Origin of the sequence: Nonomuraea sp. NPDC050394 (assembly GCF_044459065.1) — a bacterium.
Classification (GTDB): Bacteria; Actinomycetota; Actinomycetes; order Streptosporangiales; family Streptosporangiaceae; genus Nonomuraea.
Genome location: NZ_JBITIO010000033.1, coordinates 1 through 48,674, shown reverse-complemented (window position 1 = coordinate 48,674; position 48,674 = coordinate 1). Strand labels below are relative to the sequence as shown.

The 48,674-nt window shown below is 69.0% G+C and carries 55 protein-coding genes and 1 pseudogene; 25 read left to right on the top strand and 31 right to left on the bottom strand.

Features of this window, described 5'->3' with window-relative positions:
- Positions 1-814 precede the first annotated feature (814 nt).
- Positions 815-1,336, bottom strand: a complete 522-nt coding sequence (locus ACIBKY_RS54560; RefSeq protein WP_397110496.1) for a tetratricopeptide repeat protein — start codon at positions 1,334-1,336, stop codon at positions 815-817.
- 242 nt (positions 1,337-1,578) lie between these two features.
- Between ACIBKY_RS54560 and ACIBKY_RS54555 the strand changes: the two genes are divergently transcribed.
- From ACIBKY_RS54555 to ACIBKY_RS54525, 7 genes and pseudogenes are all read left to right on the top strand, one after another.
- Positions 1,579-2,031 carry a methyltransferase family protein gene (locus ACIBKY_RS54555; RefSeq protein ID WP_397110495.1) on the top strand — a complete coding sequence of 151 codons (453 nt, stop codon included), beginning with the start codon at positions 1,579-1,581 and terminating at the stop codon, positions 2,029-2,031.
- A complete protein-coding gene (locus ACIBKY_RS54550; RefSeq protein ID WP_397110493.1) occupies positions 2,028-2,546 on the top strand; it encodes an SGNH/GDSL hydrolase family protein in 519 nt (172 codons plus the stop codon). The genes ACIBKY_RS54555 and ACIBKY_RS54550 overlap by 4 nt, the downstream gene beginning before the upstream one ends.
- Positions 2,543-2,905: a hypothetical protein gene (locus ACIBKY_RS54545; protein WP_397110491.1), complete on the top strand. Its 363-nt coding sequence runs from the start codon at positions 2,543-2,545 to the stop codon at positions 2,903-2,905. The genes ACIBKY_RS54550 and ACIBKY_RS54545 overlap by 4 nt, the downstream gene beginning before the upstream one ends.
- Positions 2,902-3,768, top strand: a complete 867-nt coding sequence (locus ACIBKY_RS54540) for a hypothetical protein (protein WP_397110489.1) — start codon at positions 2,902-2,904, stop codon at positions 3,766-3,768. The genes ACIBKY_RS54545 and ACIBKY_RS54540 overlap by 4 nt, the downstream gene beginning before the upstream one ends.
- A 92-nt stretch (positions 3,769-3,860) precedes the next feature.
- Positions 3,861-4,037 (top strand): annotated as a pseudogene (locus ACIBKY_RS54535) (LysR family transcriptional regulator); the annotation flags it as partial.
- Positions 4,038-4,128: 91 nt separating this feature from the next.
- Entirely contained in the window at positions 4,129-4,662 is a 534-nt protein-coding gene (locus ACIBKY_RS54530) for a LysR substrate-binding domain-containing protein (protein WP_397110487.1), read from the top strand.
- A 903-nt stretch (positions 4,663-5,565) separates the two neighbouring features.
- Complete coding sequence (locus tag ACIBKY_RS54525) at positions 5,566-5,985, top strand: hypothetical protein (RefSeq protein ID WP_397110485.1); 420 nt, start codon at positions 5,566-5,568, stop codon at positions 5,983-5,985.
- Positions 5,986-6,298: 313 nt separating this feature from the next.
- Here the strand turns inward: ACIBKY_RS54525 and ACIBKY_RS54520 are convergent, their stop codons facing one another.
- Positions 6,299-6,862 (bottom strand): TetR/AcrR family transcriptional regulator, encoded by a 564-nt coding sequence (locus ACIBKY_RS54520; protein WP_397110483.1) that lies wholly within the window; start codon positions 6,860-6,862, stop codon positions 6,299-6,301.
- Between the two features lie 90 nt (positions 6,863-6,952).
- Here ACIBKY_RS54520 and ACIBKY_RS54515 point away from each other — a divergent pair, with 90 nt between their 5' ends.
- The 3 genes from ACIBKY_RS54515 to ACIBKY_RS54505 all read left to right on the top strand — a co-directional run bounded on the left by ACIBKY_RS54515 (position 6,953) and on the right by ACIBKY_RS54505 (position 9,475).
- On the top strand, positions 6,953-7,918 hold the full coding sequence (locus tag ACIBKY_RS54515) for a ketopantoate reductase family protein (protein WP_397110481.1): 966 nt from the start codon (positions 6,953-6,955) through the stop codon (positions 7,916-7,918).
- Between the two features lie 118 nt (positions 7,919-8,036).
- Complete coding sequence (locus ACIBKY_RS54510) at positions 8,037-9,242, top strand: cytochrome P450 (protein WP_397110479.1); 1,206 nt, start codon at positions 8,037-8,039, stop codon at positions 9,240-9,242.
- A gap of 38 nt (positions 9,243-9,280) precedes the next feature.
- Complete coding sequence (locus tag ACIBKY_RS54505; protein WP_397110477.1) at positions 9,281-9,475, top strand: ferredoxin; 195 nt, start codon at positions 9,281-9,283, stop codon at positions 9,473-9,475.
- Between the two features lie 572 nt (positions 9,476-10,047).
- On the opposite strand, the gene ACIBKY_RS54500 is transcribed toward ACIBKY_RS54505, so the two are convergent.
- Together ACIBKY_RS54500 and ACIBKY_RS54495 are read right to left on the bottom strand one after the other, a co-directional pair.
- Positions 10,048-10,893 (bottom strand): pentapeptide repeat-containing protein, encoded by an 846-nt coding sequence (locus ACIBKY_RS54500; protein ID WP_397110475.1) that lies wholly within the window; start codon positions 10,891-10,893, stop codon positions 10,048-10,050.
- Positions 10,894-11,241: 348 nt separating this feature from the next.
- On the bottom strand, positions 11,242-11,850 hold the full coding sequence (locus tag ACIBKY_RS54495; RefSeq protein WP_397110498.1) for a helix-turn-helix domain-containing protein: 609 nt from the start codon (positions 11,848-11,850) through the stop codon (positions 11,242-11,244).
- A gap of 343 nt (positions 11,851-12,193) precedes the next feature.
- Here ACIBKY_RS54495 and ACIBKY_RS54490 point away from each other — a divergent pair, with 343 nt between their 5' ends.
- From ACIBKY_RS54490 to ACIBKY_RS54475, 4 genes are all read left to right on the top strand, one after another.
- On the top strand, positions 12,194-12,685 hold the full coding sequence (locus ACIBKY_RS54490) for a (2Fe-2S)-binding protein (RefSeq protein WP_397110473.1): 492 nt from the start codon (positions 12,194-12,196) through the stop codon (positions 12,683-12,685).
- Positions 12,672-13,682, top strand: coding sequence for an FAD binding domain-containing protein (locus ACIBKY_RS54485; RefSeq protein ID WP_397110471.1), 1,011 nt, complete (start codon positions 12,672-12,674; stop codon positions 13,680-13,682). The genes ACIBKY_RS54490 and ACIBKY_RS54485 overlap by 14 nt, the downstream gene beginning before the upstream one ends.
- A complete protein-coding gene (locus tag ACIBKY_RS54480; RefSeq protein WP_397110469.1) occupies positions 13,679-15,985 on the top strand; it encodes a xanthine dehydrogenase family protein molybdopterin-binding subunit in 2,307 nt (768 codons plus the stop codon). Before ACIBKY_RS54485 ends, ACIBKY_RS54480 begins: the two co-directional genes overlap by 4 nt.
- Positions 15,986-16,229: 244 nt before the next feature.
- Positions 16,230-17,222 (top strand): XdhC family protein, encoded by a 993-nt coding sequence (locus tag ACIBKY_RS54475; RefSeq protein ID WP_397110467.1) that lies wholly within the window; start codon positions 16,230-16,232, stop codon positions 17,220-17,222.
- A 54-nt stretch (positions 17,223-17,276) separates the two neighbouring features.
- On the opposite strand, the gene ACIBKY_RS54470 is transcribed toward ACIBKY_RS54475, so the two are convergent.
- From ACIBKY_RS54470 to ACIBKY_RS54460, 3 genes are all read right to left on the bottom strand, one after another.
- Positions 17,277-17,690, bottom strand: coding sequence for a pyridoxamine 5'-phosphate oxidase family protein (locus ACIBKY_RS54470; protein WP_397110465.1), 414 nt, complete (start codon positions 17,688-17,690; stop codon positions 17,277-17,279).
- A gap of 259 nt (positions 17,691-17,949) precedes the next feature.
- A complete protein-coding gene (locus tag ACIBKY_RS54465; protein WP_397110463.1) occupies positions 17,950-18,411 on the bottom strand; it encodes a Clp protease N-terminal domain-containing protein in 462 nt (153 codons plus the stop codon).
- 6 nt (positions 18,412-18,417) lie between these two features.
- The gene (locus ACIBKY_RS54460) at positions 18,418-18,621 is read right to left on the bottom strand and encodes a hypothetical protein (protein WP_397110461.1); all 204 of its coding nucleotides are present in this window, start codon (positions 18,619-18,621) and stop codon (positions 18,418-18,420) included.
- A 51-nt stretch (positions 18,622-18,672) separates the two neighbouring features.
- Here ACIBKY_RS54460 and ACIBKY_RS54455 point away from each other — a divergent pair, with 51 nt between their 5' ends.
- Positions 18,673-20,091 (top strand): FAD-dependent monooxygenase, encoded by a 1,419-nt coding sequence (locus ACIBKY_RS54455; RefSeq protein ID WP_397110459.1) that lies wholly within the window; start codon positions 18,673-18,675, stop codon positions 20,089-20,091.
- A gap of 267 nt (positions 20,092-20,358) precedes the next feature.
- On the opposite strand, the gene ACIBKY_RS54450 is transcribed toward ACIBKY_RS54455, so the two are convergent.
- The 6 genes from ACIBKY_RS54450 to ACIBKY_RS54425 form a co-directional block, all read right to left on the bottom strand.
- Entirely contained in the window at positions 20,359-20,970 is a 612-nt protein-coding gene (locus ACIBKY_RS54450) for an SRPBCC family protein (protein ID WP_397110457.1), read from the bottom strand.
- Between the two features lie 511 nt (positions 20,971-21,481).
- The gene (locus tag ACIBKY_RS54445) at positions 21,482-21,688 is read right to left on the bottom strand and encodes a hypothetical protein (RefSeq protein WP_397110455.1); all 207 of its coding nucleotides are present in this window, start codon (positions 21,686-21,688) and stop codon (positions 21,482-21,484) included.
- A 93-nt stretch (positions 21,689-21,781) separates the two neighbouring features.
- On the bottom strand, positions 21,782-21,934 hold the full coding sequence (locus ACIBKY_RS54440; protein WP_397110453.1) for a hypothetical protein: 153 nt from the start codon (positions 21,932-21,934) through the stop codon (positions 21,782-21,784).
- 701 nt (positions 21,935-22,635) lie between these two features.
- Positions 22,636-23,808 (bottom strand): MAB_1171c family putative transporter, encoded by a 1,173-nt coding sequence (locus ACIBKY_RS54435; protein WP_397110451.1) that lies wholly within the window; start codon positions 23,806-23,808, stop codon positions 22,636-22,638.
- Positions 23,805-24,362 (bottom strand): hypothetical protein, encoded by a 558-nt coding sequence (locus ACIBKY_RS54430; RefSeq protein ID WP_397110449.1) that lies wholly within the window; start codon positions 24,360-24,362, stop codon positions 23,805-23,807. The genes ACIBKY_RS54435 and ACIBKY_RS54430 overlap by 4 nt, the downstream gene beginning before the upstream one ends.
- A 31-nt stretch (positions 24,363-24,393) precedes the next feature.
- Positions 24,394-24,855, bottom strand: a complete 462-nt coding sequence (locus ACIBKY_RS54425; protein ID WP_397110447.1) for a helix-turn-helix domain-containing protein — start codon at positions 24,853-24,855, stop codon at positions 24,394-24,396.
- A gap of 128 nt (positions 24,856-24,983) precedes the next feature.
- On the opposite strand from ACIBKY_RS54425, the gene ACIBKY_RS54420 reads away from it, so the two are divergent.
- Complete coding sequence (locus tag ACIBKY_RS54420; RefSeq protein ID WP_397110445.1) at positions 24,984-25,385, top strand: hypothetical protein; 402 nt, start codon at positions 24,984-24,986, stop codon at positions 25,383-25,385.
- 64 nt (positions 25,386-25,449) lie between these two features.
- Here ACIBKY_RS54420 and ACIBKY_RS54415 read toward each other — a convergent pair whose 3' ends face one another.
- The 3 genes from ACIBKY_RS54415 to ACIBKY_RS54405 all read right to left on the bottom strand — a co-directional run bounded on the left by ACIBKY_RS54415 (position 25,450) and on the right by ACIBKY_RS54405 (position 27,503).
- Positions 25,450-26,031: a dihydrofolate reductase family protein gene (locus ACIBKY_RS54415; RefSeq protein WP_397110443.1), complete on the bottom strand. Its 582-nt coding sequence runs from the start codon at positions 26,029-26,031 to the stop codon at positions 25,450-25,452.
- A 67-nt stretch (positions 26,032-26,098) separates the two neighbouring features.
- Complete coding sequence (locus tag ACIBKY_RS54410; protein WP_397110441.1) at positions 26,099-26,938, bottom strand: helix-turn-helix domain-containing protein; 840 nt, start codon at positions 26,936-26,938, stop codon at positions 26,099-26,101.
- 67 nt (positions 26,939-27,005) lie between these two features.
- On the bottom strand, positions 27,006-27,503 hold the full coding sequence (locus ACIBKY_RS54405; protein ID WP_397110439.1) for an SRPBCC family protein: 498 nt from the start codon (positions 27,501-27,503) through the stop codon (positions 27,006-27,008).
- Between the two features lie 272 nt (positions 27,504-27,775).
- Between ACIBKY_RS54405 and ACIBKY_RS54400 the strand changes: the two genes are divergently transcribed.
- Positions 27,776-28,192, top strand: a complete 417-nt coding sequence (locus tag ACIBKY_RS54400; protein ID WP_397110437.1) for a hypothetical protein — start codon at positions 27,776-27,778, stop codon at positions 28,190-28,192.
- Between the two features lie 109 nt (positions 28,193-28,301).
- Here the strand turns inward: ACIBKY_RS54400 and ACIBKY_RS54395 are convergent, their stop codons facing one another.
- From ACIBKY_RS54395 to ACIBKY_RS54365, 7 genes are all read right to left on the bottom strand, one after another.
- On the bottom strand, positions 28,302-29,537 hold the full coding sequence (locus tag ACIBKY_RS54395; protein ID WP_397110435.1) for a hypothetical protein: 1,236 nt from the start codon (positions 29,535-29,537) through the stop codon (positions 28,302-28,304).
- Entirely contained in the window at positions 29,534-30,046 is a 513-nt protein-coding gene (locus tag ACIBKY_RS54390) for an RNA polymerase sigma factor (protein ID WP_397110433.1), read from the bottom strand. Before ACIBKY_RS54390 ends, ACIBKY_RS54395 begins: the two co-directional genes overlap by 4 nt.
- Before the next feature lie 357 nt (positions 30,047-30,403).
- The gene (locus ACIBKY_RS54385; protein ID WP_397110431.1) at positions 30,404-30,898 is read right to left on the bottom strand and encodes a DM13 domain-containing protein; all 495 of its coding nucleotides are present in this window, start codon (positions 30,896-30,898) and stop codon (positions 30,404-30,406) included.
- Between the two features lie 137 nt (positions 30,899-31,035).
- Positions 31,036-33,747 (bottom strand): caspase family protein, encoded by a 2,712-nt coding sequence (locus tag ACIBKY_RS54380; RefSeq protein WP_397110429.1) that lies wholly within the window; start codon positions 33,745-33,747, stop codon positions 31,036-31,038.
- 128 nt (positions 33,748-33,875) lie between these two features.
- Complete coding sequence (locus ACIBKY_RS54375; protein ID WP_397110427.1) at positions 33,876-34,472, bottom strand: TetR/AcrR family transcriptional regulator; 597 nt, start codon at positions 34,470-34,472, stop codon at positions 33,876-33,878.
- 91 nt (positions 34,473-34,563) lie between these two features.
- Complete coding sequence (locus ACIBKY_RS54370) at positions 34,564-35,070, bottom strand: carboxymuconolactone decarboxylase family protein (protein ID WP_397110425.1); 507 nt, start codon at positions 35,068-35,070, stop codon at positions 34,564-34,566.
- Positions 35,071-35,305: 235 nt separating this feature from the next.
- A complete protein-coding gene (locus tag ACIBKY_RS54365) occupies positions 35,306-35,860 on the bottom strand; it encodes a DoxX family protein (RefSeq protein WP_397110423.1) in 555 nt (184 codons plus the stop codon).
- Positions 35,861-36,030: 170 nt separating this feature from the next.
- Here ACIBKY_RS54365 and ACIBKY_RS54360 point away from each other — a divergent pair, with 170 nt between their 5' ends.
- The gene (locus tag ACIBKY_RS54360; protein WP_397110421.1) at positions 36,031-36,648 is read left to right on the top strand and encodes a hypothetical protein; all 618 of its coding nucleotides are present in this window, start codon (positions 36,031-36,033) and stop codon (positions 36,646-36,648) included.
- A 15-nt stretch (positions 36,649-36,663) separates the two neighbouring features.
- Here the strand turns inward: ACIBKY_RS54360 and ACIBKY_RS54355 are convergent, their stop codons facing one another.
- Positions 36,664-37,152, bottom strand: a complete 489-nt coding sequence (locus tag ACIBKY_RS54355) for a nitroreductase family deazaflavin-dependent oxidoreductase (protein WP_397110419.1) — start codon at positions 37,150-37,152, stop codon at positions 36,664-36,666.
- An 87-nt stretch (positions 37,153-37,239) separates the two neighbouring features.
- On the opposite strand from ACIBKY_RS54355, the gene ACIBKY_RS54350 reads away from it, so the two are divergent.
- Entirely contained in the window at positions 37,240-37,854 is a 615-nt protein-coding gene (locus ACIBKY_RS54350) for a TetR/AcrR family transcriptional regulator (RefSeq protein WP_397110417.1), read from the top strand.
- Between the two features lie 146 nt (positions 37,855-38,000).
- On the opposite strand, the gene ACIBKY_RS54345 is transcribed toward ACIBKY_RS54350, so the two are convergent.
- A complete protein-coding gene (locus ACIBKY_RS54345; protein ID WP_397110415.1) occupies positions 38,001-39,428 on the bottom strand; it encodes a PLP-dependent aminotransferase family protein in 1,428 nt (475 codons plus the stop codon).
- 75 nt (positions 39,429-39,503) lie between these two features.
- On the opposite strand from ACIBKY_RS54345, the gene ACIBKY_RS54340 reads away from it, so the two are divergent.
- Positions 39,504-40,058 carry a dihydrofolate reductase family protein gene (locus ACIBKY_RS54340; protein WP_397110413.1) on the top strand — a complete coding sequence of 185 codons (555 nt, stop codon included), beginning with the start codon at positions 39,504-39,506 and terminating at the stop codon, positions 40,056-40,058.
- 14 nt (positions 40,059-40,072) lie between these two features.
- On the opposite strand, the gene ACIBKY_RS54335 is transcribed toward ACIBKY_RS54340, so the two are convergent.
- Positions 40,073-40,711 carry an O-methyltransferase gene (locus ACIBKY_RS54335; protein ID WP_397110411.1) on the bottom strand — a complete coding sequence of 213 codons (639 nt, stop codon included), beginning with the start codon at positions 40,709-40,711 and terminating at the stop codon, positions 40,073-40,075.
- A 45-nt stretch (positions 40,712-40,756) separates the two neighbouring features.
- Here ACIBKY_RS54335 and ACIBKY_RS54330 point away from each other — a divergent pair, with 45 nt between their 5' ends.
- Complete coding sequence (locus tag ACIBKY_RS54330; RefSeq protein WP_397110409.1) at positions 40,757-41,347, top strand: TetR/AcrR family transcriptional regulator; 591 nt, start codon at positions 40,757-40,759, stop codon at positions 41,345-41,347.
- Positions 41,348-41,359: 12 nt separating this feature from the next.
- Here ACIBKY_RS54330 and ACIBKY_RS54325 read toward each other — a convergent pair whose 3' ends face one another.
- The 3 genes from ACIBKY_RS54325 to ACIBKY_RS54315 form a co-directional block, all read right to left on the bottom strand.
- Positions 41,360-41,818: a hypothetical protein gene (locus ACIBKY_RS54325; protein WP_397110407.1), complete on the bottom strand. Its 459-nt coding sequence runs from the start codon at positions 41,816-41,818 to the stop codon at positions 41,360-41,362.
- Positions 41,819-41,952: 134 nt separating this feature from the next.
- On the bottom strand, positions 41,953-42,369 hold the full coding sequence (locus tag ACIBKY_RS54320; RefSeq protein WP_397110405.1) for a hypothetical protein: 417 nt from the start codon (positions 42,367-42,369) through the stop codon (positions 41,953-41,955).
- Between the two features lie 437 nt (positions 42,370-42,806).
- The gene (locus ACIBKY_RS54315) at positions 42,807-42,995 is read right to left on the bottom strand and encodes a hypothetical protein (RefSeq protein WP_397110403.1); all 189 of its coding nucleotides are present in this window, start codon (positions 42,993-42,995) and stop codon (positions 42,807-42,809) included.
- 316 nt (positions 42,996-43,311) lie between these two features.
- Here ACIBKY_RS54315 and ACIBKY_RS54310 point away from each other — a divergent pair, with 316 nt between their 5' ends.
- The 4 genes from ACIBKY_RS54310 (at position 43,312) to ACIBKY_RS54295 (ending at position 47,025) form a co-directional block, all read left to right on the top strand.
- Entirely contained in the window at positions 43,312-44,589 is a 1,278-nt protein-coding gene (locus ACIBKY_RS54310; RefSeq protein ID WP_397110401.1) for a hypothetical protein, read from the top strand.
- Positions 44,590-44,779: 190 nt separating this feature from the next.
- Complete coding sequence (locus ACIBKY_RS54305) at positions 44,780-45,199, top strand: hypothetical protein (RefSeq protein ID WP_397110399.1); 420 nt, start codon at positions 44,780-44,782, stop codon at positions 45,197-45,199.
- Between the two features lie 30 nt (positions 45,200-45,229).
- Positions 45,230-46,363, top strand: coding sequence for a sensor histidine kinase (locus ACIBKY_RS54300; protein ID WP_397110397.1), 1,134 nt, complete (start codon positions 45,230-45,232; stop codon positions 46,361-46,363).
- Positions 46,360-47,025 carry a response regulator gene (locus ACIBKY_RS54295; protein ID WP_397110395.1) on the top strand — a complete coding sequence of 222 codons (666 nt, stop codon included), beginning with the start codon at positions 46,360-46,362 and terminating at the stop codon, positions 47,023-47,025. The genes ACIBKY_RS54300 and ACIBKY_RS54295 overlap by 4 nt, the downstream gene beginning before the upstream one ends.
- Before the next feature lie 13 nt (positions 47,026-47,038).
- On the opposite strand, the gene ACIBKY_RS54290 is transcribed toward ACIBKY_RS54295, so the two are convergent.
- Positions 47,039-48,322, bottom strand: a complete 1,284-nt coding sequence (locus tag ACIBKY_RS54290) for a tetratricopeptide repeat protein (protein ID WP_397110393.1) — start codon at positions 48,320-48,322, stop codon at positions 47,039-47,041.
- Positions 48,323-48,574: 252 nt separating this feature from the next.
- Positions 48,575-48,674 (bottom strand): hypothetical protein (locus ACIBKY_RS54285; protein WP_397110497.1); only part of this gene is annotated, 100 nt, incomplete at its 5' end.

Below are 48,674 nucleotides of genomic sequence, written 5' to 3'. Positions count from 1 at the left end.
GTCTACCAGGGGTTTCGCCATGTCATCAGACGAATGTCGACCTTGCGATCATGTTGTGATCAGCAGTCACCGCACGGGGATGAAAACGGCTCAGTGTTTCGACGGTCGTTTGGGGAATGCCAGACTCCCGCTGCAACCACGCCGCCGGTGGGTTCCATGCCGCAGCATGGGCCCGCGCCAGGTACCCAGCAAAGGCTTGCATACCCTGGCCGGAGTCGGCTGGCGGCTGTGCCATCCTCCTCCTCCCTGCCCTGTCTCTCTGCCTCAAGAGATCGTGGTTCGGGCCTGCTGGCCACAGCGTAAACAGCCGCACGCGGATCGAGGGAGGAAACAGACCGCTCGGGTCATGGTCTCGCTGGCGTCTCCCAGGGTGACCCCGGACTACCCGGGGTGGCCAGGCTTACCGGACTCAACCGGTGCCCACCTGCTGATATCGAAAGCATGTCCCGATCCAGATCGCGGTACGGCCGCCTAGCCGCCCTCACTACCGCTGCCGCCGGCGCCCCCGCTGCCGCCTGTGCCGTCCACCCGGCGCTGAGCGCCATCATCGGCGGCCTTTTGATCGCCGTTGGCCTTATGATCATCGCGACCGCTCTGTTCGGCTCTGACCGTCTCAGCGAACGCGCCTTCCGGTTGCTGCGATGGATCGCCGATCAGCCTGAACCCTCCAAGCATCGCCCCCGGTAGGACCACCTTCCAGATACCGGCCATCCGTCTACGGGACATCCCCCAGCCCTCACAGACGACCCGCATTCCCTTACGCCGTCACCAGACGCACCAGCCCGGTCACCACTCAGCCCCCGTGCGCACAGGACTATGGAGATTCGCGAAGTCGACTTCGGAAATCGACACGGAGCTCTTCGGGCGCTGGTGTTGAGAATCGATCATTAAATGAAGCCTCGCCATCATTGCTTGCTCGATCAATTACCGCGTTTTCACGCGTGGCCGCCTCCAAGTTGCTGCGAACCACCCGAGTTGTCGGATGATCGCGACCGAATAGCCGTTCGTACTCGGCGAGGGTGGCCTGGTACAGCGGGATGGCGCGGCGCAGGTCGCCGGCCACGTGGTAGGCGTGGGCGAGGTTGTTGCGGGAGGTCAGGGTGTGGGGGTGGTCGGGGCCGAGCACCCGCTCGCGGTCGGCGAGGGTGGTCTCTAACAGGGGAAGGGCGCGGCCCAGATCCCCCATCCCTTGATAGGCGTGGGCAAGGTTGCCACGGGAGATCAGGGTCTCGGGGTGGTCGGGGCCGAGCACCCGCTCGCGCTTGGCGAGGGTGGCCTGGTAGAGCGGGATGGCGCGGCCCAGATCCCCCGCCGCTCGGTAGGCGCGGGCACCCATGCCTGCATCGGCGAACCGATCGCGTGGATCCAGGCCACCGTCATCCTGACCGCCATCGCCCAGCGCGGACCCTGCACCCCGCGCCCGGCGCGGCGGTCAAACCGTCGGCCAGGATGCTCCTCATGCCCAGCCGCCTGCCGATGATCCCCCGGCCGCGCCACACCACCTGACCGCGAAGGAGCGGACGCCATGCGCAGGACGCCTGCGGCCATCGGGAGCACGGTCTGGTTCGTCATCCTGTCGTGCCCGCTCGGGGCATCGTCCCGTGGGCGTTGACACGCTGGGAGGCGGCCGATCTCGGCGGGTTCGCGCTTCCGGCGGCCGTCGTCGGCGGGCTGCTGGTCGTGGCGGGCATCGGAACGGTGGTGCACGCCTTCGTCCAGGTCGTGGTCAGGGGCTCCGGCGCCCCCGCCCCGGTCGCCCCGCCCGAGCGCCTGGTGGTCGGCGGAATCTACCGGCACGTCCGCAATCCGATCTACGTGGCCATCCTCGCGGTGATCCTCGGGCAGGCGATCATGCTCGGCCGGCCCGTCCTCCTCCTGTACGCCGCGGTCCTGGGCAGCGGCTTCGCGCTTTTCGCCCGCCTGTATGAGGAGCCGCACCTGCGGCGCGTGTTCGGCGAGGAGTACACCCGCTATCGGGCCGCCGTTCGCGGCTGGTGGCCGCGGGTTCGCCCGTACCGGCCCCTGAGATGACGCGTATTCTCGTTCTCGGTGACTCCAGCAGTGCGGGAATCGGAGCGCCGCAGCAGGTGTATCCCGTCCACCTTGCAACCGGCGGCTCCCGGGTCGAGAACCACGCCGTCCCAGGACTCACCAGTGCCGACGCCGCACGATATTTCGTCCGGAAGCCGGCCCGTCGCCGGTGGGACGTCGTCATCGTCTATCTGGGCAACAACGAGGCGTTCCAGCAGGGACGCAAAGGAGCGTACCGGCCGTGGCTGGACGTCGGCAGGCGGCGTATCCTGGCCCGCGAAACTCGCCTGGAACGCCTGGTGCTCTCCGAAACGGACGACGAACTCCCCTCCGCCACGACGTCACGGGAGTTCCGCGCCAACCTTGAGGTGATCATCCGTACGGCCCGGCGGAACGGCGCAAGGGTCGTCCTGGCGAATCCTGTCGCCAATCCCGGCTTCCCGCCCGCTCTGATGGGCGCCTACGCGGATTCCGCCGGATCGTCGGAATGCGCTGGCGGCTGGCCCACGGCATGACCGGACGCAGTCCCGCCGCACGTGCCCTGATCGCGGCCATCGCGGCGCAGGAACGCGACGATCTGGCCACGGCCGCCGAGGCGTACCGATGTCTGGCGGCCCGAACCGGCACCGTCGCCGCCATAGCGCGCAACAACCTCGCCGTCGTCTTGGACCAGCAAGGAAGCCATCGTGAGGCACATGCCGGCTTCCAGCATCTGCTGGCCGGCGGAGGGTCTGGCGGCGCGGTGGCTGCCTACAACCTGAGCCGCATGTATGCCGGGCCGGTCGTGAAGGACATGCCCACCGGTACGCGGCGCTCGCGGCCGAACTCGACGGTCACCTTTACCGGGTCAAGGAGGACTACCGGCGGCAGGTGACGGAGCTGGCAACGTACCCCGGGGTCGACGTCGTCGACCTGGACCGGCTCGGCAGTCTGGACTTCGTCGACTACTGCCACCCCGGGCTGCGCGGTCACCGGGCACTCGCCGCCGCCATCGCCGCCCTGATCGGCCCGAACTCGGCGGAACCCGACCCCGGATATGTCTGCGTCCATCCCAGCCCTGACGCCCTTTCAGCCACAAGCGCCACCTTGTCCGACTATTTCGGGATCGAGGTAGACATCGACCCCGATGAGGTGCGGCGGCAGTGCGCCGAACTGCTCGCGCGAGACCTCGGCGACGGGCAATGGCCGGAGCCACGGTCCGATCTCCAGGGGCGGATCCTCGCCACGTTGCGGCACGCCGCCCGTCATCCGGCCATCACCCGCCTCGACGACCTCCGCGCCGTGCCGCCTCAGTACGGCTGGGAACTCGGCAGCCTCCCCGAGCTCTACCTCTGCCGCGTTCTCGGCCCGCAGATCGCGCGCGCCGCATCGGAGTGTCCCGGCACCCGCTGGGACTTCACGGCCGAGGTGTACCAGCGCAGAATTTCGTTCCCGGAACCGTACGCCACCGTGCCCGCGCCGCTCGCGGACTGCCGCCGCATCCTCCAGAAGGTGCGCGATGGTCTCAGGCAGCAGCCGTCCCTGTTCTCCGATGTCCGATCGGAACGCATCGCGACCGTGCGCTACTGCTACACGCCGGAGGCGTTCCGCTACGGCACACACTCGCGCCCGGCCATGCTCTACCCGCGTGGCGGATCGAGACGCTGGCCGAAGGTCTCTGCGTCTGCGTTCTGGCCGCCCGGGAGCAGCGGGATCCGGATACCGAGCGCGCCGCCCTCGCCCTGCTCGCGGCACTGACGCGGCTGCGTGACGCGCACGAGGAACGTGCGGCGGGCAGCGCGCGGGGAGAAGCCCCGTCTGAGAGCGGATCGGAGTCGGTAAGGTGAGCCATGTTGGAGACCCGCCGCCTTCGTCACTTCGTCGCCGTAGCCGAGGAACTGAGCTTCAGCCGGGCCGCGCGTAAGATTCCGCTCGCCCAGTCGGGGTTGTCGGCTTCGGTGCGTACGCTGGAGAGATCCCTGCACACGCGGCTGTTTCATCGGACCGGGCAGGCCGTCGTCCTGACCGACTCGGGGCGCGTGCTCCTCGCCGAGGCGCGGAAGATCCTGCGGGCCGTCGCCGACGCTGAGGACGCGGTCTCCGAGGTCGAGGGGGGGAATGCGCGGCACCGTCCGCGTCGGCATCCTGCAGTCGCTGGCCTTCGACCCGCTGTGCGACGTCCTCACCGACTTCCACGTGCGGCGCCCGCAGATGGAACTGCGGGTGACGGTCGAACCGCGAGGCTCGGTCGAACTGCACCGGGCGGTGCAGCAGGGCGCGCTCGATGTCGCCTTCGTCGCGCTGCCCGATGGTGTGCCCCCGGATGTCAGAGCGTTGAGCGTGGGGCACAGTACGCTCGCCGTGGTCCTTCCTCATAGGCACCGACTCGCCAGCAGGCCGACCATCGAGATCGACGAACTGGCCGGTGAGGCGTTCGTCGACTATCCGCTGGGTTGGGGCATCAGGCAGAAGGTCGACCGGATCTTCACCGAGCGCGAGCTCGTACGCAGCGTCGCGCCGGAAGACCGCCGAAGAACATGTCTGGATCGTCACAGAGCAACGCGCTGCGCAAGGCGACCAGAATGCTCTCCCTGCTGGGATAGCCTGGCGTCACCGCCAACCCGCAGATTACGTTTGGTCCCGTATCGATGAACCATGTCACCCAGGGCTTTCGCGGCATGCCCTCGATGTGTACGTACACGGGCACCTCGACATGATCGGCCTCCCATACGGAGTTGCGGTGCTCCCGAGACCCCCGGAAATACACCCAAGTGGCACGCTACGGGCGTGTTTCCCCAAGCACGAGGCGACAAGCTTGACGTGCTCAGGGGTCAATTCCCCATTTTGGTCCAAGGTGAGAAGCCTTCGCACTGCAGGTCCGCGAAGGTCGTCAAGGGAGTCTCCGACCAACCGCATCCCATCGCCATTGCTGCGCTCACCACACGACACCTCCCGGCTACGCCGAAGGATATTCATGTTTAGGGAACCAGAAATCACACGGCTGCACGAGCAGGCCATAACTTTCAATCACCGCGAGATTACTCTCACTACGGTCATGCGTCTAGTCGAAACGACAACTTGCTGACTATAACCCATTCAGCCTGCGATTTCGTCACCAAGGTGCTCCTCTGGCGAGACCTGTCGTCGACAGAAAAAGGTCACGCGCATCCGTGACCTGCGGATGGACAAGGGGCAACCAACCTCTGTATCAAGGTGTCACCAATCCTATCCTTCACCTGGCAGTTAGTCATCGCCTGTCTCCTGCCTGGTCAATTCGCTGTCCCAGACGTAAGTTGAATTTTATTCATAATTCCGCCTTCGGGATCTTTTGCTGGCATGAAATTTGTGGACTGAGCTGCGGGGGGATATGCATCGACCAATTAAGGGTGACAGTTTCGTGACAAGCCTTAACCGGACGGGCTGAGGGTCAACGGCCGCGGAGACGGCTCGGGACGCATGGAAGGCCCGCCCAAGCTGCCGACCCTCATCCCGACGCCGAAGCCGGTTCGCTGCGCCACCTCGACGAGTTAGGCGAGTCGGGGCTGAGGACTGGCCATGACCATGGCCAATGTGAAGGCGGAGATCGACAAGTTCGAAGAAGGCGCCTGGGCCTTCGAAAGGCTGTGGTGGAATACCACCCGCTGTACCCCAAGAACACAGAGTATTAGGTGGACGATGAGCGGGCTCTACGAGAAATGGTTCGAAGCCTATGTGAAGGTGGAGAAGGATCCGCGCCTGGTCGCGGGCCTTTCCTGCTCCAGCTGCGGCCGTACCACTCTGCGCCTTCTGTTCGTGGTGCACCCAACGAACAGGTCGGTCGGATGGGCTGAGTTCTGGTGCGGTGCCTGCCGACAGGGCATCTTCTTCTCCCGTGTCAGCGTCCCGGCCGGCGCGGAAACCGTCTCCGCGGAAGAACGACGAGCCACTCAGCAAGAGGACTTCGACGTCATTCCACCGATGTTCTCCTCCGGCTGACTCAGGCACCGGCCGCAGCCGTAACCCGATGACTCCCATGGGGTACGGCCGCGGCGTCTCTTTCGCCACGGTTCCCACGTAGCCGGCACGACCGCCGAACGCACCTCCTCCAACCGTCGACCGCATCACCACGGGCAAGAATCCCCCACGTAGAACGCAGGATCATCGCCCCCGAGAGAACACACACACCGGCGTTGGGCGTCACCCTTCGCTCAGAATCATTCTCATCGCCAACGCTGTTCCTGGGTTCCTCAACTGGATTCCGTGCCGCTCTCTTTTCGGAAGGCGTACGGATAGCCGCCTGGGCTGGGTGTTAGCGGCGGAGCCCGTCCAGGATGAGGGTGATGACATCGTCGGCCTCGGCTCGCCAACCGGGGCGGTCATGGGCCGCGCCGATGCCGTGCAGCGCCATCATCACGGCGCCGGCATCCACGTCGTCGCGAACGGTGCCGTCCCGTACGGCGGCGGCCACCAGGTCGGTGACGGCTTCTTCCAGCGCCCGACTGCCCTCGGAGAGGGCACCCGAGCGGGTGGCCATGAGTGTGGACAGTGTCCGGGCCAGGCCCTCGTGGGCGTCTATGTGGTCGACCATGCCGCGGAGGAAGGTCGCCAAAGCCTCCGCCGCGGGCAGCGTGGCCTGTAGGTGGCGGGCGCGGTCGCACAGCGCGGCGACTTCGCCGTGGTAGACCGCCTCGGCCAGCGCCTCCCGGGTGGGGAAGTGGCGATACAGCGTGCCCGTGCCCACCCCGGCCAGCCGGGCGAAGTCATCGAAGCGCAGGTCGAAGAAGTCGCCGGCGTCGAAGACCTCCCGGGCGGTGGCGAGCAGGGCCTCGCGCTTGCGCTGGGCGTCGGCCCGCAGGGGCTTGTCGGCGGTCATGCGCTACCTCGCGTTGACAAATGGAGATGATCTCCATATTTTGGAAAGTGGAGATTACCTCCACATCGATCGTACCCCACGAGGTGCAGTGTGAAGATCCTGATGTTCGGCCGGGGCGTGATCGCCACCATCTACGGCTGGGTTCTGCAGCAGGCGGGACATGACGTCGAGTTCTACGTCCGACCGGGTCGTACGGCGACCTACGGGGACGCGGTGGACCTCGACCTGTTCGATATGCGGCGCCGGGTATGGGGGCAGCGCGTCGCCGTGAAGTGGCCGGTGCGCTACCGCGAGGCGCTGGAGCCGGACCACGATTTCGACCTGATCGTGCTCAGCGTGCCCCACCATCGCCTCGCGGGAGCGACGGCCTTCCTGGCCCCGCGTGCCGGCCAGGCCACAGTGCTCATCTTCGGCAACCTCTGGAGCGAGCCGCTCGACGCCATCGGCGCGCTCCCCGCCGACCAGATCGCCTGGGGCTTTCCCCAGGCCGGTGGCGGTTTCGGCGCGGACGGCGTACTCCACGGGGCATTGCTGCCGTCGGTCATCTTCGGCACACTCGGCCGGCCCCCGACCAACCGGGAACGGGCCGTGCGCCAGGCGTTTCGCGAGGCCGGGCTCCGGATCAAGGAACGGCCTGACTTCCGCGGCTGGCTGTGGGTCCATTTCGCGTCGGATGCCGGCATGTTCGCGCAGGGCCTGCGGCTGGGATCCCTGTCCCAACTGGCCGGGGCGACGGGCGACCTGCGCGAGGCGCTGCTGGCCGGCCGCGAACTGCTGCCGCTCCTCCGGGCGCGCGGCCTCGACCTGCGACGGCACCGGGGCGGTGTGCTGCCGTTCCGGGCGCCCACCTGGCTGACGGCACCCGTGCTCGCCTGGCTGACCGCTCATGTCGCGCCCGCGCGCGTGAGCCTCACGGCGCACTCCGACCCCGACGCCGAGGAGCCGCGTGAGGTCTGCCGGGACACCCTCGCCGAAGCACGACGGCTGGGCATCTCGGTACCACGACTGGAAGCGGCGGAACCCCACTTCGCCCATACGGGGACGGGTCGGGTCTGAATCCACCGATGCTGTACCGCTCCTTGGTCCGCCGCATCCCAGAGCCAAACCCGCCCACACACGCCCTTTCGCTGTCCAGCCCCTACCGCCTGTCCGTGACGTCGTGGAAGGAAAAGTCATGACTACCGCCGAGAAGCACGAGTTTCCCATGGTCCGTACGTGCCCGTTCGCGCCGCCGCCGGCGTACGAAGAGATCCGCGAACAAGAGCCGGTCTCGCGGGTTCGCCTGCCCGACGGCGGGTGGGCCTGGGTGGTCAGCCGCCACGAAGACGTACGAACCGTGCTGAACGACCGGAGGTTCAGCGCCGACCGGCAGCATCCGGACTTCCCGGCGCTGGTCGAGGGCGAGGCGGCGTCCCGGCGGCCGGACGAGGAGCGCTTCCTGATCGCCATGGACCCGCCCGAGCACGGGCCGGCGCGCAGGGCCGTACTCGGCGAGTTCACGGTACGCCGGCTGGAGGCGCTGCGACCGCGGATCCAGGAGATCGTCGACGGGCAGATCGACGTGCTGCTGGCCGGGCCGCGGCCCGGTGACCTGGTGGACTCGCTGTCGCTGCCGGTTCCGTCACTGGTGATCTGCGAGATGCTGGGTGTGCCCTACGCCGACCATGAGTTCTTCCAGGACAACACGGTGAAGGTGATCAAGCAGTCGACGCCGCCCGAGGAGCGGGGGGCGGCGATGGGGGCCATCCAGGGCTATATGGCCGACCTCATCGCGGAGAAGGAAAAGAATGCGCCGGACGACCTGCTCGGGCGGCAGATCGTCAAGCTGCGCGCGGACGGCACCTACCGGCGGGCGGCGCTGGCCGGCATGGGCTTGCTGCTGCTCGTGGCCGGCCACGAGACGACGGCGAACATGATCTCGCTGTCGACCATGGCGTTCCTGCGCAACCCGGAGCAGCTCGCGATGATCAAGGCCGACCCCGGGAAAACGCTCAACGCGGTCGAGGAGATGCTGCGGTACTTCACGATCATCGACGTCGCCACGGCCCGGCTGTGCGTCGAGGACATCGAGGTCGGCGGGCAGCTGATCCGCGCCGGCGAAGGAGTGCTGGCGCTCGGCCATTCGGCCAACCGGGACCCGCGGGCGTTCGAGAACCCGGACGAGCTCGACATCGAACGCGGCGCGCGCCACCACGTCGCGTTCGGTTTCGGGCCGCACCAGTGCCTGGGCCAGAACTTGGCTCGGATGGAGCTGCAGATCGTGTTCGACACGCTGTTTCGCCGCGTCCCCGGCCTGGAGCTCGCGGTGGATGTCGACGAGCTGCCGTTCAAGGACGACGCGAACATCTACGGCCTCTACCAGCTCCCGGTGACCTGGTAGCGAACGCACTGCCATTCCCACCTCAGGAGGAGACGGCCATGAAGATCATCGTGGACACCGGCAAGTGCGTCGGTGCCGGGCAGTGTGTGCTCACTGAGCCCGCGCTATTCGACCAGGGCGAGGACGACGGCACAATCATCGTGCTGAACGAGACGCCGGAGGGCGAGCTGGCCGAGAAGGCACGCGAAGCGGCGCACGTGTGCCCCAGCCAGGCCCTCTCCCTGGAGGGGTGAGGGATGCCTGAAACGATCATGCTGGTCGGTGTGTACGGCCGCCTCTACCTGGACCGCATGCGCCCCAGCATGACACCGGTTCCGGTGACCGAATACCGCGGGACCGGCAGCCCGTGAAACCACAAGGACACCCCCGCCCGCTCTCTCCCGGCCTGGCGAATAACGAACCGTGTTGACCAGCACGGCGCCGGCCCCCGTCTGGACGCGTTCGGCGCGGACGGCGGCTCGTCGGCGTGTGCTCACGCTGCGTCTATTCGGTGCCCGTGGTGTACTGCATCGCCACGATCTTGTCTCCGTACATGGTGAACGGGCCACGAAGATCTCGGCCGGCTCCAGGGGTTCCAGGTAGGCGGCCACGTCGTGCTCGCCCAGGTCGTCGGTGCGGCCGGCGTACCAGCTCGAGGACCGACGCCGCGACATCGTCCGCAAGACCAAGCACGGCCTGGAGACCGCCCGCCAACAAGGCAAAGGCGCCGCGATCCTCGCCCGCCGCCGGGGTGAAGGTCTCGGACCCCAGCGCAGCCGGTCAGGGGACTCGTATTCTCATCGGCTACGGCCATCTCCCCTGCTGCTTACTCGTTCACGCCGAGGGCGCCGGTCAGGTCCGCATCGGTCAGGAACGTCCCGGTCAGGTCCGCGCCGGTCAGGTCTGCGCCGCGCAGGTCCGCGCCGCTCATGTTCAAGCCAATCAGAGGTAGGCCACGCAGGTCAGTACGGGGGAAACGCACCTCGGAAAGATCTGGAACAGCACGGATATTCCCGATGAGCTCATTGCTAGCCATCGCGGACGCGGTGCTCAGAGCGGCGCGCACGTCGGCTCCAAGCCGGATGTACGGGAGGTCGGCGAGGGCCTTGGGGTCGGTAGTGGTGCACTGCTTGGGCAGGGACTTCGTCTTCTGCCCGGAGGGCAGAGCGCAGGCGTCGTGGCTGCGGACGAAAGTGGTCAGCACGTCGATGACGACTTCTTGGTCGCGAGGAGAGTCGACGGACAGGAACCTCAAGGCGTGGATGCCGCCCAGCCGTACCTCGATCTTGTCCGAGCCCAGTTGTTCGAAGGCCTTGGTGTAGCGGTCGGTGATCTGGCCCTGCTGGGTGGTCTCCACTGTGCGGGCGGTGTACCACAGACCCAGAGCGGTGAAGGCCACGCCGCCGATCACCACCAGGCCGGTCGCGGCTTGGATTAGTGTGTGCCGGGCGGCGTTGACCGCCTCTACCCGCTCGGCGGCCGTCATCTGCGCGCGTTCGGCCGCGCTCAGCGGGGCGCTCTCCCCGGCCAGGCGCCATGCCGCGGGGCCGATCAAGAACGCCAGTACCCAGCTGGCCGCCCCCGCGAGCGCGACGCCGGCCAGCACCCAACGCACCCAGCCCGGCTCCGGCACCGCCACAGCCATCCCCACGCAACCCGCGATCACCACCACCGACAAGATCAGGCCAGCTAATCGCCGCTGGGACCGGCGCCGTGGGGGCGTGACCGGGGCCGGCTCGAGTACGGCGGCAGGTTCAGGGGCCAGCGGCTGCGGCGGTGCGGAAGGCGGCGGGGCCAGGTCGCGGACGGCCCGGCGGGCCCGGCGGGCCCGGGCTGCGGCGGCAGCGACGATAACCGCACGCGGCGACACTCGGAAAGATCGGATAGCCATGCGCCCATTCCACCGCACCGGCGGTTGATTGATACCTGACAGTATGTGTGCGACAACTCCCGTTACCCGGCCCCGAGCCCGACAAGACGGTCGTCCTGGCCCGTGAGGTGCGCGCCACCGGGGTCGCGGTCACCCTCGTAATGCACGAGCGCGAGCGGCTCGGGCACGGCCGAGCAGCTTAAGGCCGCCGACATGGGCCTGCAGTTCCTCACCGGAGAACTCCAGGGCCGCCACGACCCGTCCTGGGTTGGTGTTCACCGTGCTGGCCGCGCTGTCGGGGATCAAGCGCGAAGACATCCGCGACCGCACCCTGGAAGGGCACGAGCCGGCTCGCGCCCGGGGTAAGGCCAGCGTCGTCGACAAGGTGATGCTGTCCTTAGCCGTGCACCTGCGCGACAGGATCGCGTGCAGGGGGGCGGGCACGATCTGGCGGCGGGGGTGTCGGCGGCGGGCGGGGGCGCGGCCGGCGAGCTGGCGCAGGTAGTCGCGCTGGTCATCGTTCAGCAGCAGGGCGCGGGCCAGGGCGTTGAGGACGCTGGGTGAGGGGGCGGGCAGGCGGCCCTGTTCGAGGCGGGTGTAGTAGTCGCTGCTGATGCCCGCCCGGCCCGCGACCTCCTCGCGGCGTAGTCCGGGGACCCGGCGTGGGTGATCGGCGGTGTGCAGTCCCACGTCCTGTGGCGCGAGCTCGGCGCGGCGGGCGCGCAGGAACGCGGCGAACTCGCGCCGCTGCTGGTTCATCGGTTCCACATCTCTCACTCTGGCAGATACGGCACCTGTCCTGACCTGGGAGGACATTTCATTCCTAGGAAGGATGCTCCCTTCCTCCCCGGCCGCGTACGAGGCCACCATGGAAAGCCAGGAGCTGGAGCCCGTTGCGATTCGGCACCAGGAGTCGCGCGCAGGTGCCGGTGCCGCGACGGCGGCTCGTGTTCCGGTTCGGGGTGAGCCACGAGGGGCACCACCTCAAGGGGGAACACATACGGTCACGACCGTCACACACCGTTGTTACGGCGGCCGGTATCACGAATCTGCGGTCTCGCCTTACGCCACAGCTGATCATCAAAGGGTGGGGGATGTGCCCATGCCGGACGACATCACACTGCGGGTCAACGACGTCGAGCGAAGGTTGAGCGTCGATCCGCGCGCCACGCTGCTGGACGTGCTGCGCGAGCAGCTCGACCTGGGCGGCACCAAGAAGGGCTGCGATCAGGGCCAGTGCGGGGCGTGCACGGTGCACGCCGACGGGCTCCGCGTGCTGGCCTGCCTGACGCTGGCCTGCCAGGCCGAAGGCCGGGACATCACCACGATCGAGGGCCTGGCCGGCCCGGACGGGAGCCTGCATCCGGTGCAGGCGGCGTTCGTCGAGCACGACGCCTTCCAGTGCGGCTACTGCACACCCGGTCAGATCATGTCCGCGGTGGCGTGCATCCGGGAGGGCAACGCCGGCTCGGACGCGGAGGTGCGCGAGTTCATGAGCGGCAACCTGTGCCGGTGCGGCGCCTACCCGCACATCGTCGCCGCCGTACGCCAGGTCGCCGGGCAGGAAAGGAAGGCCGATCATGCGCGCGCTTGACTACACCCGGGCCACTGGATTCGAGGCGGCGATCGAGATCCTGCGCGAGGATCCAGCCGCCGAACCGCTGGGCGGCGGCACCACGCTGGTCGACCTGATGAAGTGCGGGGTGGTCCAGCCGTCGCGGCTGGTCGACCTCACGCACCTGTCCGGCCACCGCGACATCGTCGCGGACGGGTCGGCGTTGCGGATCGGCGCGCTGGCCACGATGAGCGAGGTGGCCGTGCATCCGGACGTACGGCGGCGCTGGCCGGCCGTATCCGAGGCGCTGCTGAAAGGCGCCTCGCAGCAACTGCGCAACATGGCGAGGATCGGCGGGAACCTGATGCAGCGCACCCGCTGCGGCTACTTCCGCGACCCGAGCTTCGCCGCGTGCAACAAACGCGACCCCGGCTCGGGCTGCGCCGCCATGGACGGCGAGAACCGCGGCCACGCGATCCTGGGCACCAGCGACGACTGCATCGCGATGTTCCCCGGCGACCTGCCCGTCGCGCTGATCGCCTTCGACGCGCTCGTGCACGTACTGGGGCCGGACGGCACCCGGAGCATCCCGATCGACGACTTCTACCTGCTGCCCGGCGACACCCCGTGGCGCGAGCACCCGCTGGAACGCGGTGAGCTCATCGTCGGCGTGGAGGTGCCCGCCTCACCCGCCGCGGCGTCCTCGCACTACCTGAAGGTACGCGACCGGGTCAGCTACGAGTTCGCCGCCGCCTCGGCCGCCGTCGGACTGGAGATCAACGCGGACGGCACCATCACCGATGCCCGCGTGGCACTCGGCGGGGTGGCGACCAAACCCTGGCGCGAGCCCACCGTGGAAGCCGAACTCGTCGGCCGACCGGCCACACCGGAGGTGTTCCGGCAGGCCGGGGAACTGGCCGCCGGCGGCGCCCGGCCGCGCGCGCACAACGGCTACAAGGCCCCGTTGGCCCGCCGTACCGTCACCCGAGCGCTGATCGAGCTGACGGAAGAAGCAGGAGAGGAACCACGACGATGAGCATCGACAACCGCCTGATCGACGTGGCGGCCGATTCGCCGATCGGCAAGGCGACTCCCCGGCGCGACGGCCACGACAAGGTGACCGGCGCCGCGCGGTACACCGCCGAGTTCCACCCCGAGGGCACCCTGCACGGGGTGGTGGTGACCAGCACGATCCCGGCCGGGACCCTGACCGCCATCGACACCGGCCAGGCAGAGGCGATGCCGGGGGTGCGCGCGGTGTTCACCCACCTCAACGCCCCCGCCCTGGCTCCCGTGCAGCTGTTCGTGTTCGGTCCGGCTTACCAGAGCTTCCTGCCGCTGCAAGATGACCGGATTCGCTTCATCGGCCAGATCATCGCCCTGGTCGTCGCCGACACCTTCGAACAGGCCACCGACGCGGCGAGCCGGGTACACGCCACCTGCCAGGCCGCGCCGTTCGTCCCCGGCCTGCACCATCCCGACGCCGTCTCCTACGGCGCCGAGGACTGCGGCGCGATGAAGGAGGCGGTCCCGGATCTGGCGCGCGGCGACGCCGAGGCCGCCCTGGCCCAGGCGCCGGTAGCCCTGGATGTCACCTACACCAGCCCCCGCCAGTACGCGGCCGCGATGGAGCCGCACGCCACCGTGGCCCGCTGGGAGGCCAATGGCACGCTGACGGTCTGGGACACCACCCAATGGATCGCCGGCAGCCAGGCCGGCTTCGCCGCCTGGTTCAAGATTCCGCCGGAGCGCGTGCGGGTGATCACCCTCTACCTCGGCGGCGGCTTCGGCTCCAAGGGTGCCGCGCACCCGCACTCGGCGCTGGCCGCCCTGGCCGCCCGCGAACTCGGCCGGCCGGTCAAGATCGTCCTGACCCGGCCGCAGCAGTTCACCTGCACCTCGCCCCGTCCGGCCATCCGGCAACGCCTGCGGCTGGGCGCTGAGGCCGACGGCACACTCACCGCCCTGACCCACGAGACCCTCAGCGAGGTCTCCTACGATGACCTGTGGGTCGAGCCCTGCGGCGCCCTGTCCGCGCTCAGCTACGCCGTGCCGAACCAGCGCTCCACCTACCGGCTGGTCCGCGTCAACGCGGTCACCCCGGGCGCCCTGCGCGGCCCCGGAGAGGCGATGGGCAGCTTCGCGCTGGAATCGGCCATGGACGAACTCGCCGTAGAGCTCGGGATCGACCCGATCGAACTGCGGCTGCGCAACTACGCCGAACACGACCAGGTCTCCGGCAAGCCGTGGTCGTCCAAAAACCTGCGTCAAGCTTATGAGCAGGGCGCAGCCGCGTTCGGCTGGGACCGGCGCCCGCCGGCCCCGCGCAGCACACGCGAGGGCCACGAACTGATCGGCTGGGGCATGGCCGGCGTCGCCTTCCCCCGCAACGCCTTCCCCACCGCGGCCGGAGCGCGCGTGCGCGCCGACGGCGGCGTGGAGGTCTTCAGCGCCGGTACCGACATCGGCACCGGCACCTACACCCTGCTCGCTCAGGTGGCCGCCGACGTCTTCGCCATCACCCCGCAAGAGGTGACAGTGCGCCTCGGCGACAGCAGCTTCCCCGAATCGGTGGCGTCCGGCGGATCCATGCTCGCCGGCTCCCTGACCCCGGTCGCCCACCAAGCCGCGACCGCCGTACGGCAGGAACTCCTCCACCTGGCCGCCACCCTGCCCGACAGCCCGCTGCGCGGCCGCCCGGCCGAGGAACTGGCGGTCGGCCACAGCCGCGTGTACCTGGCCGCGCGACCCGAGACCGGCCTCAACTTCGCCGACATCCTGCGCCGCGCGGGCCGCGAGCAGATCGAGGCGGTACGCGACAGCTTCGGCGACATGACCGACAAGGACCGGCGCGACAGGTTCGGCACCTTCACCCTGCTGCGCCTGCCCGCCGCCGGCACGCACTCGGTCTACTCCTGGGGCGCGGTCTTCGCCGAGGTCGCCGTCGACGAGGACCTCGGCACCGTACGGCTACGCCGCCTGCTCGGCGCCTTCGACTGCGGCCGCATCCTCAACCCGGCCACCGCCCGCAGCCAACTGCTCGGCGCCATGGTCATGGCCAGCGGCGCCGCCCTGCTCGAAGCCGCCGTCGTCGACCCCGGCCCAGGCCGGCTGGCCAACCCCAACCTGGCCGAATACATGCTGCCCGTCAACGCCGACATCCCCGACATCGACGTGCTGTTCGTGGGCGAACCCGACCCGCACTCCAACCCGCTCGGCACCAAGGGCGTCGGCGAGACCGGCATCACCGGCACGGTCGCCGCGATCGCCAACGCCGTTCACCACGCCACCGGCAAACGCGTCCGCGACCTGCCCATCCTGATGGAGAAGATGCTCTAACCCCGTCCCTCCCGGCCGGGCCTTGGGCAGGTGAGCCCGGCCGAAGAAGACACCATCCACGCCCCGCCCAGAGGGTGGCGCGCACGGGGTGGCGCGCACGCAGTGGCCCCGGACCGAAGCCCTCCAGCACAGGCCCCACTAGGACGCCACGACCGGGGGCCCGCCCTGGGGCATCCCGCCCGCTCCTGGAGGCGACACCATCACCCACCGAACCCGTCCCCCCGGGCCGAAGGAGGAAGCACCCATGTTGCGCGAGGTCTGGCCGTTCGTCGAGGACCACCACCGCGCCGGCCGGCCGCTGGTGCTGGCCCGCCTGGTCAGCCGGGACGGGCCGGGATCTCGGCCGCTCGGCGCTACCCTCGCCCTGGCCGCCGACGGCACCTGGCGCGGCTCCCTGTCCGGCGGCTGCGTCGAAGGCATCGCCCTGGACGCCGCCCAGACCGTCCTCGACGGCGCCACACCCCACCTGGCCACCATCTGCCCGACCGAGCACCTGCTGCCCTGGGAAGCCGCCCCCGCCTGCACCGGCAACCTGGGCGTTCTCATCACCCCCGCCCCCGGCCAGCCGGTGCACGACGCGATCACCGACGCGCTGGCCCACGACCATCCCCTGTGGGTCCGCGTCGGCCTCCAGCCGCCCTATCCCTGGTCCGCCGCCACCACCCCCGACGAACTACCCGACAGCGACGGGCCCGCCTTCATCGAGCACCTGCCCCGCAGGCGGCGGCTCATCCTGATCGGCGCCACCGACCTGGCCGCCACCCTCGCCCACCTGGCCGAACCCCTGCACCGCGCGGTCACCGTCATCGACCCCCGCCCCGCCCACCTGCACTCCGGCGCCTTCCCCCACACCACCACCCTCATCGAGGAGTGGCCCGACACCTGGCTCACCCAGCACCCCCTGCACGCAGGCGACGCGCTCATCGCGCTCAGCCACGACCCCCGCATCGACGACCGCGCCCTGCGCGCCGCCCTGCCCGGCCCCGCCACCCACATCGCCGCCCTCGGCAGTCGCGCCACCCACGCCCAGCGCCTGCACCGCCTGACCGGAACCCCCGGCCTGGACCGCCTCATCGGCCCCGCCGGCCTCGACCTCGGCGCCACCACCACCGCCGAGACCGCCCTGTCCATCCTCGCCGAACTCACCGCCACCGAAAACGGACGCAGCGGCCGGCGGCTCCGCGACGGCCACCACCCCATCCACCCCCAGCCCCCGCTCGCAAGCCTCCGCCGCTGACCAGGTCGTCCGGCGAGGAGCCGGGCGAGTGCCCGTGCCGGCGGTCGGCCCCGGTCAGTCGGCAGGCAGCAGCGTGACGACGACAGCGACGTCGGCGTAGGGCGGGCGCGGGTCGCCCGGGGTGTCGGGCGTGGTCGACAGGTAGTACTGCCGGGAACTTGCGACGGTGGCCGCGCCGTACTTGCGTTCGACGGCGGCGTGCACCTCGTCGAAGTCGGCCCCCGAGGTCACCACGACAGCCGTGCCATGCAACGTCTGCGCGCCGGCCGCGACCCGGCCGCCGGCATCGCAGGGCCGGATCACGATCCGCGGGTCGTGGCGCAACCGCTTGATCTTGCCGTAGCTGGACTGGCTGTAGAAACCGACCCGGCCACCCGACAACGCCACGATCCACGTCATGCCGGTCACCGGCTCACCCGACCGGCGAAACGTCGTCGTCATCGCGTACTCACTATCCGTAACCTTCATGATCGCGAGCCTACCCGCCCCCACCTCGGTCCTTCGCGCCAAGGCCAGGCATCGTCGCCACGCGCACCGCGTGTGGATCATGGCTCTCTCCCGATCGGTGACCCGTGACGGGGAGGGCACTAGGGATCTTGCTTCACGCGAGCGCGATGGCTTGATCATCTGGATGGGCCGTTAGCGTTCGCCGTGGTGCGGATGCAATACCCGAACCCGCGCCGGTGGTCACCACGTCGCGGGACCGGCTGGGCGGCTGCGTTTGGAGTCAGTGCGCTGCGTCGATGCGCGCCTGCACGGCCACGCGGTCGACGCCGAGCTGGTCGATCAGCTGGGCCACCGGGTTGGGCCAGCGCTGCGTGAGCAAGGCGTGCAGCAGCCGGGCGGGACCGTCGGCGCTCCTGTTTTTCCGCGTGGTGGCCTTGATCGCATGATTGATCGTGGCCCTGGCGCTGGTGGTCAGCGCGGTGCCCGGCACCGGGGGGTGCTTGGGCGGTCTGGCCTGCGGCGCCTGGCCGATGTCCAACCCGATCGCCTGAAGTGCCGCGGAGTCCAGGTCGGCCAGTGCAGCCCGCGCGGTGGCCAGGTCGACCTCTTCCGCGAGTGCCGGGTGAGGGTCGTGCAGCAGGCCGAGCAGCAGGTGCTCGGTGCCGATCCGCCGATCGCCGCGCCGTTGTGCTTCGTTTGCCGCCGCCTTGATCGCCTGGACAAACGGGCTCTTGCCGAACATGCTGCCTCACTTTCCGTATTTGGCGTGAACGGATTGTCGTGACATGCCGAGCGCGTCGCCGATCTGCTCCCAGGTCCACCCGTCTTCCCTGGCGAGCGCGACCGAGACGGCCTCCACTTGTTCGGCCAACCGGTGCAGCGCGCCGACCGCGCGTAGCCCCATAGCCGGGTCGTTCGACCTGATGCGTTGGGACAGTTCCTCCAGATCCACGCCGTCAGGCTAGCTTGACAGCGTGGATTTTGTCAATCTAGCCTGACAGGCATGGACGACATTGTGATCATCGGGGCAGGTCCCGTCGGGCTCATGCTGGCCTGCGAGCTGAGCCTGACCGGTTCCCGGCCCGTCGTGCTGGACAAACGGACCGAGCCAGGACAGATACCCAAAGCCAACGGGCTGGGCGGGCAGATCATCGACCTTCTCGACCATCGCGGCCTCCTGGAGCGGCTCAGCGCGGGCAGCCCGTTCTTCGGAGCACCGCCCGGTTTCCCGTTCGGGTCGGTGCCGCTGCGTTTCGCCGGTGTCGACGACCTCCCGCTGCGCCTGCTGATGATCCAGCAGCCACGCCTGGAGGAGATCCTGCGCGAGCGGGCGGCCGAGCTCGGCGTGCGGATCCGCTGGGGTCACGAGGTGACCTCACTCACGCAGGACGAGACCGGCGTGCGGGTGGACGACTTGCGCGCCCACTACGCGGTGGGCTGCGACGGCGGCCAAAGCCGGGTACGCGAGCTGTCCGGGGTCGGCTTTCCCGGCACGACCGACGACGAGGTGCTCTGGATCGGCCACTTCACCGCCGAAACCACCACCGGCGTGTTCGAGCATCCCGTCATCTCCGGGCTCGGCCCCGGCTGGAACCGCACCCCTCGCGGACGCGTCCTGATCACCGCACTGCAGCCCGGCGTCCACATCGTCGGCGTCCGTGAGAAATCGGGCAGTACGGCGGGGCCGACCACGCAGGCCGCCTTCCGTGCCGCCGTCCACCGCGTGCTCGGCCACGACCTGCCGCTCGGCGAGCCGACCTGGCTGTCACGCACCGTCGCGCAGGCCCGGCTCGCAGACCACTACAGGAGCCGCCGCGTATTCCTGGCCGGCGACGCCGCCCACCTGTTCCCGGCCGGGGGCTCGGCGCTCAACGTCGGCTTGACGGACGCGGTCAACCTCGGCTGGAAACTGTCCGCCCGGCTGGCCGGACGTGGCGCTGAAGAGCTGCTCGACACCTACGAGTCCGAACGACGTCCGGTCGCCGAGCGTGCCCTCATGCAGACCCGAGCCCAGGCGGCGCTCGACCGGATGACAGACGAGGAAGGCGCGGCACTCCGGACGCTGCTCACCGAGGTCTTCGCCTTCGAGGAGCCGGTGCGCCACCTGGCCGGCCTGCTGCACGGAGCCGACCTGCCGTACAGCACCGGAGACCATTCCCTGGTCGGACACCTGGTGCCCGACCTCCACCTGACCACGGACGGCGGCGAGCGGCGGGTGGCCGAGCTCATGCGTCGCGCCCGTCCCGTCCTGCTCGACCTCGGTGCCGGGATCGAGCAGAAGGACAGCGACTGGATCGACGTGGTCGCAGCCCGCTGCGACGACCCGCCCGCCGGCGCCATCTTGATCCGGCCGGACGGGTATGTCGCCTGGGCCGGCGACGACGGGCCGGCCTCGGCCGAGGCGATGCTTGCTCGAGCGTGAGCGATGGGTAGCCGACGAACATGTCTTGCCCATCGATGGCGGTGCAAGATGGCAACGCGCGTTCGTCGAACGACCGTGTGACGAACGAGCAGCGAACCAAACCTGACCGAGGCCAGGGAACAGCAACCGTAGCCCTCCCGTCGGTCCGCTGAGCAGGCCGCCCAACTACAGAGCGCTACTTTGGGGCTGAGGACGCCGTCACGGGCGGCGGGCCCGGATGACGACAGCCTCGACGCGGGTGGTGTTCCGGCCTTCACCTGGTAGTGCTTATGCTTGCGCGGCCTCGGCAGCGGTTTTCAGGTCTTTGAGCCAGGCTTCAAGGCCCATGTCCGAGTTGGGGTTGGCCTGGGGGCCGGTGTGGGTTTCCTCGGTACGCACCAGGACGCCGCCACGAACCTTGATGAAGTTCCAGACATGGACGCCGTCGACGTGGAAGCCGGGGCCGTCGGCCGGTCCGGTCCAGCGGATGCACCTGCCGTACTGGAGTTGCCGGACCTGGGAGGTGATGATGACCGTGCCGGGTGGGGCCGGCGGGCTGGCGGGCACCTGAATGGTCGCCTGGAAGCGGGAGCGCTTACGCAACGGGCCCGGGTCCAGGCGCTTCACGGTCATGGGGGCGACGGGTTTCTGCCAGGAGGGCCAGGCTTCCACGTCGGTCTGCAGATTCCAGATCGTGCGCAGCGGCGCCTGAATGAAGATCTCGCTCCGGTAGCGGGCCTGGGCGGCCGGGTCAACGCCTTTGCTTTGACAGGTCAGCGAGGCCGGGCGCGTACCGCGATCAGGGGTGGCCGCCTGGGCGGGGGCGGCCAGGACGGCTGCGAGGGCCAGCGGGGCCGCGAGCAGGGCGGCGCGCCTACCGGTCGAGCGAGTACCGAACATGGTCCTTCTCCTCAAGTAAGTTATAGCTACTTTCTATAGTTAGACCTTATAACGCTCACCTGCGGGCGTCAATCGACGACGGTGCCGGGGTTGAGGAAACCCGGGAAGGGCCAGCGTGGGCGCGTTCTCTTGCGTCACACCACGGCGTGACGCAAGCATCACCACCGGACCGTCACACCTGCGAGCGAGGAAGAGGAGGAGGAGGCAGCCGATGAGCGTCCAGGAACGGTGGCGCATCACCACCGGCCCGGCCGCCACCTCACCCGAGCCGGGCCCAAGCCCCGCGGAGCGGGACGCGCTGGCGCAGGCCGTATGCGAACGAGCCGAACACCCGGCCGCAGCCGCCCACCAGATACGCGACCGCCCGCCGACGACCCGGGCCGCGTCGCCGCGCTGCGGTCACTGCCCGGCCAGCTGCACGAGCTGCTGGCCGCGCACGTCGCCGCCCGCCGCGCCGACGGCGCCTGCTGGGAGTCGGTCGGTGCTGAGCTCGGCCTGCACTCCGACGCCGCTACCAGCCCCACCCGCCGACATCGGCGTCGACCGCGACGGTCACGACACCGTCCACGGCGAGGGCCAGGCCGTCGAGGTCGTCAAGGCCGACCCGAGCCCGGCTCCCCCGCCGCCGGACGTCACCTTGAAGCCAGTAGCCGTGGAGCCGAGCGCCGAGCTGGACAGCCCCCGTCCAGGCTGGCCCGGCGCTGCCGTACAAGAGCACGCCGACCCGGTACGGCGCCGCCGCTGGTTCACCGCCGCCCAGCTCTCGCCGACGTCCAGGTGGTGGCGACCGGCCGCGGCGACGGCGTGGAACTCACCGCCAGATGCATTTCATGCCTGCGGCCGCGACGTCGAGATCGAACGCCTCCTCGCGGAGCCGGTAGTCGACGCCGCCGATGGCGACGGGCAGATTCGCAGGAGTGCATACCGCCGGATAGTCCACCTCTCCCTTTTCGGCGCGCGCCAACGCCCGCTCCACGTGTGGCCGACCGAGCCCGACCATGTGCACGCAGGCAGATCGCGGGGCAGAAGGTCGCGCACGGTGACAGGGATGGCGACGGTGGCCTTGATGGGGCGAGGAGCATCGATCACTGGTGCGAGGATGTCAAGCGGCGCAGTAGCAGGGCAACGTGTTAACCCGCCCTGTCGAGCCCTGTGCAGGCCGTTTCAATAGTGGTCATCTAAGATCCGGTTCTCCAGCAGGCGGTTTTCCCGCCGTGAATTGTCATCGTGGGGGATGGCGGATTCCTCCCGTGACGCCCCGCCTCAGCCGCGTAGGCGGCGTCACGACCTGCTGCGCCTGTACGCCGGCGAGCAGGCAGGCCGGACCCTCGGCCAGCACGAGGTGTGGCAGGCGGTTGACCGGCTGCTGGAGCACCACCTGCACCGGACGCGGGTCGCCGACACCGCGCCGGCCGTGCCCATAGACGCCTTGGTCTCAGGATCGAAGAGCACCCAATTGACACCATCGAAACCGCGAATTGCGTCAGTTCTATCGGTGGTCTCACCAGAACTGACGCACTCCAGGTCAGTGAGGGAGCTCTGCGACAGAACAACTGAGACGGAACACGAGGCCCCTCCCCCGAGCAGACGCTGAAGGGCGAGACATTCGCATCCGCCGAGGATGTGACGTGGATTTCTTGGCCCGGGTAGGCCCCGCGCCTGCTCTCACGGGCTCTGCCGCATCGCGCGGGCGATCCTGGCCAGCCGCTGGACCTGCGCCGCCGCTGCGTTCTCGTGGTCGTCCGACGGCGCGGGCTCGATGAATCTCCTGATCACGGCGGGGTCGTCCACCGGCGGCTCGCCCGCGCGTCTGCGGGTGATGGCGAGCGTGAGCATTTCGGCGGCGATGGCAGCCTCCGGGTCCTGGCCGCCTTGGGCGTACAGGCGGGCCTCGCGTTCGGCGCGCGCCGACATCCACGGGCTGAGCAGGACGTAGCCGTCGAGGATCTCGACGGTCAGCCGGATGCGCCGCAGTTCGGGCCGCACCGGGCGGGGCCGTAGCGCGATCTGCGGGACCACGTCGTGCAGGACCTGCCAGAGCGGGCGCAGACGCCGGCAGTCGCGGCGGGCGAGGAGGTTGTCGAGCAGGCGATTCAGGCCGATCTTCTGGCCCCAGGCGGGTACGGTCGCGCCGGTGAGGATCGCGACGATCGCCACGACGTACAGAAGGAGAACGACCTTGTCGAGCACGACGGTGGACGCTCCGACGCTCGCGGCGATCATCGCCGCGAGTTTGGCCGCGATGTAGGCCAGGCCGAAGAGCACGCCCACCGCGAGCAGGCGGGTGCCGACGGCCAGGAGCGGGCGCGAGACGATGCGGGCGTAGCGGGTGGCGGCGATCGCGAGGTGCGTCATCCACCAGCCCAGGCAGACCAGGTAGAGGACGGTGTGCGGGGCCTCCGCGGGGGTGGGGGTGGCGGTGTAGTACGCCGTGCTGCGCACGTAGGGATCGGCCAGCCCGTACAGCGCGGGCGACAACGGGAACAGGACCGCGATGGCGGCCACGGCGGCCGCCGACATCGTCAGGCCGAGGCGGACCCGCCGCAGCGCGCGTTCGTCCTGGGCGGCGAGAAGGATGAACAGGGCGTGCCCGGCAGAGGCCGCGATCAGCGTCAGGCAGTTCCCCAGGGCCCGGCTCAGGCCGAGGACCCCCAGCTCCTGGTCGAGTTGCGGCGCGACCGCCTGGACGGTCAGCGCCAGCGTGATCGCCGTCTGGGTGAGGCACATGAAGCCCAGCGGCCGGTTGCGCGGCTGGCGGACCAGATGCGCGATCTTGATCGCGGTCATGACCCAGCAGGCGAGCGCGATGGCGAGTTGCGCCAGTTGAAGCGGCGTCACCGCTGGGCCGCGCCTTCCAGTGTGGCGATCAGCCGGGCGAGTTGCTCGGGGGTGGCCGTGCGGCTCCAGGGCAGCGATGACCAGCTCTGCACCCGCCGCACGGTCACCGTGCCGAACAACTCCGCACGCAGTTCGGCCGGCTCCGAGTAGCCGCTGCGCCGCTGGATCCCGCGTACCGCCGCGTGGTCGATCTCGGGGCTCAGCATCGCCAGGAGTTCACCGACGTCCGTGGTGGCCGTGTCGTCGTCGAACAGCATGTGGCCGAGTTCGTGGGCGATGATCTGGTACTGCCTGACCGTGCCGATGGAGCTGTCGAAGAAGACGTAGTCGGCCTGTCGCGCGGCGACCCAGAGGCCGTGGGGGGCGGAGACGGGGAGTTCGCGGGCTATGAGGTGGATGTCGCGGTCGCGGTGTTCCTCGATCCGTTCGCATAACTCCGGGATCGTGAAGGTTCCGGGTAGGCCGAGAGAGTCGAGCAACGCCTCGGACTGACGGCATAACGCGCCGACCTGCCGCCGCCTTCGTACAGCGGAGATGAACTCCCCCGACGCCACGCCCCCAGTTTTGACCGAAGATCGATACCGGTCAACCCTGGCCGGGGCCCGGCTCGCGCTTACGGGACGGCTTGGGCGTGACCGATTCCTCCATCTGGCGCACATGGTCGATCATGGCGGTGATCGCGTCCAGGGCGGCCGGGGACAACTCGGCCTCCATGGCGCGCATGGCCAGGCGTTTGATCCCCGGATCGTTCAGCGCCCGGACCAGTTTCAGCCGCGCCTCGACGGCGGCGGCGTGCTCGTCGTCGACGTCTTCGTCGACGAAGTAGCTCGGGCGGACCTCGAAGAAGCGTGCCAGGGCTTGGACCGTCTCCACCGACGGGTTGTCCCTGACGCCTTTGCGGAGGTAGCCGATGTAGCTGGCCGAGATGTCCGTGGCGGCGGCGACCTCGCTGTTGGTGTACTCCCTGTGCGCCTCGTTCGGCCGGACCGTCTCGAAGAGGAGGTTCAGCTTGCCGGCGAAGCTCCTGCGTTCACTATTGTGAATCACTGTCAAACACTCTGCACAATCGTTGACTGCCGCGTGTCGGCGTGATTATGTTCCTGGTGTGCCTGCACAACTATAGTGCAGCGCCGGACGCGTCCCACCCCTCGGTAGTCGATCCTGGAGGTCGCTTCATGGCACGCCGATCGCGCACCAGCATGATCCTGGCCGGAGTCGCTCTGGCCGGACTCGGTCTCCTCGCCCCCATCAGCAGCGCTTCCGCCGCAGCGCCCGACCCTGAGGGCACGGTCACCTTGCAGCGAGCCACGACGACGACGGCGGCCGCCGCCGCCTGCTGGACCACCATCGGGCAGCCGAACGGTAACGGCACCACGATCACCGTGACCTATCGCAACTGCGGAAGCTCGAGAGTGCGCATCACCCCGATCGCCCACGCCATCGCCTTTGACGGCACCTACACCTACGTCGGCAACTGCACTTGGTTCAACCCGGGACAGACCATGTACTGGACCGTCTACCCGCACCAGTTCCCGCCCGTCGACACGACCGGGTGGGGCGTGACCAACTGCATCTGACCGTGCAGGGGGTGGCATCGCCGATGCCACCCCGTCGTCCTCGCCGCTTCGCATACCCGCTCGGTCAACGGCGCACCCGATAGCGCAGGTGAAGCACCCGGTTGCCCTGAATCATCACGTCAGGATCCTCCAACAGGTGCTGCGCGTGAACCGACCCGAAGTAGCGCTTGCCGGACCCGAACACGACGGGTACGACGTCCATGCGAACCTCGTCGATCAGGCCCGCGGCGAGCATCTGGCCACCGACGTCGCCGGCGGCGACCTCGACCATGCGGTCACCCGCAAGCTGCCGCGCCTTGGCCACGGCTGCCTCGACGCCGTCGACGAAGTGAAACGGCGCCTCGGGGTCCCAGCCCTCGGGCGCCGGCCGGTGCGTCACGACGACCACGTGGTCGATCCCGCCCGGTGGCTTCCCGTCCCAGCCGTCCGTCATGTCGAAGACGTGGCGGCCGGCGATGGTGACTCCGATCTGATCCCAGTACGGGCGGGTGTAGTCGTAGGACGTCCGCGACACCTTCAGCTCGCCGCTCTCGTCCAACGGGACGTCACCGCTGGTCAACCAGTCGAACAACGGTCCGGGTTGATCATTCTCGTCGGCGATGAAGCCGTCCACCGACACCGAGCTGTACATGACGACCTTGCCCACGGGAACTCTCCTCTGCTCTGGGGTGCCCCCAAATTAGCGGGTCGTGAGCTGCCGCTCTTGTAAGAAATCAATCGGCGGGCAGCGGCCAGCCGTCCAGCGTGTGGCCGGGATGTTCGCGCAGGAACCGCCGCCGGACTTCGACGTACCGGGTCGGCGTGAGCCCGGTGAACGCCCGGAACTCGTGGCCGAAGTGCGCCTGGTCGAAGTAGCCCGCGCCACCGGCGAGCTCGCCCCAGTCGATCGGTCCGGCGGGGTCGATCGCGAACACGGTGGAGGTGAAGCGGCAGGTGCGGGCCAGCCGCTTCGGCGTGACACCAATGATTTCCTTGAACCGCTGCGCCAGATGAGTGCTGCTGACACCGGCCGCCACGCTCAGGTCGCCGATCGCCACCGCCCCGCCGGCCGCCGCGATGACGGTGCTCGTATGGCGCACCAGCCCCAGACCGGCGGTCGCGCGCAGCCGTCCCATCAGCTCCTCTTCGAGGAGCGTCAGCATCTCGTACGGCCCGGCCGCCGCGGCCAGCCGGTCCCGCAGCCCGGCAACGGCGGGGCGGCCCCAGACCTGCTCCACCGTCACCGGCCGGTCACACAGCTCGCCCGTGGGCATCGGCAGGAACGGCGCCGGCCCCCACGGCTTGAAGTGCACGCCGACCGATCGGGTCCCCGGCGGATAGCCGAACTCGAAGGCGCGGGTGGGCATGGTGACCACGCAGCCGTCGGCGTACTCGGCCGTCTCGATCTCGGTGCCGGCGCGGATGCGGAACGGCGCCCCGAGGTTGACAATGAGCAAGGCCGCCGGCATCGGCGGCAGCACCAGCCGGGCGTACGGCGGCGCGCCCTCCAGGTAGTAAAGGTCGTCGATCAGCCCGTCCAGCGGCGGTCGCGGCACTCTGGACACGTACTCCACGCCCACAGTATCGCCGACACCCCACCGGCGCAGCACGCAGAGTCACACCTGCACCACTCGCTCAGGGCTACTTGGGGTCGTTGAGTGCCATTCGGGCGGCACGCATCTCCGCGTACATTTCCCATGGTCCTTGCGGGAGGACGTGCCCAGTCTCCAGGTAGGTCTTGAGGTTGGCCAGCACGCACGGCCATCCGGCGGAGACCGAGACGAGTTCGTCGTGGTCGGTCAGGTTCTCGTGATTGACGGTGAGCCGGACGATGTCGCCGTGCGGCTCGATGTCGAAGGTGATTCGGCCGGGACCGCCGGGGCGCTCCTCGTTCGGGCCGGACCGGGTGATCACCAGCCGGTTGGGCGGTACGGCCTCCAGCACGGTGCCGACGAGGTCGACGATCCCGGAACCATCGGTGCGCGGATGCTCCCAGGCCGAGCCGACCTGCCAGTCGGAGACGTTGCAGTGCTCCGCCCAGTATTCGGCGGTCACGTCGGCGTCGGTCAGCGCGTGCCAGACTCGCTCCGGCGTGGCCTGGATGAAGGTGACGTACACAAAAGCCGGCCTGTCGGCCATGTCGTGCTCCTCTCCTCGTTGTTCCGGGTCGCTCAGCGGTCGGTCCTGACACCGATGACGTTCCCGTACCTTGAGCCATCAAGGTACGCTAGAGACAGTTACCTTGACATGTCAAGGTATGGTATCCGGTCGTACGCCGCGAGTCCCCGTCGAGGACCACCGGAGCAGCCGCGCACGCGCCATGGCCGGGCGCCGTAAGGGCATACCTCCGATATACCGGGCCCCCTTAGCGTTGCCCTCTCCAGACCGACAACCGCAGAGGGGACCTGAAGATGAGAAAGATCTGGATCATGGCCGGAATGGCGGCCACCACCATGATCGTCGCTTCCGCCGGGGCGGCCCCGGCCGCTGCCGCAGCGCCGAGTACCTCGTCGGATGCGCCGAGGTACGCCAGCGACGTCAAGACCAAGGCCCACAGCAACAGGACCGGTCTCGGCACACTGCAGATGCGCTACGGCAAGTACAAGGGCAAGACCTGGATCTGGGCCCGCATCGAGAAGCCGACGAAGCTGGCCAACGACAAGTACGAGATCACGATCGTCGCCCAGGGCACGTATCTCCACAAGAACATCGACGGCACCAGCTACACCAAGGCGTTCGAGGCCAAGGACGGCGTGAAGTACTACGTGTGCATTGCCAAGATCAACGCCGCCACGTGCACGGGCGGCTCGCTCTCGTGGGTCTACTGACGCGCGAGGCGGGCAGACCCCGGCCTCGGGTAGGAAGCCGGGGTCTGCTTGTGAGGGTGCCGCCGGCAGGCATCGGCCCCCGCCTGAGGTCTGCCGGGACGCTCCGGGCCTACTGGCCCGGCTTCGCGGCCAGGTCGTCGACGTAGCCCATGGCCTCGTAGGTCTGCTGGAGCAGCGGCGTCGTCTTCCCCGCTTCGATGACGTCGAGCTCCAGGAGCTTGGCGGTCTTGTCGTCGAAGATCAGCCGGTAGGTGATCCGGCCGGCCGCGCCGGTCTCGTCGGGTCCGGTCGTCTCCAGGGCGACCCCGGTACGGCCCTTGCCATCGGCCACGCCCGTCTGCGACGTCAGCTTGGACGTGGAATCGGCCAGCACCTCGTAGAGGGCAGCCCTGGTGCCCGACGTGATCGGGGCGGACAGCAGGTCGGCGCCCGTCTGCCACAGGTACAGGGCGAGCGGCACCTGCTTGTCGCCCTGCTCGTACAGGCCGTGCAGCTTCGCCTTCAGCGCCGCCTTGTCGGTCGGCAGCTTGGCGATGCTGGACCAGGTGAGGCTGTCGTTGCCGATCGAGACGATGCCCTCCGGGGCGCCTTCCTTCGTCTTCTGCCGGTCATCCTCGGACAACCTGGGCGAGCCCGCCTGCTGCCACTTTGCGCGGTCCTCGGGCGTCGCGAACTCGATCTTCACGTCCTGGTTCTTCACCGAGCGGCCGGTGGCGTTCTTGAGCGAGCGCCAGCTTTCCGCGGTGTCGCCGCGGGTCGCGGTGTAGGGCAGTTCCGCCCTCTTCAGAGCGTCGACCTTGTCCTTGAACTCCCCGCGGGCGGCCTCCAGTTCGGCGAGCTTGTCCTTGAACCGCGCCTCCTTGGCCTTCAGCTCGTCGTCCAGTTCCTTGAGCTTGGCCTTGTACTCCAGCGGGGCGACGTGAACCATCTGCACAGTGCGCACCCGCGAGTACCAGAACTTGCCCGAGGTGATCGGCTCCTCGGCGGCCACCTTGGCCGCGGCGAGCAGGACTGTGCGCGTGTTCGCGGCGGCGCCCGTCTTGACCCGCGCCGGGGACTCTTGCGTGCCGGAGGGCAGCGCGGCGGTCGGAGCGCCGGTCGCGGGGTCCGCGGAGACGAACTGCGGAACGACGATCACCGCGGCGGCGAGTCCCGCCGCGGCAACGCCGAGCAGCGTCAGGGGGCGGCGCTTGGCCATGGAAAACCTCCGAAGGTGGTGAGGGGCCCGTGGGGTCTGGAACGCGCGGGCGAGGTCGGCTGAACGGCGCCGCCGATAGGCGTCCTCGGTGAGCGTGTCCGGGCGTAGCGTCGTGATCAGTTCATTGATGGGGTCGTTGTCGTTCATGGCTGTCCCTGGAAGGCGAAGTGAGGCGGGAGCTTGAGCGCGTCGGCCAGGCGACGGCGTGCGCGATGCAGCCGGACGTTGTACGTGCGCGGCGAACAGCCCGCCGCCTGGGCCGCCTGCGCGGGCGTGAGGCCGTACCAGTTGGCCAGCACCACCGCCTCGACGTCCTGTTCGCTCAGGCTCGCCAGTACGGCCAAGGCCTCCTGCCGGCCGGTGACCCGCTCGGCCACGTCGCCTTCGACGAAGGAACTCAGCCCGGCCAGCCGCGCGATCAGCTCGTCGCTGCGCAGCCGGCGGACACGCTGGTTGCGCAGCAGGTTGCGTGTCACGCCGAGCAGCCACGGCAGCGGCTGATCGGGCAGATCGTCCAGACGCCGCCATGCGACCAGGAACGTCTCGCTGGTCAGGTCCTCCGCCATGGCCGGCTCGGCACGCAGCAGGGCATAGCCCAGCACGTTCCGGTAATGCCGGTCATAGAGGTTGGTGAATCGTTCTTCTGGATCGTCCACATCTAGAACTGTCTTGAAAGGGCCTCCGGATTACCGGCCAGCCAAAAATTTACGCTACGTCTGCGCTCCGGCCGCCCCCGCGGAGCCGCGTCCAGGCCGCGATCTGCCTGCTCAGCCGTACGCGAGGGCGCAAAGCGGTCGGCGAGGGCGTGTCACTCACCGACCGATCCAGGCGCACCTGGACGCCAAGCTGCCAGCGATGGATGCGGCGAGGAGCCGGCCGGCCGCCTGGCCGAGGCCGGTGACGACGCCTGGTGCGGATGGTCACCCCGCCGGATGGGCATTCCCGGTTGCCGGTGGAAAGCTCGGCGAGAGCCCCTCGCTGAAGTGGCCGCGTCGTGTGCGACCCGGAAGCCGTCAGGTCAGCGCCGCGGCTCCGAACGAGACGCTGAACCGCTTGCACCAGATCGTGACGCTCGTGAAGACGTCGAGATCGGTGTCCGCGGGAATGGCGTAGTTCGCATTGCCCTTGTTGCCTTTGAGGTTGCCGAGTTCTACGTTCTGTCCTTTCCCGACGCTGTACCAGTCATCGGTCACCGGCCGGTCGGTGAGCCACACGCGCAGGTCGGGTCCGTCGGAGGTGTCAAGCTTCTCGATCCTGAGAACCCGGCTGCCATCGGCACGGCGCAGGATCTTCACCGTGCCTTTGGTCCGGTGTTCGTGGCTGCGGAACTCACCACTGGCCAGTTCCGTGATCGCCGGAGCCGCCTTGGTTGCGGAAGTGGTAGGCGTGACGGAGACGGACGGCGGTGCCTCGTCGACCGTGACGGTGGTGAACAGCCGCCAGGGCTGGAAGAGATACAGGCCGACCGACGCGACTCCGACCGCCAGACCGGCGGCCAGCCAGGTCACCGGCCTCCTGAAGATACTCATGTCCCCAGGTAACCGCACCTGCCTCGGCCAGGGTCTTACGGTGCGGTTACGCCGCACGCGCTCCTTTGGCTTGTGCTTCGCCGCGGTCGTGGCGCGGAGCCGGGCCCTGGGCAGGGTCAGCGTGTCACGCTCCACTTCCGCACTGTTGTGTCGGTTCCGATGGCGAAGAACGTCTGTCCGTCCGCCGCGAACGTGAGGTCGGTGGTGGTGCCGCCATGGCCGGTCAGCGGTGTGAGACCCTGTCCGGTCACGGCATCGAACAAGGCCGGTCCGACCTCCTTGGTCACGGCGGCGATGAGCTTGCCGTCCGGGCTGAACACCGGATCGCCCGCCATCGTCGCGGTCAGGTTCGCGCGGACCTTCCGGGTCGCGAGGTCGAAAAGGCGGACGTTCCCCTTGTCGCCGGTCGCGTACGACTTGGAGTCGGGCGTGAAGCCGGCGAAGCTTCCGGCCTTGGTGACCAGAGCCAGCCGTTTCCCGTCGGGCACACGTCTCAGCTCGAAGCCGTCCTTGTCGCCCGGCCGCGTGTCGGCGAGTGTCTTGCCGTCGGGGCTGATCCAGACCGGGAACCAGGCGTTGTCCAGTGTCGCCGTGGCCTTGCCTGCGGCCACGTCCCACACCTTCGTCACACCGCCGGCGGCGCCCGTGACCAGCACGTTCCCGTCCTGGCTGAACCGCATGCTCTGGATGCCGTTCTCGTGGCCGGCCAAGGTGGCCAGCTGCGCGCCCGTCGAGGCGTTCCACAGGCGGATCGGCGAGTCGAAGGACTTTTCGGCGGCGAGCGTGCTTGCTGTGGCGATGGTCCTGCCGTCCGGGCTGAACGCCATGACCGCGGAACCCTTGTGGCCGGTGAACGAGGCCATGACGTCGCCCCTGCTCGTGTTACGCAGTGTGACGGTCGTCGTGCCGCCTATGAAGAGGCCCATCGGTTCGCCGTCGCCCGTGGTGACTTCGCGCCTGCCCTCGTAGCGGGCGGCGGCGACGGCGCTGCCGTCCGGGCTGAAGACGACGCTGCGGTCCGTCTCGAACGTCGCCACCTTCGACCCGGTCGACGCGTCCCACAGCCTCGCGACCCGCGCGGCCGCCTGGTCTTTCGGCGCTTCGAGCGTGACCGCCCAGCGGCCGTCGGGGCTCAGCGCGGCGGACTCGACCGAGCCGCTGTGATTCAGCGAAACCGTCGTCAGCAGTTCCCCGAAGCGCGGCGCCCCGGCGCTGCCGGACTCCGTGGTCCGGCTCTGGTTGGACACGATGCCGACCGTCACTGCGATGGCGACGACGAGACCGACCGCACCGACGACCAGCACGCGCCGTGGCTTCATGACCGACACCCAGGCACCCCGGGGCGACGCCAATGGCTGCGGTGGCGCCTCAACCGCAGGCGTCTCCATTAAGGGCGCCTCGACCACGGACGTCTCAGCCACGGGAGTCTCGACCGCGGGCGTCTCGATCACGGGCGTCTCGATCACGGGCGTCTCAATCACGGGCGTCTCAATCACGCGCGGAGGTACGGCAGGCGCGGGCGGCGTGACCTCACCCAGGGCGGCAGCGGCGGCACTCCGCACCTGTCTGCTGTCGTCATGGTCGCGTAACCGGACGAGCGTTTCGCGGGCGGCCCGCCGATAGCCCTCACGACCTCCGGCGAGCAGCCCGGCGAGTGCCCGGACCGCCTCCACCCTGAGGACGGGCCGATCGCTGCCCAGGTCGGCGCGGATCTCCTCCGGCAGCGTGGCCGGGCGGACGCTGCGCGCGACCACCAGCGCGCCGGTCGTCTCGAAGCTCCACTTGCGCGGCACCTGCCCGACCCCGGCCTCGCGGACGCGCCGGGCGACGTAGTCGAACAGCTCGTCAACGGTTATCTCACCGTCGTGATCCAGGTCGGCGCCCCCGGTACGCAACCCGTGCACCAGAGCTTCCGTGAAAACGGACGGCTGAGCCTCGTAGGAAGTGAGCCGGCCTCCCTCGAACGCGTACTCGGTCGCGCTCGACGCGGTCAGCACCGTACGCCCTGACCCGCCCCCGCGGAACTCTTCACCGAGGTAGACGGTACGGTCCGCGCGTACCGGAGTGTCCCGCGCGAACGCCCCGCTGTAGCAGCAGTCCAGGACGAGCAGCACCGATCGCGACGCGGACTCGCTCATCTGCTCGGAGACGAACGACGCCGGCAGCCCGGTCGCCGCGAGCGAGCCGAGCTCGGTGTCGGCCGCCGCCAGGTAGAGGCGGCCACGCTGGTCCTTGAGCCCGTGACAGGAGAAGTGCAGGAGCAGGACGTCGTCAGGCTGCCGGTCGGCGAAGAGCGCCGCGACCCGGCGGCGCAGCACGGATTCGCCGGCATCGGTGAGCGTTTCGACCTCGAAGGCGCCGATGCCCGGCTCGCCGAGGACCTCGGCAAGCGCGTTGATGTCGGAGACGGGCGAGCGCAGCCGGCTCAGCCCGGGATCCTCGTAGGCCGCGTTGGCCACGAGGAGGGCGCTGCGCCGGCCGGCCGTACCGGAAACCCCCGCGGCACGAGACGTGGCGCCGGCCTCGACGGAGACCATGACCCTGCGACGACGCGGGTGCGCCTGCCGCCACCGCTGGACGTAGTCCGCGATCTGTGCGACGGACGCCGCCGCGGTCAGTCCTGTCACCAGGAAGCCGATCCCGCTGGCGATCAGCTCGGCCGACCGGGACCCGTCAGGAGCCGGCCCCTCCACCACGCGCGTGACCCCGGGGATCCCCGACGCCAGCAGGTCTCCGCGGAGCTGGATGGCCAGCTCTTCGACCTCTGCCTGATCCACACCGGCCCCCGCCGGGGTGATCCGCAGTGAGAAATCGTGCCCCTCGGACATCGCGGCTCCGGATCAGGGGGTAAATACGGCAGACATCCTGATGCTGCCCGAGGAACCAGCCGCGCGCCACGGTTTTCCGGGCTCTCATGGACGACCGGGGCAGCCAGCCCGCCCGCACGCCGCCTCGGTCATCTCACCAGCGCCTCGACCAGCGGGCGGATGACCACCGTCAGGTCGCTCCGGGCGGCGTCCGGGTCCTTGGCGGCGCCGACGTACAGTGCCGCCTCGTCGGCGACGGCCAGCAGCACGTGCGCGAGGGGCTTGGACGGGAGCCGTAGGAGAATGCCGTCGTCCATTCCCCGGGCGAGTACCCCTTCGATCAACCCGAGAATGTGCGCCTGGCAGATGTCGCGCCACCGTGCCCACCCCAGCACCGACGGGCCGTCGATCAGCACGATCTGCTGCACCTCCGGCCGCCGGCAGGCGTCGAGCCACGCCTGCAGGCTGAGCATCATCACCTCGACGAACTCGGTGTCGGCGGGCATGGCGGCGGCGAGTTGCCCGGCTATCTCACCTTCGACGTTCGCGAGCACCGCGGCGAACAGTTCGGTCTTGTCGCCGAACTGGTGGTAGAGCGCGCCTCTGCTCACAGCCGCGGCGCGCACGATCGTCTCCGTGCCGACACCGGCGAACCCGTGCTCGGCGAACAGCTTCCTCCCGGCTGCGATCAGGGCCGCGCGCGTGGCGGCTGTGCGGTCGGCTTGCGTACGGCGGGCAATTTGCATACAGACTGTCCGTAAGTTACATGCGGGTTGTATCAATCTTAGGGATTGTCGCATGATCACCGTCGACCTGCCACCAGGCACAACGCGAGCCCTATGTGGTCGATGTCCAGTTCTCACCGGCGGGCCGGCCGGCGACCGGCTTGCCGATGATGGTGAGGGGGATGAAGAAGCAACTCCGGCCGATCGCCATGCAGAGCGTCACGAGGGCCCGTTCGTCGTAGTGGGCAGATGCCCTGGCGAACAATTCGTCGGGCACCCGCTCCCCGTTCGGATTCGGGGTGAAGGTGGCATCCACGAGCTCCAGGACGACCTGTTCGGCCTCGGTGAAGTAGTGAGGGGTGTCCCGCCAGGTCGCCACGGCGGTGATGCGGTCCTCCGGTTCGCCGAGCTCGCGGAGGATGCCGGTCTGCCCGATGGTGTGGTACGTACTGTCGAAGTGCTGCCCGAGACGGAGCTGCGCCAGGGCGATGAGAGTCGGCGAAATCGACCCGTTCTCCTGAGCCTTGGTCATACCGGCGCCAATCTCCCACAGCTCGGGGATGAACTGGCTGGGGTCGGGCAGTCTCGACTTGATGTTGTCGCGTTCGGTCGTGGACATGGTGAGTTCTCCTTGCCGTAGGGACAGCTGCACCTTCACGACGAACAGCTCCGGCGACCGCGGGACCGCCAAGGGTTGTGATGTACGCCACTGGCGGCGGGTGCTCAACGGCCGGCGGGCTGTCCCGAGACGTCCCGGGCGAAGAAGGTGCCGACCGCTTCCACGAATGAGCGGGGTCTGACCATGTGGATCACGTGATGGGCATGAACCTTCCTGTGGTGTTGACTATTTCGGGTCAGAACTGGGCGTGGGTCATCGTGTACCACGTCGGAGCGAACACCAGCAGGGCCATCACGGCGAGGACCGCGAACGACTTGAGCAGGCGTGGGGTGGTCAGGGACGCCGCTGTGGTGGGCCTGAGGTTCCATCGTCCGAGCGCGATGAACGCCGAGACACCGCCCAGGACGAGGTTCGCGGGGACCAGGGCATACTCGCCGCGCATGATGTGGAAGGCCGTCGCGAGGATCATCGTCAGGGCCAGGCCAGCCGCGGCGAGCGGTGTGAGCTTCGGCTTGACGCCTGTCATCGCCGGCAGGATGAGGCCGATACCGCCGAGCACCTCGACGATTCCGATGAAGACGATCAGTGGCTGCGGTACGGCCGCGTACCAGGCCACGGCCCGGGGAGCGGCCTCGTAGAGGGCGGCGTCGTACAGCAGGACCTTGCCGAAGCCGCTGCCGGCGAAGAAGAAGCCCCACAGCGCCTGCAGGAACCACAGGACGCCGTTCAGGCTCAGGATCCTGTTCCTGGTCTTGCCCGGGAGGCTGGAGAGGGTGTTGGTGACGGTCATCGCTGTGCTCCTTCGGAGTGCCGTTGTGCTGACAATCCCGAGGATCCACGGCAGGGTTGATACATCCGCGATGCGCCGGCTATTCATCGGCATCGGCGTGGGAGGGGTCCCGGCCGACCTGGTGAAGGATGCGTCCGAGGGGTTCCGGGTCCTGGACGGGAGGTGCCCTCATGCTGCATTTCTTGATGGGGATCGGCTTCGCCTGCATGTTGGTCGGCCTGCTCTACGTCGGCCTCTACATGGCGATCTGGCTCGCGCTGTCGGCGTTCCTGCCTCCCGCGGTCGCACCTTTCGCCACCGGTGCCCTTTTGATCCTGGGCACGGCGCTTACGCTCTGGCGCTGGAAAGGCGGCTCCATCCTGCTGGGCAGGTACCTCGTGGCCAGGACGTCCGGCTGGGGATACCGGCTCGTGGTGCCGGTCCGGCTGGCCGGTGCCGGCACCCCCAGGGACCGCTTCGACCTCTCGCTCATCGATCGGGAGCCTGACGGCGTCATCGGCGGGCTGCGCCTGCGGACGCTCGGCCTGATCAGAGGGCGGGACGCCTACCTGGTCCACACCCCGCACGATCTGCAGGTCTGGGTGCACCACAAGCTGCTGTCGTTCCAGCGCGCCCTGGTGCTGGACCTCCGTGAGGTGCGCAAGCTGGTCTTCATCCACCACGATCCAGACCGGCTCGGCCGCCGCGACGATCACGCGTTACGTTACGTCGGCACCCTGGAGATCGTCTTCTCGGATCACCGGCACCTCTTCCTGTACGTCCGGGTGAAACCGAAGTACGGATCCTGACACCCGCACGCACGGTCATTTCTCGGGGACGCGCTCCAGTACGACGACGGGGATCTGCCTGCCGGCCGCTGCCTCGAACTCGGCGAACTTCGGGACGAGCGCTACCTCTTTCGCCCAGAGCCGCTCGCGCTCCGCGCCCTGCGCGAGCCGAGCCACGACCGGCACCTTCTGCGTGCCCACCTCAACCGTGGCCTGCGGATTCGCCATGAGGTTGTGGTACCAGACCGGATGACGCGGGCTGCCACCGTGGGTTCCAAAGACGGCCCAGCCGTCGCCGACCGGCTGGTAGAACAACGGGCTGATCCGTTCGCGCCCGCTCTTGGCCCCGGTGTGGTGCACCAGGATGAGCGGCATGCCCTGCTCGTCGAACCCGGGGAACCGGGGCGGGATGGGGCGGCCTGCGGCGAAGTCCTCTTCGCTGCTCCATGACACATACCCGGCGTTGGCTCGGAACTCGGCGATGATCCGATCGTTCCAGCTGTCGACGGCAGGGGCCTCGGACATGACATCTCCTTCGTTATGCGGAGCACTTGCTCCTCAACGTAGCACAGAGCGGAGCACGTGCTCCGCATAAGACGGTATGCTCGGCGCATGGCAGTAGCTGAATCGGAGAACACCACCCGGCGCCGTGCGCCGCGTGTGGACGCGATCCGCAACCGGGAGGCGATTGTCGAGGCCGCCGCGGAAGTGCTGGCCGAGCAGGGGGCCGCGGTGGACGTACGCGAGATCGCGCGCCGCAGCGGGGTGGGCATGGGCACCCTCTACCGGCATTTCCCGACGAAGGAAGATCTCGTGCACACGGTCCTGCGCAGGGACTTCTTGACATGGGCGGAATCGGCACGCCAGGCGGCGATCGACGCCGAGGATCCCTGGGCGGCACTGACCGACTTCTACCGGCAGGCCCTGACCGGCTACGCCCGGCACCGCGCGATCATGGAGAACTTCGCGCTGACCTGGTCGGTCCCCGATCTCGAGGGCATCCATCAGCTTCGCCTCGTCATCGAGCGACTGTGCGCCCGCGCCGTCGCCACGGGCGTGCTGCGGCCCGGCGTGACCACTGATGACCTGCTGCTTCTTCTGGTCTCGCTGGGACACGCCGTCCAGGTCACCGACGAGTGCCGGCCGCAGATGTGGAACAGACTGTTGCGCATCTCCCTCGACGGCCTGCGCACCGGCCACCGCGAACCACTGCCCGCCGACGCCTGACCTCTCTCAGGGCACCGTGGCCGGCTTGAACTGACCCCAATCGGCATGCGGGATCGGCCCTTGGCGCGTGTACTGAAGCTGACCGCGGTCAACGACCCGGGCAACGTGTTCCATCTGAACCGGAACATCCGCCCGGCATCCTGAGATCAGGCTCCCCGTACCTCCCGGATGGCCGTCGCCAGCAGTGAGACCCCCTCAGCGATGGCGCTCTCGCCGAGGATGGCGTAGCCGAAGATGAGGCCGCCCGGTCCGCTCCCGGCGATCCGGTACGGGCCGACGCCGTGGATGCCCAGCCCGTGCCGCGCGGCGGCCGTCACCACCTCCGCCTCGTCGAGGTCGGGCGGGAGCCAGGCCACCACGTGCTGACCGGCGGCGATCCCGGCCGGCTCCAGTTCGGGCAGATGGGTGCGCAGGGCGGACAGCAGCGCGTCGCGGCGGCGACGGTACACCGGACGCATCCGGCGCAGGTGGCGGTCGAACTCGCCGCGGGCCAGAAAGTCGGCGAACGTCAACTGGTCGATGACCGGCGAACCGCGGTCGGCGAGCACTTTCGCCGTGGCGACGTCGGCGACCAGTCGCGGGGGCAGGACCATCCAGCCGAGCCGGAGTCCCGGGGCGAGCGTCTTGCTGGCCGTACCGCAGTAGACGACGTGATCGGGCGCCAGGCCCTGCATGGCGCCCACGGGCGGGCGGTCGTAGCGGTACTCGGCGTCGTAGTCGTCCTCGATGACGATGGCGCCGCGGCGCTGGGCCCAGCCGATCACCTCGGCCCTCGCCGAAGCCGACAGCACTCCCCCGGTGGGCCACTGGTGCGACGGCGTGAGCACGACCGCGTCGGCGTCGGCCCGATGGAGCGCCTCGACCTGAACGCCGCCCGGACCCACGGGGATGCCGACCACGTCCAGACCGGCGGCGCCGGCCAGCACCCGGGCGTCGTCGTCGGACGACGGGTCCTCCAGGGCGAGCCGCCTGGCGCCGCGCCGGACCAGCACCTGGATCAGCAGCGAGATCCCCTGCCCGAAACCATTGCAGATCACCACGTTTCCGGGGAGGGCCGATGTGCCGCGCACCCGGTTGAGGTAGTCGCACAGGGCCACGTGCAGTTCCGGTACGCCGCGCCCGTCGAGGTAGGCGAACCGGTCGTTGGGCGTGGTGGTGAGCACGGTGCGTACCGAACGCAGCCAGGTCGAGCGGGGGAAGTGGGACACGTCGGTGCGACCGTACCCGAAGTCGACTCTGAAGCCGGCGCCGCGCGCGGGCGCCGGCACCGCGGAGCCCGCTGCGGCGGCCGGCGGTACCGACGCGGCGACCTGGGTGTAACCGCCCGACCGGCTGGCGAGGTAGCCCTCGGCCACGAGCTGCTGGTAGGCCTCCACGACCACCCCGCGCGAGACCCCGAGGCCGGCCGCGAGGGTGCGGGTGGGTGGCAGCGACGCGCCTGTTCGCAGCCGGCCGGCCCGGATGCTCGCGCGGATGGACGCCCCGATCTGCCGGTGCAGCGGTACCCCGGCGTCGCGGTCCAGCTCGATGAGCAGGTCCTCGGCCGGGCCGGAATTGGTACTCGAACGCCCCACAGGATCGGACCTTATCGGCGTGTACCGATTGCTGCCAGGCTGAGTGACCCGCACGCAGCTCACAGGAGGCCACAGATGAACGACACCGAGCCGCAGACCGCCGGTGGAAAAGTCCTCTTTCACTTTGCGATGTCGCTGGACGGTTTCGTGGCCGGGGTCGACCACGAGATGGGCTGGATGACCGGGACGGACCGGCCGGGACTGGAGGCCGAGTACGAGCGGACCACGGGAGCCATCCTGGGAGGCCGGGACGGGTATGACGCCATGCCCGGTGCCCGCCCCTATTCCGGCGCCTGGGACGGACCGATCTTCGTGCTCACCCACCATCCCGAGGACGCCCAGCCCGCCGACGGGATCACGTTCCTGAACTGCGACGTCGCCGAGGCCGTGCGGATCGGGCTGGAGGCGGCCGGGGGCAAGAACCTCGAAGTGTTCTCGCCGACCATCGGGCGTCAGCTTCTCGACCTGGGGCTGATCGACGAGATCGACATCCACATCATGCCGGTCATGCTCGGGCAGGGCATCCGTCTCTACGACAACCCCGGCAGCGAGCCGATCTACCTTCACCACGTCGGCCAGAGCGAACCCACCGCGACCGTCAACGTACGATACCGGCCCGCCCGAGGTTGAGCTGGTGCCCGGCGCTACAGGCGGCAGCTTATCTCCAGCCCGTCCTCGACCGGGAACGTCACGCCCGCGTACCCGTTGTCCGGTTCCCGCACGTACGCGAGGTAAGGCTGCACGCTCCCCAGCTGCACATCGTCGGCGACCACCAGCGTGCCCGGGTCGAGACGGGGCTCCAGCAGTCGCAGCACCGGAAGGTAAAGGTCCTTCCATCCGTCCAGCAGCACGAAGCCGGGCGTATCCGGCAGATCGGCGAGCGTCCTCAGGGCGTCTCCCTCCAGTACCGTGATCACCTCCTCCAACCCCGTTTCCGCGAAGGTACGGCGGGCCGCGGCGATCTTGTGCGCGCTCAGTTCGGTGGTGATCACGCGACCGGTGCCGTTGTCGCGCACGGCCGCCGCCAGATGCAGCGTGGAGATGCCGAACGACATCCCGAACTCCACGACCGTCGCCGGCCGTATGGCCCGCACCAGGCCGTAGAGCAGCCGTCCCGCCTCTGGTGAGATCGGCATGTAGATCTCTTCCGCCGCGTCCGCGTGCTCCTGCGGCGTGTTCCCGAAGGTGTCCACTCGCGCGGCGATCGTGTCATCTCCGGCCGCCGCCGCGAACATCCGGTCGAGTGCGGCCGCCACGCGTGGCTCCGCCAGTGTGTTTCTCATGAATGCTAGAGTAGACTAACCGTTGCGTCTAGTCTAGGAGTGGCCATGTCCCGTCCGCATCACGGCAACCGCCATGGACGTAGCGAGGCGGCGCGCCAGGCCGTCCTGGAGGCGGCCGACGACCTGCTGGCCGAGAAGGGATTCGCCGGGGTCACGATCGAGGGCCTCGCCGCGCGGGCGGGCGTCGCCAAGCAGACCGTCTACCGCTGGTGGAAGAGCAAGACCGAGGTCCTCGTGGAAGCATTCCTTCAGGACCTGGCCGAGGACCTGACCCCGCCCGACCACGGAGAACTCGCCCTCGACCTGCGCGCCTACCTCCGCCTGCTCGCCCGATTCCTCGGCGAGACCGACTCCGGCACCGTCTTCCGCGCCCTGATCGCGCACGCCCAGCTCGATCCCGTCTTCGCCGCCGGCTTCCGCGCCCGCTACCTGGCCGAGCAACGCCGCCGCGACCGCCTTCCCCTGGAGCGTGCCGTACGGCGGGGCGAACTACCCGTGACCCTCGACCTCGACGAGGCGACAGACCGACTCGTCGGCCCCCTTTACCATCGGACGCTGGTCACCGATCAACCCGCCGACGGCGACTTCACCGACCGCCTGGCGGAAGCGTTTCTCACCTCCCTTCAGCGGTCGTGACGGCCAGAGGCGTCAGCAGGGGTCGATGTACCAGATCGGCCGCCAGTCCACACCGACCACCCTTTCCCGCTCGTTGGCCGCGATGCTCCTCTTGATCCTGCGTTGCTGGTCCTTCAGGTGGGTCACCGCGTTGCCGGCCTGGTTGTTGTTGAGGGCGCCGGCGTCGATGAAGTTGGAGAGCGAACGTTCGGTGCAGTAGTAGAGCTCGTAAACGGTGTGCTGGCCATCGCCCTCGCCGGCGGCGACGCACAGGTACCCGGGCCAGCAGTCGTTGAGGAGCGCGCTCCGGTCCGCGCCGCTCAGATTGCGTTTCACCGTCTCACGGCGCGGGTCGAGCGGGGTGAGCACCGGAGTCCAGGCCGCGGTTTCCGCGGGGGGCGTCCGCGTCGCCTGTGCCGTGGGCGCGGCGATCGAGGACGCCGACAACAGGATGGTGAACGCGGCGATGACGGCCGGCCCACCCCTCCGCATGACACGTTGCGCCGATACGACCATGCTCGTCAGCCTTTCTGACTCGTGTTGTCATGTGCTTCACGAGCCAAGCAGGCGACAGCGTCGTGGCGGCTTCACATCGGCTTCAGCCCTGACCTTTGGGGGGCGAGGCGTTAGATCGTGCGGGTGAAGTACTTGCAGACCGGGTCGGTGGCGTACTTCGTGTCGAAGACGGTTCCGCCGTGCACGTAGATCGCGTCCCCGAGCGGCCGGCGAAACGAGATGTTCATGGAACCGGACTTCGAGACGTCGTTCATCTTGAAGACCTTGAGCAGGCTGTTCGAGCTGCCCTTCTTCCAGAACTCGAAGTAGACGTCGTTGTCGGCGCCCACGTCGCCGGCGATGTTCCAGGTGAGCTTCGTGAAGATGTGCTGGCCTCCGGGGTTGCCGTACGTGATCGACGCCGCGAGTTTGAAGTTGCCCTTGCCGCAGCGTCCGCTGAGGACGGAGGAAGCCGAGGCGGGAGTGGCCGTGAGCGAGAGGGCCAGGCCCAAGGCGCCGATGATGGCCGCGGATCGCAAGGTTCTCATGCGCCAGACCCTAGAGATCGGCGGTATATCGGAAGTATGCCGCGCGAGGGCGCTCCTCCTTGGGATGGGCACTGAATACGCGAGAAGCCGCCACCCCCCGTTGCACTTGGCGTGTTTCGTGGGTACCCAAGAGCGTGAGCCTCGGGGAGCATGCCCGCAACTGGGAGGGCCAGATGGGGGAGCGTGAGGAACTGCGGCGGACTCTGCAAGGGCGCCTCGACGAGCAGTTGACCACCGATGACCCATCGATCGTCCTCAGGCCGGACGTCATGGCCGAGACCGATCGCCTCGCTCAGCTCACGGAGCTCGGCGATGTGGAGATGTCCAACGTCCTCGGCTGGCTCTACTGGTACCGCCATCTGGCGCTCCTCAGGGAGGACAGCCGGCTCCGGTTGGGGCCCGGTTGGGCGGCCGCGTCTTTGGCGGCCGCGGGGAGCTCACCGAAGACCTTCAGCAGCCGTCTCTCCGGCGAAGTGCCCGATCTTCCCCGGCGGGATCCCGTCCAGCCGCCTCTCGGTGGGGCCGAAGAAGTCCAGCCACTGCGTGTGCTCCAGGCGCTGCTGGAACTTCGGCAGGTCCTTCAGCTTGTCGAAGCCACTGCGCCTGGTCGCCGGCTCCACCAGCATCAAAGCGTGCAGTCCCGAACGGCGGGCTGTCGAAGAAGCCCCGGTTGACCCGGGCCCGGACGGTCTTCGTCGACAGGTCCGGCGTGGTGTGGCCGGGAAGCTCACAGCCCTTCTTCGCCAGCACGTCCAACGCCACGTTGATCAGGTCGGCCGGGTGGGTTGGGCGGCCTGCTCGATCGCCTCCTCGGCGATGCCACGCGCCTGTGAGGTTCAGCGCGTCGCGGACGTGCTCGACAACGGCGTCCGGCACGTCCTGCAGCTTCGGGAAGTGGCTCAGGCGTCGGTGGCTCTTGAGCTACCACAACGGGGATACTGCATGTCGATGATCGAATATGACAGTCCGGCCTCGTTCCGCGGTCAGCTCCAACGGGGACGCGGTGCCGCAGCGCATCGCGCGTCAACCGCCCCCGACGCCGCCGACGCGGTGTATGAGTGCGTGATCACAGACACGCGCTGGGACCGACAAGTTGATCAACGCGACAGCTACCTCGCCGGTCTCATCGTTCGGCTCGACCTGCCACTGACACCGATCCAACAGCACCTGCTCGCCTACGACGGCCAGGACGCCGAACCGGTTGAGCTCGCCTTGCAGGTCCTTGCCCCGCTTCCGATGGTCGGTCGGCTCGACGCGGCGGCCGTGTTGCGCGGATACGCGATCGATGGCCCGCATTGGTCGACGGCACTGGAGGCGATCGGCGACAGCGGAGCGATGAGGCTTCCCGCGATCTGGGACGGGCTCGCCGACGACGTCATCGCCAACCGCGACGATGCCCAGCTTGCCCAGGCGATCTGGTGCGACACGGAGCCGTGGACAACGTTCGCCCGGTCCCAGCCACGGGTCCGGCGAATCATCGACGAGCTCAGGGCCTCCCGTTCACCCGGACCGGCCAGGCGCGACACACGACCCGAAATCGTCGCCGTCGACAACGGAGACCTGATCGGGATTGTCGCCGCCGGTGGCTCCGAGCGGCGGCGGGCGCTGGAGGAACTGGGCAGGCGCGGCGATCGTATCGTCTTCGACTTCGCCGAAGACCCTGGCCTGCGCAACATGGCCGGGTGGCTGCCGGGTATCCCACAGGCGCTCCACCACTTCGGGCCGGCCGCGCTGCCACGCGCCCGCACGTGGATCGGCAGCGACGACGACACACTCGTCGCCTTCGGAGAGCGTGTGGTGGCAGAGGTCGGTGACCGGGGCGACGCGCCGGTGTTGCTGGCCGCGTTGCACCGCGCGGTCGTCGCCGGGAACTGGTGCGCTGCCGAGGTTCCCGCACGAGGCCTGGGCCGGCTGGGGATCCACGAAGCCGCGAGCGAGCTCATGGCCGCGTGGGAAGGCACGGTTCATTCACTTGCCCGGGAAGCGTTCCTGGACGGCCTTCGGGGATGCGCGCCGCATGAAGCCGAAGCCGTCGCGGTCGAGGGACTTGACGATTGCGAGCCAACGGTTCGGCAGCGCGCGTGTGAGGCAGCGCCAGACACGGCCGCAGTCCGCTCGCGTCTGCGGGAGTTGACCGCCGATCCCCTGGCACCCGAGGTCCATGAGGCCGCGAGCACGAAACTGCAGGTCCTGGCCATTCTCACGCGCGGCATCACTTGACCAGCAACCGGAGTCGACCTGCGGGGAAGCACTACCGAGCGGCCCCTTAGTTCCCACGCCTCCTTCGTTCGGTGTAGTGCGTACGGCGAACGGTGCAAGGTCAAGTGACGCTCCATGGACGACGCGGTCCCGCCTCGGCCCGGTCTAGCGTTTCTCGTCGAGACAGCCGATGAGATCTGGAGGAGCCGCCATGAGCAAGAAAGTCATCACCGCGATCGCCGGGCTGAGCTTGACGGCCGGTTTGCTGGGCTTCGCCGGCGTACCGGCTGGTGCCAAGGCCGACGGCGGCCAGACCACCGCCCTGGCGGCCACGCCGAAGCCGCCGAAGGGCGCCAGGGCGGTGGTTCAGGTCAGCCCCAACCCCACCACCAAGCGCGGCCAGGAGGTCACGATCACCGGCCACTGCGGCGGCGGCAAGGGGCTCAAGGCCGTGATCGCCGGCATCGACAGGGAGCGCCCGGTGCTGGAGAACATCCGCATCATCGACGACAACCCCAAGAGGTTCGTGGCCAAGGCGACGCTCCGTCCCACGATCGGCAACGGCGTCGGTCCCGTATTCGTCAACTGCGGCGGTGAGGCAGGCGTGGTTCTGCTGGTCACCCACGTCTGATCGCACGTCGCACCCGAGGAAGGGCCTCATGTGGCCGAATCACGCCGCGAACCCGCTCTTGTCCGGCACTTCGCCCGGATCACCGACGTCGGGTTCGCCGCTCTCACCCTGGTCTTCTTCGTCGCCGTAGCCCTCGCCACCGGGGTGCGCTCCCCCTGGCAGGCCGCGATTCCCCTCGGCCTGCTTCTCGGGGCGCTCCTGCTGGTCAGGCGTCGCTGGCCGATGACCGTGCTGCTGCTGTCGATCAGCGGGATCTTCGCCTATCGCCTCACCGGGCATTGGTCTCCCGCCGGTTGGATCTGGCCGGCTGCGGTGGCCTACTTCACCGCCGCCACGACCCCCCGTGTGCGCTGGGTGGCCGCCATCGGCCTGGCCCAGCTGCTCTACTCGGCGGTCGACATCCGCTCTGTCCTGGACGAGGACCCGACCCGCTTCCTGTTCCACGTCGCGGGGGAAGGAGTGCTCCTGGCGATCCTCGTCGCCGCGGGCCTCCTCCACGCCGCCGTGACGCGCTGGCGTGAGCGGCTGCGCGAGACCGACAGCCGCGCTCGTGCCGCGGAGGAACGGCTGCGCGCATCGCACGAGGTACACGACATCGTCGCGCACACGCTGGCCGTCGTCGGCGTTCAGCTCAATGTCGCCGCCGACACCCTCCAGGAGGACCCGGCCGCGGCCGCCGCCGCGCTACGCCTGGCCAAGGACGTCAGGAACCGGGCGATGACCGATCTTCGCTCCCTCATCGCGGTCCTGCGCGACACCCCGGGCGACACCGCGCCCCAGCCCGATCTGGCGTCCCTGGGCACCCTCGTCGCCGACGCCCGCGCCGCCGGGCTCGAGGTCACCCTCGATGAGCGTGGTGACCCTGCGGCCGTTCCCGCCGTTCCCGCCGTAGCCGTCTACCGCGTCGTACAGGAGTCCCTCGCCAACACGCTCAAGCACGCGCACGCGAGCAGGGCCGAGGTGACGATCGGCTACCAGCCGCGCGCGGTCACCGTCGAGATCACCGACAACGGCCGCGGCGGCGGCGACGTCACCGAAGGCCATGGCCTGGCCGGCATGCGTGAGCGGGTGAGCGCACTCGGGGGCGCGCTCAGCGCGGGGCCGATCCCCGGCGGGGGTTTCGCCGTCCGGGCCGACATCCCTGTGGCAGGCTCGGCCGTATGACGATCAAGGTGCTCCTCGCCGACGACCAGGCCCTGGTGCGGGCCGGGTTCCGCAGCCTGCTGGCCCGCTCCCGGGACATCATGGTCGTCGGCGAGGCCCAGGACGGCGACGAAGCCGTACGGCTGGCCGCGAGCACCCGCCCCGATGTGATCCTCATGGACATCCGCATGCCGGGCACCGACGGGATCACCGCCACCCGCCGGATCGTCACCGACTCGACCGCGGCGAGCTGCCGCGTCATCATCCTCACCACGTTCGACACCGACGAGCATGTCTTCGCCGCCCTGCGCGCCGGAGCCAGCGGCTTCCTCACCAAAGAGGTCGAGCCCGCCGAACTGCGCCGGGCGGTCGCCGCGGTCGCCGGCGGCGACGCCCTCCTGTCCCCGGGCGTGACCCGCCGCGTCATCGAGCAGTTCGCCCTCCGGCAGGACCTCTCCCCCGGCGCGGGGCAGCGGCTGGCCGCGCTCACCTCCCGGGAACTGGAGGCGGTCAAACTCGTGGCGCTCGGCCTTTCCAACGTCGAGATCGCCGAGCGCCTCGTCATCAGTCCGCTCACCGCCAAGACCCACATCACCAGGGCCATCGCCAAGCTGAACGTGCGCGACAGGGTCCAGCTGGTCATCTTGGCTTACGAGAGCGGCCTGATACGTGCCGGCGGGTGATGGCCGCGGTGATTCAGGCGGCCCTGCCGCGGGCGAGGTAGAGGTTCATGCCGGTGAAGTCGACGGTGATGTTGTAGGGCTTGAAGAAGCAGTGGAAGAAGGCGGCTCGCACGTCGAACCCGAAGGGCGCGAGGTCGGCCTTGGGATGCGTCTCGCAGTAGATCTCCTTGGCGGTGGCGTCGCCCAGGCGGATCTCCTTCGGGTAGCAGGGATAGGTGACGGCCGGGTGGCTGTGGGCGAACGTGCCGAGCGGGCGGTCGTAGTCGCTGCGGATCCCCAGCCGCTCGGCCGTGTCCCCGAACACGACCGCGGCGCTCTCCCCGCCGCTTCCGCCGAAGTTCACGCCCACCACCCCGGTGCCGGAGCCCGCGACACTGCCCCTGGTGTGCAGATACTGCTCAGCCAGCCACAGCGGCAGGGGCTCGGCGCCCGCCCGTACCTTCCTGACCGCTTCGGGGGTACGGCGGCGCAGGATCAGCTGCCGGCCCGCGTAGTCGAAGGTGGTCAGCAGGTGGGAGAAGACCCACGTGCCGATCATGCCGTGACCGTCGCTGCCGACGTCTTCGCCCGACTCCGTCGCCGACCAGCCCACGGGGACGTTGCGAAGCTCGATGCCACCCAGCCTGAAGGAGTCCAATATCCCGTAGTGCGCCCATATGCTGCCGCCCTCGAAATCGATCTTCTGACTCGCGACGGGGCTCAGCCCGGCCCCCTTGGCCATCGTCGCGGTCAAGCTCAGATTCGAGGCGCCGGTGTAGAAGGTGAAGCTCTTGGCCGGTCCGCCGTTGACCGAGGCCTCTACCAGCGGCATCGGGTCCGTCTGCGTCCATGGCACCCGCGCGGTGTCGCCGTGGACCTGGTACGCCTCACCGCGGACCGCCGCGAACCACGTGGCGTAGCCGTCCTCGCCGGCCGCCTTCCAGTGGGGTGCGGACAGGCCGAACTTGTCCTGCCGGATGTAGCAGTCGGCCAGGAAGGAGTTGGCGTCCTTGTCGCCGGGCGCCAGCCGGACGGCCGTCTTCAGGTACTTCTCGGCCTCGGCGAACCGGTTGCCCAGCAGCCCCACATAGCCGCGCCTGCGTGCCGCGTGCAGGTTCCCGGGGTCCTTCTTGAGGATCTCCTCGTACGCCCGGCCGGCCTGCTCGAACTTCCCTGCCTTGAACAGCGCGTCCGCGTCGCCGCTGCCGGCCAGTGCCGTGGCCGTCCCGCCCAGCAGCGGCGCCGTCGCGGCGGCACCGGCCACCACGGCGACGCCCCGCAACAGCGAACGCCGGTCCCAGTTCCCATCATTAGCCACGCCTTCTCCTCTTCGCGATCGATGCGGCCGGTCGAACTCGTCCACTGTCGACCGGCCGTGACCCCGGTTCGTTCGCGCTTTGTCATGGTTGTGCGACAGTCGCGCCTGTCCGGGTGCCGTCCGGGCAAGAGGGAAGGCGAGGAGGCGCCATGGCGGCCACCGCCATCGAGGAGGGCCGGGACCTTCCTCGATGGCGGCGTCTTGGCCCATGGCCGGCTCAGGTGGCGGGCGAAGGACGTGCCGGGCCCATGACTAGCTCTCGCGGATCTGACGGGCGGCGGTGGTCAGGTTGGTGAGGGAGGCGCGGACTTCTTCCCAGCCGCGGGTCTTCAGTCCGCAGTCGGGGTTGCCC

Coding starts and splice junctions, on each gene's coding strand:
- ACIBKY_RS54380 (WP_397110429.1), bottom strand. CDS start 33,747: ATGTCCGAGGGGCACGATTTCTCACTGCGGATCACCCCGGCGGGGGCC.
- ACIBKY_RS54350 (WP_397110417.1), top strand. CDS start 37,240: ATGGCAGTAGCTGAATCGGAGAACACCACCCGGCGCCGTGCGCCGCGT.
- ACIBKY_RS54370 (WP_397110425.1), bottom strand. CDS start 35,070: ATGTCCACGACCGAACGCGACAACATCAAGTCGAGACTGCCCGACCCC.
- ACIBKY_RS54330 (WP_397110409.1), top strand. CDS start 40,757: ATGTCCCGTCCGCATCACGGCAACCGCCATGGACGTAGCGAGGCGGCG.
- ACIBKY_RS54405 (WP_397110439.1), bottom strand. CDS start 27,503: ATGGCCGACAGGCCGGCTTTTGTGTACGTCACCTTCATCCAGGCCACG.
- ACIBKY_RS54325 (WP_397110407.1), bottom strand. CDS start 41,818: ATGCGGAGGGGTGGGCCGGCCGTCATCGCCGCGTTCACCATCCTGTTG.
- ACIBKY_RS54340 (WP_397110413.1), top strand. CDS start 39,504: ATGAACGACACCGAGCCGCAGACCGCCGGTGGAAAAGTCCTCTTTCAC.
- ACIBKY_RS54480 (WP_397110469.1), top strand. CDS start 13,679: ATGAGCATCGACAACCGCCTGATCGACGTGGCGGCCGATTCGCCGATC.
- ACIBKY_RS54360 (WP_397110421.1), top strand. CDS start 36,031: ATGCTGCATTTCTTGATGGGGATCGGCTTCGCCTGCATGTTGGTCGGC.
- ACIBKY_RS54465 (WP_397110463.1), bottom strand. CDS start 18,411: ATGTTCGGCAAGAGCCCGTTTGTCCAGGCGATCAAGGCGGCGGCAAAC.
- ACIBKY_RS54420 (WP_397110445.1), top strand. CDS start 24,984: ATGGCACGCCGATCGCGCACCAGCATGATCCTGGCCGGAGTCGCTCTG.
- ACIBKY_RS54365 (WP_397110423.1), bottom strand. CDS start 35,860: ATGACCGTCACCAACACCCTCTCCAGCCTCCCGGGCAAGACCAGGAAC.
- ACIBKY_RS54310 (WP_397110401.1), top strand. CDS start 43,312: ATGTCGATGATCGAATATGACAGTCCGGCCTCGTTCCGCGGTCAGCTC.
- ACIBKY_RS54520 (WP_397110483.1), bottom strand. CDS start 6,862: ATGACCGCCGACAAGCCCCTGCGGGCCGACGCCCAGCGCAAGCGCGAG.
- ACIBKY_RS54470 (WP_397110465.1), bottom strand. CDS start 17,690: ATGAAGGTTACGGATAGTGAGTACGCGATGACGACGACGTTTCGCCGG.
- ACIBKY_RS54550 (WP_397110493.1), top strand. CDS start 2,028: ATGACGCGTATTCTCGTTCTCGGTGACTCCAGCAGTGCGGGAATCGGA.
- ACIBKY_RS54545 (WP_397110491.1), top strand. CDS start 2,543: ATGACCGGACGCAGTCCCGCCGCACGTGCCCTGATCGCGGCCATCGCG.
- ACIBKY_RS54450 (WP_397110457.1), bottom strand. CDS start 20,970: ATGTTCGGTACTCGCTCGACCGGTAGGCGCGCCGCCCTGCTCGCGGCC.
- ACIBKY_RS54305 (WP_397110399.1), top strand. CDS start 44,780: ATGAGCAAGAAAGTCATCACCGCGATCGCCGGGCTGAGCTTGACGGCC.
- ACIBKY_RS54395 (WP_397110435.1), bottom strand. CDS start 29,537: ATGAACGACAACGACCCCATCAATGAACTGATCACGACGCTACGCCCG.
- ACIBKY_RS54295 (WP_397110395.1), top strand. CDS start 46,360: ATGACGATCAAGGTGCTCCTCGCCGACGACCAGGCCCTGGTGCGGGCC.
- ACIBKY_RS54485 (WP_397110471.1), top strand. CDS start 12,672: ATGCGCGCGCTTGACTACACCCGGGCCACTGGATTCGAGGCGGCGATC.
- ACIBKY_RS54335 (WP_397110411.1), bottom strand. CDS start 40,711: ATGAGAAACACACTGGCGGAGCCACGCGTGGCGGCCGCACTCGACCGG.
- ACIBKY_RS54320 (WP_397110405.1), bottom strand. CDS start 42,369: ATGAGAACCTTGCGATCCGCGGCCATCATCGGCGCCTTGGGCCTGGCC.
- ACIBKY_RS54495 (WP_397110498.1), bottom strand. CDS start 11,850: ATGAACCAGCAGCGGCGCGAGTTCGCCGCGTTCCTGCGCGCCCGCCGC.
- ACIBKY_RS54505 (WP_397110477.1), top strand. CDS start 9,281: ATGAAGATCATCGTGGACACCGGCAAGTGCGTCGGTGCCGGGCAGTGT.
- ACIBKY_RS54455 (WP_397110459.1), top strand. CDS start 18,673: ATGGACGACATTGTGATCATCGGGGCAGGTCCCGTCGGGCTCATGCTG.
- ACIBKY_RS54355 (WP_397110419.1), bottom strand. CDS start 37,152: ATGTCCGAGGCCCCTGCCGTCGACAGCTGGAACGATCGGATCATCGCC.
- ACIBKY_RS54510 (WP_397110479.1), top strand. CDS start 8,037: ATGACTACCGCCGAGAAGCACGAGTTTCCCATGGTCCGTACGTGCCCG.
- ACIBKY_RS54525 (WP_397110485.1), top strand. CDS start 5,566: ATGACCATGGCCAATGTGAAGGCGGAGATCGACAAGTTCGAAGAAGGC.
- ACIBKY_RS54315 (WP_397110403.1), bottom strand. CDS start 42,995: ATGCTGGTGGAGCCGGCGACCAGGCGCAGTGGCTTCGACAAGCTGAAG.
- ACIBKY_RS54400 (WP_397110437.1), top strand. CDS start 27,776: ATGAGAAAGATCTGGATCATGGCCGGAATGGCGGCCACCACCATGATC.
- ACIBKY_RS54560 (WP_397110496.1), bottom strand. CDS start 1,336: ATGGGTGCCCGCGCCTACCGAGCGGCGGGGGATCTGGGCCGCGCCATC.
- ACIBKY_RS54475 (WP_397110467.1), top strand. CDS start 16,230: ATGTTGCGCGAGGTCTGGCCGTTCGTCGAGGACCACCACCGCGCCGGC.
- ACIBKY_RS54375 (WP_397110427.1), bottom strand. CDS start 34,472: ATGCAAATTGCCCGCCGTACGCAAGCCGACCGCACAGCCGCCACGCGC.
- ACIBKY_RS54530 (WP_397110487.1), top strand. CDS start 4,129: ATGCGCGGCACCGTCCGCGTCGGCATCCTGCAGTCGCTGGCCTTCGAC.
- ACIBKY_RS54490 (WP_397110473.1), top strand. CDS start 12,194: ATGCCGGACGACATCACACTGCGGGTCAACGACGTCGAGCGAAGGTTG.